55 protein-coding genes and 3 pseudogenes (2 of these 58 cut by a window edge) are annotated in these 57671 nt (G+C 39.8%); 49 read left to right on the plus strand and 9 right to left on the minus strand.

Annotation, left to right across the window (positions count from 1 at the left end; translation table 11 throughout):
- The 5 genes from G8761_RS12060 to G8761_RS12080 form a co-directional block, all read left to right on the plus strand.
- On the plus strand, positions 1 to 2014 hold the 3' portion of the coding sequence (locus tag G8761_RS12060; protein WP_166026962.1) for an AAA domain-containing protein. Its footprint begins 1775 nt before the window's first position; only the last 2014 of its 3789 coding nucleotides appear in the window; the start codon falls outside the window, past its left edge; it ends in the stop codon at positions 2012 to 2014.
- The gene (locus G8761_RS12065; RefSeq protein WP_166026964.1) at positions 2007 to 2771 is read left to right on the plus strand and encodes a hypothetical protein; all 765 of its coding nucleotides are present in this window, start codon (positions 2007 to 2009) and stop codon (positions 2769 to 2771) included. The genes G8761_RS12060 and G8761_RS12065 overlap by 8 nt, the downstream gene beginning before the upstream one ends.
- Positions 2772 to 2818: 47 nt before the next feature.
- Complete coding sequence (locus tag G8761_RS12070) at positions 2819 to 2980, plus strand: hypothetical protein (RefSeq protein ID WP_166026966.1); 162 nt, start codon at positions 2819 to 2821, stop codon at positions 2978 to 2980.
- 364 nt (positions 2981 to 3344) lie between these two features.
- Complete coding sequence (locus G8761_RS12075; RefSeq protein ID WP_166026968.1) at positions 3345 to 3494, plus strand: hypothetical protein; 150 nt, start codon at positions 3345 to 3347, stop codon at positions 3492 to 3494.
- Between the two features lie 136 nt (positions 3495 to 3630).
- Positions 3631 to 3813, plus strand: a complete 183-nt coding sequence (locus G8761_RS12080; RefSeq protein WP_166026970.1) for a Fur-regulated basic protein FbpA — start codon at positions 3631 to 3633, stop codon at positions 3811 to 3813.
- 202 nt (positions 3814 to 4015) lie between these two features.
- On the opposite strand, the gene G8761_RS12085 is transcribed toward G8761_RS12080, so the two are convergent.
- Positions 4016 to 5422, minus strand: coding sequence for a PQQ-dependent sugar dehydrogenase (locus tag G8761_RS12085; RefSeq protein WP_166026972.1), 1407 nt, complete (start codon positions 5420 to 5422; stop codon positions 4016 to 4018).
- A 956-nt stretch (positions 5423 to 6378) separates the two neighbouring features.
- Between G8761_RS12085 and G8761_RS12090 the strand changes: the two genes are divergently transcribed.
- The 12 genes from G8761_RS12090 to G8761_RS12145 all read left to right on the plus strand — a co-directional run bounded on the left by G8761_RS12090 (position 6379) and on the right by G8761_RS12145 (position 18829).
- Positions 6379 to 7080, plus strand: a complete 702-nt coding sequence (locus G8761_RS12090; protein ID WP_166026974.1) for a FadR/GntR family transcriptional regulator — start codon at positions 6379 to 6381, stop codon at positions 7078 to 7080.
- 174 nt (positions 7081 to 7254) lie between these two features.
- Positions 7255 to 8337 (plus strand): tartrate dehydrogenase, encoded by a 1083-nt coding sequence (locus tag G8761_RS12095; RefSeq protein WP_166027263.1) that lies wholly within the window; start codon positions 7255 to 7257, stop codon positions 8335 to 8337.
- 2 nt (positions 8338 to 8339) lie between these two features.
- A complete protein-coding gene (locus tag G8761_RS12100; protein WP_166027265.1) occupies positions 8340 to 9080 on the plus strand; it encodes an SDR family NAD(P)-dependent oxidoreductase in 741 nt (246 codons plus the stop codon).
- Positions 9081 to 9083: 3 nt separating this feature from the next.
- Positions 9084 to 10541, plus strand: coding sequence for an aldehyde dehydrogenase family protein (locus G8761_RS12105; RefSeq protein WP_166027267.1), 1458 nt, complete (start codon positions 9084 to 9086; stop codon positions 10539 to 10541).
- Positions 10542 to 10777: 236 nt separating this feature from the next.
- On the plus strand, positions 10778 to 11629 hold the full coding sequence (locus G8761_RS12110; RefSeq protein ID WP_166026976.1) for an energy-coupling factor transporter ATPase: 852 nt from the start codon (positions 10778 to 10780) through the stop codon (positions 11627 to 11629).
- Entirely contained in the window at positions 11629 to 12525 is an 897-nt protein-coding gene (locus tag G8761_RS12115; protein WP_166026977.1) for an energy-coupling factor transporter ATPase, read from the plus strand. Before G8761_RS12110 ends, G8761_RS12115 begins: the two co-directional genes overlap by 1 nt.
- The gene (locus G8761_RS12120) at positions 12509 to 13351 is read left to right on the plus strand and encodes an energy-coupling factor transporter transmembrane component T family protein (RefSeq protein WP_166026981.1); all 843 of its coding nucleotides are present in this window, start codon (positions 12509 to 12511) and stop codon (positions 13349 to 13351) included. The genes G8761_RS12115 and G8761_RS12120 overlap by 17 nt, the downstream gene beginning before the upstream one ends.
- Before the next feature lie 137 nt (positions 13352 to 13488).
- Positions 13489 to 14040, plus strand: a complete 552-nt coding sequence (locus G8761_RS12125; RefSeq protein ID WP_166026982.1) for an ECF transporter S component — start codon at positions 13489 to 13491, stop codon at positions 14038 to 14040.
- A gap of 3 nt (positions 14041 to 14043) precedes the next feature.
- Positions 14044 to 15009 (plus strand): P1 family peptidase, encoded by a 966-nt coding sequence (locus G8761_RS12130; protein WP_166026984.1) that lies wholly within the window; start codon positions 14044 to 14046, stop codon positions 15007 to 15009.
- 46 nt (positions 15010 to 15055) lie between these two features.
- Entirely contained in the window at positions 15056 to 16582 is a 1527-nt protein-coding gene (locus G8761_RS12135) for an amidase (RefSeq protein ID WP_166026986.1), read from the plus strand.
- A 396-nt stretch (positions 16583 to 16978) separates the two neighbouring features.
- Positions 16979 to 17806, plus strand: a complete 828-nt coding sequence (locus G8761_RS12140) for an electron transfer flavoprotein subunit beta/FixA family protein (protein ID WP_166026988.1) — start codon at positions 16979 to 16981, stop codon at positions 17804 to 17806.
- A complete protein-coding gene (locus G8761_RS12145; protein ID WP_166026990.1) occupies positions 17807 to 18829 on the plus strand; it encodes an electron transfer flavoprotein subunit alpha/FixB family protein in 1023 nt (340 codons plus the stop codon).
- Between the two features lie 360 nt (positions 18830 to 19189).
- Here G8761_RS12145 and G8761_RS12150 read toward each other — a convergent pair whose 3' ends face one another.
- Together G8761_RS12150 and G8761_RS12155 are read right to left on the minus strand one after the other, a co-directional pair.
- Positions 19190 to 19702 carry a type 1 glutamine amidotransferase domain-containing protein gene (locus G8761_RS12150; protein ID WP_166026992.1) on the minus strand — a complete coding sequence of 171 codons (513 nt, stop codon included), beginning with the start codon at positions 19700 to 19702 and terminating at the stop codon, positions 19190 to 19192.
- Between the two features lie 109 nt (positions 19703 to 19811).
- Complete coding sequence (locus tag G8761_RS12155; RefSeq protein WP_166026994.1) at positions 19812 to 20330, minus strand: DJ-1/PfpI family protein; 519 nt, start codon at positions 20328 to 20330, stop codon at positions 19812 to 19814.
- A 145-nt stretch (positions 20331 to 20475) separates the two neighbouring features.
- Here G8761_RS12155 and G8761_RS12160 point away from each other — a divergent pair, with 145 nt between their 5' ends.
- From G8761_RS12160 to G8761_RS12185, 6 genes are all read left to right on the plus strand, one after another.
- Complete coding sequence (locus G8761_RS12160; protein WP_166026996.1) at positions 20476 to 20856, plus strand: winged helix-turn-helix transcriptional regulator; 381 nt, start codon at positions 20476 to 20478, stop codon at positions 20854 to 20856.
- Between the two features lie 867 nt (positions 20857 to 21723).
- On the plus strand, positions 21724 to 22524 hold the full coding sequence (locus G8761_RS12165; RefSeq protein ID WP_166026999.1) for a DUF4839 domain-containing protein: 801 nt from the start codon (positions 21724 to 21726) through the stop codon (positions 22522 to 22524).
- Positions 22525 to 22838: 314 nt separating this feature from the next.
- The gene (locus G8761_RS12170; protein ID WP_166027001.1) at positions 22839 to 23186 is read left to right on the plus strand and encodes a hypothetical protein; all 348 of its coding nucleotides are present in this window, start codon (positions 22839 to 22841) and stop codon (positions 23184 to 23186) included.
- A gap of 802 nt (positions 23187 to 23988) precedes the next feature.
- On the plus strand, positions 23989 to 24414 hold the full coding sequence (locus tag G8761_RS12175) for a DUF6526 family protein (protein ID WP_166027003.1): 426 nt from the start codon (positions 23989 to 23991) through the stop codon (positions 24412 to 24414).
- A gap of 94 nt (positions 24415 to 24508) precedes the next feature.
- Positions 24509 to 25435, plus strand: coding sequence for an ABC transporter ATP-binding protein (locus G8761_RS12180; protein WP_166027005.1), 927 nt, complete (start codon positions 24509 to 24511; stop codon positions 25433 to 25435).
- The gene (locus G8761_RS12185) at positions 25432 to 26523 is read left to right on the plus strand and encodes an ABC transporter permease (RefSeq protein ID WP_166027007.1); all 1092 of its coding nucleotides are present in this window, start codon (positions 25432 to 25434) and stop codon (positions 26521 to 26523) included. The genes G8761_RS12180 and G8761_RS12185 overlap by 4 nt, the downstream gene beginning before the upstream one ends.
- A gap of 320 nt (positions 26524 to 26843) precedes the next feature.
- Here G8761_RS12185 and G8761_RS12190 read toward each other — a convergent pair whose 3' ends face one another.
- A complete protein-coding gene (locus tag G8761_RS12190) occupies positions 26844 to 27740 on the minus strand; it encodes a DMT family transporter (RefSeq protein WP_166027009.1) in 897 nt (298 codons plus the stop codon).
- Between the two features lie 818 nt (positions 27741 to 28558).
- On the opposite strand from G8761_RS12190, the gene G8761_RS12195 reads away from it, so the two are divergent.
- The 9 genes and pseudogenes from G8761_RS12195 to G8761_RS12235 all read left to right on the plus strand — a co-directional run bounded on the left by G8761_RS12195 (position 28559) and on the right by G8761_RS12235 (position 38222).
- Entirely contained in the window at positions 28559 to 29113 is a 555-nt protein-coding gene (locus G8761_RS12195) for a TetR/AcrR family transcriptional regulator (protein ID WP_166027012.1), read from the plus strand.
- A gap of 253 nt (positions 29114 to 29366) precedes the next feature.
- Positions 29367 to 29789 (plus strand): RidA family protein, encoded by a 423-nt coding sequence (locus G8761_RS12200; protein WP_166027014.1) that lies wholly within the window; start codon positions 29367 to 29369, stop codon positions 29787 to 29789.
- Positions 29790 to 29805: 16 nt separating this feature from the next.
- Positions 29806 to 30723: a polysaccharide deacetylase family protein gene (locus tag G8761_RS12205; RefSeq protein WP_166027016.1), complete on the plus strand. Its 918-nt coding sequence runs from the start codon at positions 29806 to 29808 to the stop codon at positions 30721 to 30723.
- A gap of 5 nt (positions 30724 to 30728) precedes the next feature.
- A complete protein-coding gene (locus tag G8761_RS12210) occupies positions 30729 to 32255 on the plus strand; it encodes a 4-hydroxyphenylacetate 3-hydroxylase N-terminal domain-containing protein (protein WP_166027018.1) in 1527 nt (508 codons plus the stop codon).
- Positions 32256 to 32667: 412 nt separating this feature from the next.
- Entirely contained in the window at positions 32668 to 34095 is a 1428-nt protein-coding gene (locus G8761_RS12215) for a purine-cytosine permease family protein (protein ID WP_166027020.1), read from the plus strand.
- 78 nt (positions 34096 to 34173) lie between these two features.
- Positions 34174 to 34683, plus strand: coding sequence for a flavin reductase family protein (locus G8761_RS12220; protein WP_166027022.1), 510 nt, complete (start codon positions 34174 to 34176; stop codon positions 34681 to 34683).
- Positions 34684 to 34810: 127 nt separating this feature from the next.
- Positions 34811 to 35692: a bifunctional riboflavin kinase/FAD synthetase gene (locus G8761_RS12225; RefSeq protein ID WP_166027024.1), complete on the plus strand. Its 882-nt coding sequence runs from the start codon at positions 34811 to 34813 to the stop codon at positions 35690 to 35692.
- Positions 35693 to 35770: 78 nt separating this feature from the next.
- A pseudogene (locus G8761_RS28070) lies at positions 35771 to 36941 on the plus strand (amidohydrolase).
- 186 nt (positions 36942 to 37127) lie between these two features.
- Entirely contained in the window at positions 37128 to 38222 is a 1095-nt protein-coding gene (locus tag G8761_RS12235; RefSeq protein ID WP_166027026.1) for an L-dopachrome tautomerase-related protein, read from the plus strand.
- A 152-nt stretch (positions 38223 to 38374) separates the two neighbouring features.
- Here the strand turns inward: G8761_RS12235 and G8761_RS12240 are convergent, their stop codons facing one another.
- A complete protein-coding gene (locus G8761_RS12240) occupies positions 38375 to 39187 on the minus strand; it encodes a uracil-DNA glycosylase family protein (RefSeq protein ID WP_207789196.1) in 813 nt (270 codons plus the stop codon).
- 36 nt (positions 39188 to 39223) lie between these two features.
- Between G8761_RS12240 and G8761_RS12245 the strand changes: the two genes are divergently transcribed.
- The 15 genes and pseudogenes from G8761_RS12245 to G8761_RS12310 all read left to right on the plus strand — a co-directional run bounded on the left by G8761_RS12245 (position 39224) and on the right by G8761_RS12310 (position 55219).
- The gene (locus G8761_RS12245) at positions 39224 to 40144 is read left to right on the plus strand and encodes an MBL fold metallo-hydrolase (RefSeq protein ID WP_166027028.1); all 921 of its coding nucleotides are present in this window, start codon (positions 39224 to 39226) and stop codon (positions 40142 to 40144) included.
- Positions 40145 to 40190: 46 nt separating this feature from the next.
- Positions 40191 to 41326: pseudogene (locus tag G8761_RS12250) on the plus strand (5'-nucleotidase C-terminal domain-containing protein); the annotation flags it as partial.
- A gap of 58 nt (positions 41327 to 41384) precedes the next feature.
- Positions 41385 to 41630: a 5'-nucleotidase C-terminal domain-containing protein gene (locus G8761_RS28075; protein ID WP_420800248.1), complete on the plus strand. Its 246-nt coding sequence runs from the start codon at positions 41385 to 41387 to the stop codon at positions 41628 to 41630.
- 216 nt (positions 41631 to 41846) lie between these two features.
- Positions 41847 to 42242 carry a VOC family protein gene (locus G8761_RS12255; protein WP_166027029.1) on the plus strand — a complete coding sequence of 132 codons (396 nt, stop codon included), beginning with the start codon at positions 41847 to 41849 and terminating at the stop codon, positions 42240 to 42242.
- 17 nt (positions 42243 to 42259) lie between these two features.
- The gene (locus G8761_RS12260) at positions 42260 to 42631 is read left to right on the plus strand and encodes an MmcQ/YjbR family DNA-binding protein (RefSeq protein ID WP_166027031.1); all 372 of its coding nucleotides are present in this window, start codon (positions 42260 to 42262) and stop codon (positions 42629 to 42631) included.
- A 112-nt stretch (positions 42632 to 42743) separates the two neighbouring features.
- Positions 42744 to 44762 (plus strand): prolyl oligopeptidase family serine peptidase, encoded by a 2019-nt coding sequence (locus tag G8761_RS12265; RefSeq protein ID WP_166027033.1) that lies wholly within the window; start codon positions 42744 to 42746, stop codon positions 44760 to 44762.
- A 553-nt stretch (positions 44763 to 45315) separates the two neighbouring features.
- On the plus strand, positions 45316 to 46320 hold the full coding sequence (locus G8761_RS12270) for a Bug family tripartite tricarboxylate transporter substrate binding protein (protein ID WP_166027034.1): 1005 nt from the start codon (positions 45316 to 45318) through the stop codon (positions 46318 to 46320).
- A gap of 70 nt (positions 46321 to 46390) precedes the next feature.
- Positions 46391 to 46846, plus strand: coding sequence for a tripartite tricarboxylate transporter TctB family protein (locus G8761_RS12275; protein WP_166027036.1), 456 nt, complete (start codon positions 46391 to 46393; stop codon positions 46844 to 46846).
- A 17-nt stretch (positions 46847 to 46863) separates the two neighbouring features.
- A complete protein-coding gene (locus tag G8761_RS12280; RefSeq protein ID WP_166027038.1) occupies positions 46864 to 48369 on the plus strand; it encodes a tripartite tricarboxylate transporter permease in 1506 nt (501 codons plus the stop codon).
- Between the two features lie 146 nt (positions 48370 to 48515).
- Complete coding sequence (locus G8761_RS12285; RefSeq protein WP_166027040.1) at positions 48516 to 49883, plus strand: FAD-dependent oxidoreductase; 1368 nt, start codon at positions 48516 to 48518, stop codon at positions 49881 to 49883.
- A gap of 132 nt (positions 49884 to 50015) precedes the next feature.
- A complete protein-coding gene (locus tag G8761_RS12290) occupies positions 50016 to 51020 on the plus strand; it encodes a LacI family DNA-binding transcriptional regulator (RefSeq protein ID WP_166027042.1) in 1005 nt (334 codons plus the stop codon).
- A gap of 248 nt (positions 51021 to 51268) precedes the next feature.
- Complete coding sequence (locus G8761_RS12295; RefSeq protein WP_166027044.1) at positions 51269 to 51823, plus strand: O-acetyl-ADP-ribose deacetylase; 555 nt, start codon at positions 51269 to 51271, stop codon at positions 51821 to 51823.
- A gap of 119 nt (positions 51824 to 51942) precedes the next feature.
- The gene (locus G8761_RS12300) at positions 51943 to 52902 is read left to right on the plus strand and encodes a D-2-hydroxyacid dehydrogenase family protein (RefSeq protein ID WP_166027046.1); all 960 of its coding nucleotides are present in this window, start codon (positions 51943 to 51945) and stop codon (positions 52900 to 52902) included.
- A 482-nt stretch (positions 52903 to 53384) separates the two neighbouring features.
- Positions 53385 to 54101 carry an SDR family oxidoreductase gene (locus tag G8761_RS12305; RefSeq protein WP_166027048.1) on the plus strand — a complete coding sequence of 239 codons (717 nt, stop codon included), beginning with the start codon at positions 53385 to 53387 and terminating at the stop codon, positions 54099 to 54101.
- Positions 54102 to 54319: 218 nt separating this feature from the next.
- Positions 54320 to 55219: an aldo/keto reductase gene (locus G8761_RS12310; RefSeq protein WP_166027050.1), complete on the plus strand. Its 900-nt coding sequence runs from the start codon at positions 54320 to 54322 to the stop codon at positions 55217 to 55219.
- Between the two features lie 212 nt (positions 55220 to 55431).
- On the opposite strand, the pseudogene G8761_RS28080 reads toward G8761_RS12310, so the two are convergent.
- The 3 genes and pseudogenes from G8761_RS28080 to G8761_RS12325 all read right to left on the minus strand — a co-directional run.
- A pseudogene (locus G8761_RS28080) lies at positions 55432 to 55537 on the minus strand (IS66 family transposase); the annotation flags it as partial.
- A complete protein-coding gene (locus tag G8761_RS12320; RefSeq protein WP_166027052.1) occupies positions 55521 to 55883 on the minus strand; it encodes a hypothetical protein in 363 nt (120 codons plus the stop codon). The gene G8761_RS12320 and the pseudogene G8761_RS28080, both read right to left, overlap by 17 nt.
- 66 nt (positions 55884 to 55949) lie before the next feature.
- Positions 55950 to 56147, minus strand: coding sequence for a hypothetical protein (locus G8761_RS12325; RefSeq protein ID WP_166027054.1), 198 nt, complete (start codon positions 56145 to 56147; stop codon positions 55950 to 55952).
- Here G8761_RS12325 and G8761_RS28085 point away from each other — a divergent pair.
- A complete protein-coding gene (locus tag G8761_RS28085; protein ID WP_166027271.1) occupies positions 56108 to 56266 on the plus strand; it encodes a hypothetical protein in 159 nt (52 codons plus the stop codon). The genes G8761_RS12325 and G8761_RS28085 overlap by 40 nt on opposite strands.
- Before the next feature lie 124 nt (positions 56267 to 56390).
- Here G8761_RS28085 and G8761_RS12335 read toward each other — a convergent pair whose 3' ends face one another.
- The gene (locus tag G8761_RS12335) at positions 56391 to 56621 is read right to left on the minus strand and encodes a DUF6444 domain-containing protein (RefSeq protein WP_166026883.1); all 231 of its coding nucleotides are present in this window, start codon (positions 56619 to 56621) and stop codon (positions 56391 to 56393) included.
- A 396-nt stretch (positions 56622 to 57017) separates the two neighbouring features.
- Between G8761_RS12335 and G8761_RS12340 the strand changes: the two genes are divergently transcribed.
- On the plus strand, positions 57018 to 57671 hold the 5' end (the start) of the coding sequence (locus G8761_RS12340; protein ID WP_166027056.1) for a carbohydrate-binding domain-containing protein. It continues 3171 nt past the right edge of the window; 654 of the gene's 3825 nt are visible here — the first part of the coding sequence; its start codon is at positions 57018 to 57020; its stop codon lies off the right edge, out of view.

Here is a 57671-nt window from a genome sequence, read left to right on the forward strand (position 1 = left end):
ACAAAACTTTACCCGGTCTTTGCAGGTTCAGTCCTTAATCGGAAAAATGGACACGCTTCGTGAACGAATAAATCAGCTGGACAAGCTGAAGGAATATAATGAAAAACTAAATCCCCCTATTCACTATCTTGAACAGCTTTTGGGGCAGCAGTACGGACCGTCACTAAAGCAATTGAAAAACACAGCTCCTGTAGCGGTGACTGCCATAGAAATTGACCAAATTTTAGACCAACTGAGAAGTGAATTAAAAGGAAATTCAACCATTCACCCGCAGCGAATTGCAGCCTTTCTTAAGGGGCTATATGGCCGGAGACATTATATTTGGCAAAAGGCGGACAAGTTAAAGCTCAATGATACAGATAAAAAAATTTCACAGGAAGCACTTCAGCAATTGAAACAGGAATTGCTTTGGCAGTTAAAGCCTATCCTGGATGAACATAAGATGATGCAGCAAAAATATCAGAGAGAGATGGGCGAGCAGAATACGAAGCTGAATTTTTTGCAAACCAAACAAAAGCAACTGATGGAGTCTGCAGTATTCATCCCTAATGCAAAGGACTTGCTGCATGAAAAAGAAGCCATGGCGCTTGAACTGCAGAACAAGAAAGAGCAATATGAGCAAGCCAAGCTTCGGGTTAAAATGAATCGCCAAAAACGGGAACAAGAAGCTCTTCAGCTGCAGGAAGCAGAGCAGAAACAAATTCAAGCCGAAGCTCGCTTTGCAGAAATCTCCGGTATGCTTAAAGAAAGAGAGGCTGACCTGACACCCCTAAATGAAATTATCTCTTCAGACCCGGAACGGAGGCACGAAGAGGTATTAAAGAAGCTTGCGAGCATTTCTTTTACCAGGGAATCTTTGAAACAGGAAAAGCAAAAGCTTCCGCTGTTCCAATCCATCCAGGGTATGTGGCAGTCCTTGCTGGAAGAAGCAACTGATCATGACCTGAATGAAATCCGGAAGCTTTACGTGAAGCATGCGAATGTTATTGGAACAACATGTGTGGCATCCGCCCGCAAAGATTTCATCGAAAGCTATCCTGTTTTTGACGTTGTCATCATTGATGAAGTATCAAAGGCAACCCCGCCAGAGCTCCTTTTGCCGATGCTGAAAGGGAAAAAGATTATCCTCGTTGGCGACCATCATCAGCTGCCGCCTCTCTTGGGAGACGATACCCTCGAGGAAACCTTGCAGGAAATGGCGAAAGAAAGTGAAGACTTTGAAGGAAAAGCTGAACTCAAAAAGCTTTTACATGAGTCGCTGTTTGAGCGGCTGTTTAAAAATCTGCCGAAAAGCAATAAAACGATGCTGGCCATTCAATATCGGATGCATGAAAACATCATGGAAACCATCACGCCATTTTATATGCAAGAAAACGAGGTGCTCCAATGCGGGTTAACCGACTCCGATTCTGATCGGGACCACAAGCTTGAATCACCTGCTATCAAGCGTAACAATCATCTGCTCTGGCTGGATATGCCGAACGGGCCTGCATTTTTTGAAGAAAGAATGAAAGGCGGCAAAAGTCTGTATAATCCAGCTGAATTGAAGAGGATTGGTGAATTGCTGGTGGAAATGAATCAAGCAGCGGCAGAAGCGAAGCAGGCTGGAAGAATGGCCCCCGATGAGAAGAAAAGCATTGGCGTCATCAGTTTTTATGGAGAACAAGTGAAACGGATCGATCGCATGCTTCAACAGGAGTTGCGCTTGCCTCACTTAACGATCCGTACGGGAACTGTGGATCGATTCCAGGGGATGGAGATGGATGTGATTCTGTTAAGTATGGTGCGTAATCACGATAATAAGCAGGATGATATCGGTTTTGCCAAAGACTACCGCAGGCTGAATGTCGCTTTGTCGAGGGCGAGGGAGCTGCTTGTGATGATTGGCAGCACGAAGATGTTTACAGAGCGGACGAAACATTCAGGTGCCAGACAAATGTTTACTCACGTATTAGAAACTGTCAAAAAACAAGAGGGACTGCGAACCCTTGAAGAGGTGAGTCTGCATGGATAAAATGAAAAAATTACGTGCGGATTTGCTTAAAAATCCAGCTGTCCAAATCAACAAATCGGTTATTTGGCATATCCCGGTGATATCGTATTCTGTGGCGTTTAATCGAGTAAAGCGGTCGAAGATGGACATTCTCATGAAAATGATGCTGCTAACGTTTGATCAGGCTGAAATCCGGCGTGCAGCCAATTTGACTGAACTGCTGCTGGTGGAGGAGCTTTTCATTGAGGATTTATTAAAAAAAATGCAGAGGATGGACCTTGTTCGGTTGGAAAAAGGAAGTTATCGGCTGACAGTAAAAGGGCGAGAACAGCTAACGGCAGGCATTATGGAAGAGGATTTAGAAGAAGAGTCGATAATACTTTCATACAGCCCGCTCCACGATGAAATTTTGCCGGAAATAAGTGAGCCTGTGCCTGAACCGGAGAAGGAACTGCCTCTTTATCGATATGCAGACAATCAGGGTTCTATTGATACAGAACGGATCTTGCAAGTTCTCGCCGAGCGGGAAAGCGGCGAAGTAGAGGACGGTTTTCAAACTGTAGCTGCTGCCGTAAATAGTTTCGAAGAGCAGAAAGTTGAACATGTCCCGTGCCTGGAATTTCAACTGTACAATAAAGAACAGGATACCTTTTACGCGCGTGTCTGGAATACATGGCTTGGGCGCTGGGATGAAACGTTCGAAAAACAAATAGAAGAAAAGGAACGTTTGGAATGGCGGGAAAAACCTGGCCCGCATAAATCTCATCAATACGAATAAGATGATTCCTCTGCGAGAAAACTACAAAAAAACTCTGGAGGAAAGAAATGAGAGACAACACAGAAAAACATAAGGAAGACCAAAACAAGGTTCAAAATGAACAGTTATCTGAGATAACCAATACAGATTACGGACTTGAATCTGTTGAAAAAGGTACTGATTTCGCGGAAGGAGATAAAAACAATTCTCCAAATTGTGGCGGGTTGTAACAGCTAAGTCAGTGATAAAGTAAGTTTCTTTTTAGCTAAATAAAAGCCTCATTTAAAAGTATAAAGATTAAAAGCAGAAGCAGGTAAATGGGTACCTGCTTCTTTTTTATTTACTTTGTTGTCTTCCTTCAGTTTATACACTACCAGGTAGCTCTCGTAGTAAGAAGATAAGTTCGAGGAGATACAAGAAAAGGATAGAAAGAGCATTTGATTCTGCTCATCTATCCTTTTAAATATGAACTATGGAACAATTTCAAAAAAAGTACCTTGTTTTTCTCATAGAGGCAGCAGATCGGGCTGGAACCATAAGTTAAGCAATTGGTAACCGTTCAGGATAGCGCCAACGGCACCGAAAGTAACTGAGATGACTGACCAATCAAATGAAATTTCCAGAACAACTGAAGCAGGGGCAAAGGTAACAATTGTTGCAGGTGCCACAACATATACGTTGACTGCAGATGATAAGGGCTTGCTTAACGCAAAGGGGACCGTGGTTCCAGCTAATCTGAAGTGATAATAGTGCCCTCTTTATTTAAATTCATACTTTACTTATCGGAATTATATGTTTATAATGAAATTAATCAAATAAACGAATTTATAAGTTGTTGTATTCATAGGAAAGTTGTTGTAAAAATAAAGGAGCGTTCCTGATGAAAAATAATAATGAAAAAAAGCGACAAAAACTTATCAATAAATTAATTTTTTTAAATGTATATAACAAAGAAGATCAACAGCTTTATGAGTTGTCACTATCGAAATTAGAATATGAATATAGAAGATTTAAATTACAAAACCATCCGCATGGTGAGTATGGGTCTATACAGTGGGTTTAAAATAAATATGATTACGTTACATTAGACTGGATGGTTTTTCCACACCTGCGGTCTTTGGTAAATAGCGTGTTAGTAAATAATGTGTTAAAATGAAATTCCTTGGCAGGGGCATAAAAAATAGTTTGGGAAGCAGGGGGCATGGTATAAATCCCCCTGCTTCTTTTTATTAAGAAGGAAATGATTTGATATAATTAAAGAAGAATCATGGCACAATTTCAAAAATAGTACCTTGGTTAAGGTCAGTGACTCTCATAGAGCCATAAACCCCTAAGTATAATCTGGTTTGATTCAGATTCGTTCCCAGACTAATAAAATAAGCTGATTGAGATCCGAAATTGTAATTGGTTTCAATAATACTAAAATCATTTAGCTTACCATCGGTTCTTCCCCTCGTATAAGCTAAAACTCCTCTAACCGGAGATTGTGATTCTTCATTCCGGGCAAGGTCGGTAAACACAACGCTTCCCGTTAAATGGGGGATTCCATTCCCCATATATGGCTGGACTCCTGTGAGCGCTGTTCCTGCAAACTTATCGGGTCGGGAATCTTGATGATAATAACTAGTTAAAGGTGGAAGGCGCCTTACTGAAGTTGAGACTGCTTCATTGTAATAAGCAATTATTTTCTCATCCAGAGTGGGATTTTCAGAGCAGCTCCTTAAAGTCGAAGTTGGAAAAGCACCTTCCCAACCTCTCCAGCCAAGGTTAATAAATCCTTCTTGCTCTGATTCCATCATAGGAGCTTTAGTTATCTGAGTAACCGGTATTGGTTTATACTGAACGAATGAAAAAATCGACTCTGCCAGATCCTGTCCGACATTTCCCACATATTTGATGTACTGATTAGAAAACCTTTGAAATGAAATGCCTGGTATATTGCGAACTCCTTTGGCCATTACGGTAAGCGTTTCCTGAATAGATGCAGGAAGTTCATTAAACCGTGTGACGACGGGTGGATCAGAGATAAATGTATTCTTACTTACGTCAATCTCAATTATTTTACCAGCAATCTCCATAGGATCCTGACTTAAATTAAATGGGTCATAGCCTGCTCCGCCATCTCCGGTTGTTAAAACAAGTTTTCCTGTTTCAGGTGAAAAGTTTAAGCTATTGACACCATTATGATTAAAAAACGGTCTTCTTACGTTAAGTAATGCCCGTCGTTTTTGAGGCTGTCCATTCGATTGGAAAATCCATTCTTCAACTGTATTAATATGATCATATTGAGTTTCTCTATTTATCCATTTTAAGTTTAAGGTTTTAGGATCACATGGGTTAGGCTTGAAATGTTCAGAAAGAGCACCTGCGCCCTGTGTTCCTGCTACTGAATAATGAAGGTAAAACAGACCGTTATAATAAAATTGGGGATGAAACGCCAGCCCTACCAAACCCCGTTCATCATATCCACCAGAAGAACCTAATTTTATGATTCTTGAGCGAATATCTAAAAAAGTCCTTACAACGCCGTTTCCTATGTAAAAGATCTCTCCGACCTGGGTTGCAATAAATAATCTTTCAATAGAGTCTCCGGGCAGTATAGCTGTTTTTATAACAGTAGGTAAATTTATCTTAGTAACAATGGGCCGTAAATTAACCTTAACTTTTATCACCTAACTTTCCACTCCTTCTTATTGTTTCCTTTCATAAAAAATATGATGAGAACTGTTCTTTTAGCACTAAAGCAGGGATGGGGAACTGATACAAGAAGTCGAGTGTCTTTTTTATTGAGGATCTCCAAAAGGATATTTGTAGTGTGTCAGACTTAGCAATAGGGGATTAGATTTGGAGGAGAAAGCCATGTTAAAAGGATTGGGGTTAGACGTGGGGCATTAAAGTGGATATTGGTAATAAGTAATATAAAAAAGGATAGACAGAGCAGTATTCTGCTCATCTATCCTTTTATTATGATTAGGCTCCCATTTTTTCTTGGACAAGCTGATTCCCCGGCTGCTTTTTCTTCCTGTTAACGAAATGCCAATGCAAGTTTATAAATTGGCCAGGAAACACTCCAAATAATGATCAAGCCCGCCATCATTAAAAACCATTTTAAATTCATTCGATCTTTTCACTCTCAGTATTAATAGTTACAGGCAGGCTAATTAGCTTAAAAAACAGAGTCTATCTGCTATCTCTTATAAAAATAATAACTTTCATAGAATACGCCCCTTCGCAAAAAATTTCAATAAAGATGTTTTGGAAAAAAATCACACTAACTTTTCAGGACTATTTAGTGGAAGCAAAATTAGTGGTGGTTGATTTAGAGACAAATACATTTTAAAAATATATACCCTTACATAGAATGTGGTTCTGCCAAGAAATCCATCACTATGTGATTTTTTCAGTTTTTAAAAAAGGGAAGCTTACTACCCTAATAGATAGTAAGTCTTATACTATAATCTCCAACCTCGACACCTGAGTGAATTTTTTATTAGCGCAACAAAGAAAGTTTTAAGTTCAATTATGTAATTATTGAAAATATTAAAACTATATTGACAATTCTGAATTGTATTCGTAAAATACACTTAACTCTTCATATGATATGAAGAGTTAAAGGGAGGTGGGAAACATGGCATTAAAACGTATATCTCTCGTCGACGATGTTGTTAATATCTTTTTAAAAGATGTGGAAGATGGAGTGTATACATATGGTGATAAATTGCCCTCCCAGAAGGAATTGGCAAATCGTTATCAGGTAAGCTTAATTGTTATTAGAGAAGCTCTCATTAAATTATCTGCAGTAGGGATAATAAGTTTTCATCAAGGAAAAGGTACTTACCTTAATAAATCAGAAGCAGGATCGTTTGCTCAATCTGAATTTTCATCATTAATTTTCCATAATATCAATAACCTTCTTGAAATTGTTGAAGCGAGACAGCTGATTGAAAGTGAAACAAGCTCATTAGCAGCACAACGAAGAACAAATAACAATCTTATAGAAATAGAAAAAACTATTGATGGCATGAAGAGAAGCTTAAACGATAATGAAAATTTTGCTAGATGGGATGTTGATTTTCACATTTCTGTAGCAGCAGCATCTAAAAATCAAGCACTGCAAAAAATGACTACCCTTCTTATTGATAGTTATCGATCAGAAATATCAAAATTTTTTCAAGTTCCAGGCGTGATTGAAAAGATATTAACGGAACACGAAAGTATCTATTATCAAATTTTAAATAGGAATAGCAGGAAGGCGTCTATAATTATGCGTAACCATCTTAAATTACCGGAAAAAGTCTTTTCAGTAAAAATAGCTGAATTAAGCAATTAAATAAGCTAGATCCTTCTTTTGTAAACGCTCTATTTTAGTTTGATAGATCTCTTAAAAAATTAAGTTACCATTTTTAAACTTAGAAAGTTGTTTACCAAGACATGAGACAAATGGAGTGTAAGAGGCTATTAAGTTTCGTTATCCTCAATTAATGACTGAATAGGGGTGGAGAATCTGACTAACTATCAAATTGCAGTTATTCCTGGTGATGGAATCGGCCCGGAAGTAGTTATTGAAGCTGTTAAAGTACTTAAACTACTCAAAACACTGGACCCTTCATTTCAAATCGACTTTGATACATTTGATTGGAACAGTGAGTATTATCTTAGACATGGAAAAATGATGCCGGAAGACGCCCTTGATACTATAAAAAAATATGATGCCATTTTATTCGGAGCTATAGGTGATAGCCGGGTCCCTGATGATGTAACGGTATGGGAGCTGATTATGCCAATCCGGAAAAATTTTAAGCAGTATATTAATTTACGGCCAGTTAAATTATTGAAGGGAGTTCATAGCCGGTACCCAGGTGGAAATATCGATTTTGTTATTGTCAGGGAAAACGCTGAAGGTGAATACTCCAATAGCGGGGGAAGATTGTATTCAGGCATGGAACAGGAGGTTGCTGTCCAAAATACTATTATAACAAGGATAGGCACGAAAAAAGTTGCAAGATTTGCTTTTGAATATGCTAAAAAGCATGGTAAAAGTACGGTCACAAGCGCAACAAAATCGAATGCAATTATCCACTCAATGAAACTATGGGATGAGGCAGTAAATGAGGTAGGAAAAGATTTTCCATCCATTAACCTGCAAAGCTATTATGTTGATGCCCTGGCAGCTTATTTTGTTTCTAGGCCAGAGGACTTCGAAGTGGTTGTTGCTTCCAATTTGTTTGGAGATATTTTAAGTGATTTAGGTTCTGCGGTTGTAGGAGGGCTAGGACTTTCCCCTTCTGCAAATTTAAATCCGGAAGGTGATTTCCCTTCCATGTTTGAACCTGTACATGGTTCTGCTCCTGATATTGCCGGCAAAGGAATTGCCAATCCAATTGCACAAATTTGGTCAGCAGCACTTATGCTTGAGCATTTGGGGAGAAAGGATTTAGCGACGGTCATTTTGGAATCAATTGAACAGGTTCTTGTAAAAAAAGAAGCACAAACTCCAGATTTAGGCGGCAGTTCAACGACAAGTGAGATGGGTTCAGCGATAAGAGATGCTATACAACAATTACTATTAGTTAAAGAGGGTCGATAATGATGAGAATGGAAAACGAAGTATTTGTTGTTACTGGTGCACAGGGAGGAATGGGGAAAGAAACAGTTCGACGATTCTTAGAAGAAGGGGCATTAGTTGTCGCTGTTGATCTTAATGTGGACGGAGTAGAGGAAAGTGATCATCTATTGCCGATTGCTGCGGATTTAACTAAGGAAGAGGAAGTGGAGAAAGTTTTTTCTTCTGCATTTGAGAAATTCGAGCGTATTGACGGGCTTGTTAATATTGCTGGTATCGCCCAGCCGGCAACGCCGATTGAAGAAGTGAGATTGGCTGATTGGGAGAAAATTATGCGAGTCAACGTAACTGCTCCATTTTTAACTTGCCGTGCTGCTGTACCATACATGAAGAAAAAAGGGGGAGGAGTAATAGTCAATATCGCTTCTATCTCCATGGTGAGGCCAAGGCCTGGTTTAAATGCCTATATCGCGTCTAAGGGAGCCGCAGTTTCATTCTCACAAGCATTGGCCATTGAATTAGCTGAGTATGGGATTAGGGTCAATGTTGTGAACCCAGGTCCGGCTGATACAAAAATGCTCGGGGAATTTACTGCAAAGGATAAGGATTTTGAGACAGTTAAAGAAAATGTTTTTAAGAAAAGTGTTCCATTGGGAAGGCTGATTGAACCTATTGATATTGCGAATTCCCTTGTGTATTTATGTTCAAGAGAAGCGTCCATTGTGACAGGTTCTGTCTTAAATGTAGATGGTGGAAGGGGGATTTAAATGATGCAGGCTATCAATGGTCAAATTCAAGGATGTTACATAGGCGGCGAATGGATAATCCCTAATAAAGAGAGATTAATAGAAGTGAAAAACCCTGGGGACGGATCAACTTTGGCATTTGTTCCGAGAGGGGACAAGGAAGAAATTGACCTAGCAGTCAATGCGGCAAAAAAAGCATTTCATTCCCAAGAGTGGAAGAAATTTAGTCCTTATAATCGGGGTAAGATTCTTTATCAGGCAGCGGAAATCATTCGCGAGAATAGGGAAGAATTAGCAAAATTAGAGACGTTAGATGTCGGAAAGCCACTGACTCAATCTGCTGTGGATGTAGAGATTGCTGCACGTTATTTTGAATATTACGCTGGTGTCGCTGATAAAATTTTTGGAGAAACGATTCCGGTTGAACCAGGAATCATTGATTATACTGTTCGTGAACCGATAGGTATCGTTGGACATATTATTCCTTGGAATTATCCTTTGCAAATTGCATCGAGAAGCATTTCTGTTTCAATAGCAACAGGGAACGCTGCGGTTCTAAAGCCAGCTGAGGATACACCTTTAACGACGCTTAAGCTAGTTGAATTAATCGAACCTTTAGGGCTTCCAAAAGGTATTGTTAATGTGGTAACAGGTTACGGTCATGAAGCAGGAGCAGCGCTTTCTGGTCACCCTGATATAAACCACATTACTTTTACAGGTTCGGTAGAGACAGGTAAAAGGGTCATGGAGTCAGCTGCTCAAAATATAGTTCCCGTCACCCTTGAGCTTGGAGGAAAATCCCCTAATATTGTCTTTGCTGATTGTAATGAAGAGCAGGCTCTAAAGTGGGTGCTTAAGTCCATTGTGCAAAATTCAGGTCAGACTTGTTCTGCAGGCTCCCGTTTGGTAATTGAAAAATCCATAAAAGAAAATTTCATTCGGAAGCTGGCAGCTGCAATGGAGGAGCTTTCGATCGGTCTCGGAATTGATAATCACGATCTAGGGCCAGTGCTTTCCAAAAAGCAATTTGATCGCATCCAAAGTTTTATTGATCTAGCCAGGAAGGATGGAATTAGAATTTTAACAGGAGGAGATCGCAGATTAGTAGAAGGGTGCGGATTAGGCTACTACTTTGAGCCAACCATCTTGGATAATGTTCCAGTAAGCCATTATCTTGCTCAGGAAGAAATTTTCGGCCCCGTATTGACAGTAACCACATTCCAAACAGAAGAAGAAGCAATCGAAATTGCAAACGGTACACCGTATGGTCTTGTTGCTGGAGTTTGGACTGAAAACGTTGGCATTGCTCACCGTGTTGCCAGCCAACTTCAATGTGGCCAAGTATTTATCAATCATTACGGGGCGGGCGGAGGCATAGCACAGCCATTCGGAGGTTACAAAAAAAGCGGATTCGGCCGTGAAAAAGGGTTAGAGGCATTGCAAAATTATACACAAGTAAAAAATGTGGCACTGAAATATTAAGGGTGAATAAAGAGTTTGGATTACTAATAATTTGTGATCTTTATCCTAATTTAGATGGCTTCGAGATTTGATGTTTTAGGTTAAATATCATTTAATCAGCCTGTTTTAACTATCCTGTTTGTGTGTAATTATCGTTGCTGTTTTTCTGGAAATTTAGACTTGTATTGATTGATATAAATAGACATTTAAAAATGAAGAGAATTTTTAACACAAGGAATGAAAGAAAGGACGATAAAATGGAGCCGATTATTCGCTTGGAAAATGTATCGTTTTCCTACAAAATCAATGAAAAAACGAAAGTATCCGTTCTAAAGAATATCTCCTTTTCTATAATCCCTGGAGAATATGTAGCCATTATTGGTCACAATGGATCAGGAAAATCAACCTTATCTAAACACCTTAACGGGATCTTGACTCCAGACAATGGTGATGTATGGGTTCACGGTAATAACACAAAGGATACAAACAATAAACGGTCCATTCGTCAAACCGTTGGCACGGTCTTTCAGCATCCGGATAACCAAATTGTGGCGACAATCGTGGAGGAGGATGTTGCATTTGGGCTGGAGAATATTGAGGTACCGAGGGAGGAAATGAAAAAAAGAGTAGATGAGGCTTTAAATGTTGTAAAAATGTCTCAGTTTCGCCATAGGCCGCCCCATCATCTATCCGGGGGACAGAAGCAAAGAGTTGCAATTGCCGGGGTGCTGGCGATGCACCCGGATTGCATTGTTTTTGATGAAGCAACAAGTATGCTAGATAGTTTTGGCAGAAAAGAAGTTTTGCAGGTTATGCGAAAAATGAACAATATGGGGATGACAATTATTACCGTGACCCATCATATGTCGGAAGCGGCGGAAGCAGACCGGATTATCGTCATCGAAGACGGGCAAATTGTTATGGATGCACCGCCACGTGAAATTTTTAAACATAAACAGGAATTGAAGAATTTGCAATTAGAAGTACCTTCTGTAAGCCAAATGGCCGAAGGGATACACCAACAATTTCCCGATTTTTCTACGGAATTAATCCAGGAGGATGAGTTTATTGATGAAGTAATGAAATTCTCCAAAGTGGAGGTGATCTGATGGGAGCGAGACCAATCATCCAAGTAGAAAACCTGTCTCATACATATATGAAAGGTACTCCGTTGGAGCATGTTGCTTTAAAAGGAGCCAACCTGTATGTAGAAGAAGGCGAGTGTATTGCCATTATTGGCCATACTGGTTCGGGGAAATCCACCTTGATCCAACATTTCAATGGGCTTATGCGTCCAGAATCTGGAAAGGTAATCATTGACGGGGTAGACTTGTCAAAGAAAAAGGTCGACGTAAAAACGCTAAGACAGAAAGTGGGACTCGTTTTTCAAAATCCTGAGGATCAAATTTTTGAAAAAATCATTGGCGATGATATTGCCTATGGACCATTCAAATTAGGTCTTCCACTTAAGGAGGTGAGGGAGCGAGTAAAATGGGCGATGTCTGTTGTAGGACTAGACTTCGAGCAAATGAAAGATAGACAGACCTTTGCTCTTAGCGGTGGACAAAAACGGAAGGTTGCCTTGGCAGGGATTCTTGCTTTAAAACCAAAGATTTTGGTCCTAGATGAACCGACAGCTGGCCTTGATCCAAAATCTAGGAACGAATTGCTGGAAAAAATTAAACGGTTAAATAGGGAGGAGAAATTAACAGTTATTTTCGTGTCACACAATATGGAGGAGGTAGCCATGTTGGCAGACCGCATCTATGTGATGGCGGGAGGAAAGGATGTATTATGCGGTACCCCGAAGGAAATTTTTACGGATAAAGAAAAACTGCAGCTGCATCATATTGGAACACCTGAAACAGTCCAGGTCCTTTATAGGTTAACTGATCTTGGATACAAAGTAAGCGTGGATGCCTTTTCAATTAGTGAAGCAACCGAAGAAATCATCAAGGTTCTTCATGGTACAAAGGAGGATTTGGAAGATGTCCAGCGAGTTTGAAATATCCCGAAGTATTACAATCGGCCAATACGTGCCAACAGATTCTTATATACATCGCTTAGACCCCAGAGTAAAGCTTCTTTTATTTGTTGTAATCGTGGTCGCTATTGCTTTTAATACGAGTTATATCGGAAACGCCATTGGACTGTTCCTATCACTCTATTTATTCTGGGCATCCAAAATACCTATCAGTTATGGACTATCCGGTGTAAAACCAGCCATTCCTTTTATTATCATCCTGGCCCTTTTGCAGCTTCTTTTTCAAGGTCAGCTCTTTTCCGGCGGCAAAGTGTATGTGGATTACGGCTTTATCTTGATTACTAGTGAAAGTATTCGCTTGGTGGTAGTATCTGCCGTTCGTTTTATTGAAATTATCTTCTTAAGCAGTGTTCTTACCTTATCTACTTCAACTACACAATTAACTCATTCAATTCAAAGTTTACTAAGTCCATTAAAGAAAATTAACTTTCCAGTACATGAAATTTCGCTTATCACAACCATTTCGATTCGGTTTGTCCCAACCTTCGCCATTGAAATGGAAAAAATGATGAAAGCCCAGGCTTCAAGGGGAGCGGACTTTGGTACAGGCGGTTGGTGGAGAATCATTCAGAGAACAAAAGAAACTTTTCCCATCATTATTCCCTTATTCAACATCGCATTATCAAGAGCTGAGGACCTGATTCTTGCAATGGAATCCAGATGCTATACACCAGGTGGCAACAGAAGCTCCTACTCCGTTTATAAAACTTTGGCGAAGGATTACCTCGTTTTATTGGTTGGACTATTATTTGCATACCTGCTTATTTTTTACCCGTTTCCATTTTAATGAATAGTTACGTTTCTTGTATTCTTTGATAATTGAACTATAACCCAACAGGACAACGAGAAAAAAATAGATTCGTCGATAAATCCTGTCAAAAAGTTTGGAACAGCCATTCTAAAAATAAAAGGAGAGAAAATGGAATGAAAAAGTCTTTAACGGTTCGCGATATTGTAATTGCAGGTGTACTTGGTGCAGTAGCGATTCTTTTAGGGGTAACGCGGCTTGGCTATATTCCTGTACCAACAGCAGCAGGGAATGCAACAATCATGCACATTCCTGCGATTATCGGGGGAATTATGCAGGGGCCGGTTGTCGGGCTCATTGTTGGTGCTATTTTTGGAATTTCCTCCTTCTTGAATGCCACGGTTCCTTTATTTAAGGATCCATTGGTAGCAATTTTACCACGTTTATTTATTGGTGTTGCAGCATGGCTTGTATATGTTGGACTCCGCCGCAAAAACGAGTACTTTGCAGTATGCGCTTCAGCATTTATTGGTACCTTGACTAATACAGTTCTTGTTTTAACTATGGCTGTCGTTAGACACTATCTGACTCCAGCAGTTGCCTGGACAGTTGGCATAACAAATGGAATACCTGAAGCGATTGTAGGAACAATTGTTACGTTAGCAGTTGTATTGGCTTGGAAACAAATCGGTAAAAACAAAAAATCGAAGATCTCTGAGGATATGTAGGATATGCCTAATCAAATCACGGATGTACCTGGAGTAAAAGTGGGGAATAAAGAAAATCAACAGGCATTGACCGGTTGTACAGCCCTCCTCTTTGAAGACGGTGCAGTCGCTGGTGTGGATGTGAGGGGATCCGCTCCGGGAACACGGGAAACAGATCTTCTCAATCCGGTTAATTTGGTTGATAAAGTGCATGGGATTTGCTTAAGTGGCGGCAGTGCGTTTGGATTGGATGCTGCTTCAGGCGTGATGCAATTTTTAGAGGAAAAAGGAATTGGCTTAGAAGTCGGTGTAGCTAAAGTGCCAATTGTCCCGGCTGCGGTCCTGTTCGACCTTGCTTGCGGCAACCCAAAGGTAAGGCCTGATAAAATAATGGGTTATGAAGCAGCAAAAGTGGCAACGACAGAAAGGTTTAGCACTGGAAACTATGGGGCCGGTTGTGGAGCTACCGTTGGCAAATTGGCCGGTCCCGATTTTTGCATGAAGGGTGGACTCGGAAGTGCATCAATCCGCCTGGGAAATGGTGTTGTGATTGGCGCAATTGTTGCCGTCAACCCAGTCGGAGATGTTCGTGACGGTTCTACTCAAAGGATCTTAGCAGGACCTTATAAGGATGGGGTGATTAAAGATAGTCTTAAGCTTATCGAACAAAACTATTTTCCTCCTATTCGTGCCGGGTCTAATACGACCATTGGAGTGGTGGCGGTGAATGCCGATTTAACGAAAGCGGAGGCAACCAAGGTTGCTCAAATGGCTCAGGATGGGTATGCAAGAACTATTTTTCCAGCCCATACCATGTTTGATGGAGATACCATATTTGCTGTTGCCACCGGAGGGGAAAAGGTACCTGTTGATGTTATTGGCAGCCTAGCAGCGAAGGTCATGGAGAGAGCAATTATCGATGCGGTGAAATCCGCTGATAGTATAGAAGGAATTACTGCTTATAAAGATTTATTTAATAACGTTGATTGAGGATCAGATTGCATCCAATTCGAACTATATGAAGGAGTGATACTACTTGAAATCAGTTATGAGCTGGAATGAATGGTCTAACCTTGATGCCATCGGCCTCGCCGATTTGGTTCGGAAGGGTCAGATTACCCCGAGAGAGGTGGCCCAACAGGTTGCCCTCGCCATCGACGCCTTAAATCCTGCGATCAACTCCATCATTGAGGTCTTCGATGATGCGGTTAATGACCCTATGAAAGATGGTACGAACCCTGATGGGGCCTTTGCGGGAATACCATTTCTGATGAAGGATCTAGGACCCACTCTTAAAGGGCGCTTGCAGGAGATGGGTTCTCTGCTGATGCGAGGAAATCGTTCTTCAGCTGATAGCTTCCTAACCACGCGCATCCGCCAAGCCGGTCTCAACATCATTGGGCGGACGACAACACCAGAGTTTGGGCTCTGCAGTTCAGCCGAGAATCCAGAGGTCTATATTACGCGAAATCCGTGGAATCTTGACTATACAACCTGCGGCTCTTCTGCTGGCACGGCAGCTTCAGTTGCGGCCGGAATCATTCCAATTGCACATGCGACTGATGGGGGTGGCTCAATTCGAATTCCCGCGGGTGTGAACGGCAACATTGGTTTGAAACCGTCCAGGGGTGTCTTATCGGTAGCCCCCTACAGTTCTGACTTGATGGGTGTGGTCTCCGCTCAGGGCTGCCACACACGTACCATACGTGACACCGCTGCCTTTGTGGACAGTTGCAGAGGGGGAGCACCTGGCGAGTTCATGCCCTACTGGATGCCGCCGCAGCCTTACTCAGAGCTAATTCGTCGGGATCCAAAAAGACTTCGTATCGCCGTTTCACATGAGTGGGGTGATTACCAGTCCACACCACACATTGTTGCTGAATTGGAGCGGGCGGCTGGCTTCCTCGAGGAACTTGGCCATCACGTCGAGTGGGTTATCCCGGACATTAACTTTCATGCCGCCTACACGGCACAAACCGAGTGCTATATCATGAATTTTTCACAAACAATTTCGGGTCTATTGGAGCAAAAAGGCTTGGAAAGGCCGCCTGCCGACCTTATTGAACCGATGTGCATTCGGGTCTGGGAAGAAGGCCGTTTCGCCTCCTATTCGCAACGCGCCAAGATGCAGGGGGTGTTCAACGAAACTTCCCGCAGGCTAGCCGCCTTCTTTGAAAACTGGGATATCATCCTTACCCCGACGATGGCCCTGCCCACACCATTGGTTGGAACGAAGGAGTATCTCACTATCAGTGATAATCCCTCCGTCTCCGACTGGTTCGAAAACCTGTGGCGCATATTCTCTTATACTCCGATTGCCAACCTGTGTGGCCTTCCGGGCATCTCGTTACCGATGGCTGAGCTTGAGAACGGGATGCCACTTGGAATTCACGCGCTCACAAGGCAAGGAGACGATGGATTGCTTCTGCAACTGGGAGCCCAAATCGAGCGCGCACTGGATGGAAAATGGAACCACGGGAGGCGGCCAGCTGTACATGTAACAGAGATTGATGCAGCGCCTCAACAACTTTCGTCTATTACAGGTTCCAGGAGACAAGAGTAAGGAAAGGAACTAAAAGGCCATTATGGGCCTGCGCGTTAAAGAAACCTGGATAAGTTGTAAAAAGGGGTCTAGAAAGCAAAGCAAGTCGCAAAAAAACAGATACTAGTAAATTTCAAAACTACTTGTTTCCTGTTTTACAGGTCAGTTGGATGCGATTCCAAACCATTTTTGTAAAAAATCCAAGTAGATAATTTTAAGCAACCGTACAGTGATGTATTCACTCGTACGGTTTTTCTTTTTTTTGCTTTACATTGGCAACATTATTATAGGTTTTTGTAAGAAATTTCGAATGTAAGAACATCTCTTTTAATAAAGTAAATGTAGACGGGCGTAAAAAGGCTTTTTAGCCGAAAACTTGCGGTAAGTTAACATGTGCTTTTAATAGGGAGGGGTAAAATGCTGCATATTGTAGCCTGTATCAAGCAAGTACCTGATACCAAAATTATCAAGATGAATCCAAAAACAAACACGATGGATCGCAGGACGGCGCCTGCGATATTGAATCCGTATGACGCTCATGCTGTGGAAGAGGCCGTTCGCCTAAAGGAACGGTACGGAGGCATCGTATCTGTTTTAACGATGGGACCGCCTCCAGCGGTTAGCGCGATTAAAAAGTGTGTTGAAATCGGAGCTGATGAGGGCTACTTAATCACGGACCGCCGGTTTGCGGGTGCCGATACTTTGGCCACGAGCTATGCACTTTCAAAGGCGCTAGACAAAATTGCAAAACAACAGCCTATTGATTTGGTCATTTGCGGAAAAATGTCCATCGATGGTGATACTGGGCAAGTCGGGCCTGGAATAGCAAGAAGGCTTGATATTCCACCTTTGACTTCTGTGAACAAAGTGGTGGAAATCAACCAAGAAGAAGGGTACGCCATTGTCCACCGCAAGCTTGAAGATGGTTTTGAAGTGGTGCGATCCACATTGCCGTGCATGTTTTCTGTTGAAAAAACAATCAATGAAGTGCCATATTCTCCGCTGCCAAACGTGATAAGAGCTGCCAGATATAAACCGCATATTTGGTCTGTTGACGACCTGGAAGAGGTAGATATCAAGCAGCTTGGTTTGAAGGGATCCCCAACTATTGTCTCTAGAGTATGGGCTCCGCAAAAACCGGCAGGGGGAACGTTCCTTGAAGGAAACCCTGCAGCACAAGTAGACCAATTGCTTTCTGTCCTGCTTGAAAAGAAAGAACTGTTTGAAACAAAGGAGGAAATTTAATTGGATTTCCAGGATTACAAAGGTGTTTGGGTATTCATTGAACAAAAGGATGGAGAGGTTGCTTCCGTATCTCTTGAATTATTGGGTGCCGGAAGAAAGCTGGCGGATAAACGTGGAGTGGAATTGGCTGGTATTTTAATCGGGGAAAACGTTAAGAATTTAACCAAAACCTTATTTGAATATGGTGCAGATACAGTTTATGTGTATGACCAACCCATCTTTAAACATTACCGAACTGAAACCTATATGAAGGCGCTGCTGGAATGCACGGAAAAACATAAACCAGAAATTATACTCTACGGGGCCACCTCAACAGGAAAAGACCTGGCAAGTGCGGTAGCGACCGATATGCCGACAGGTTTGACGGCGGATACGACGGAGTTGGATGTGGAAGAGGATACTGGGCTCCTATTGGCGAGCAGGCCGGCATTTGGCGGAAATATTATGGCGACCATCTTATGTAAAAAATACCGGCCGCAAATGGCGACAGTCCGAGCCAAAGTCATGAAGGCGCTTCCGCCCGAACCAGGCAGAATAGGCAAGGTGGTTGAAGAAACAATCTCTCTAAAGGAAGAAGATATTCGGACCAAAGTCTTGGAAATTGTAAAGGAAACTGTAAAGAAAGTAAGAATCGATGAGGCGGACATCATTGTGGCTGGCGGAAAAGGATTAGGAAGCTACGAGGGATTTCAGTTAGTACACCAATTGGCGGAAACTCTTGGAGGAGCGGTTGGTGCCAGCAGGGATGTGGTGGAGGCTGGCTGGATCGACCATCCTCATCAGGTCGGGCAAACTGGGGTAACGGTAACGCCAAAAATTTATTTTGCGATTGGAATATCCGGTGCGATTCAGCATATTGTGGGAATGAAAAATTCCGGTTTAATTATTGCGATTAATAAGGACAAAGAAGCTCCCATTTTTCAGACCTGTCACTATGGAATTGTTGGCGATGCCTTTGAAGTAGTTCCTATACTAATCGAACAGTTTAAAAAGGCTATTTCTAGAGACAAGGTAATTAAATGAGTGTTGTAATGAAATAAAAAAGGATAGATAGAGCATATTATTCTGCTCATCTATCCTTTTTATTTTGAAGTTTTAAGCTCCAATTTTATCTTCAACTGCAGCCTGTTTCGCCGACTGCTTTTGCTTCTTTTTTACGAAATAGATACTGGCAACAATCAGTACAATTCCTAAAAACAAGAGTTTCGTAAAGGGTTCATTCTTAAAGCATTTCAACTTAGCTAAAGAATAACTATGCAAAATTTAAAGCAGTATTAAACATCACAAGGCCTTGATATGTTGAAAATATTAACGAAGAGGGTTGTCCTGCGGACTTGTGGGAACCCTCTTTTTTCATAAATAGTCTCAAAGAGACTAAAATTTTTATTTTGCTAATAGTTTTAGCGCTTCACGATTAAATGCGGGGATATCATCTGGAAAACGACTAGTTACTATATTATTGCTTATCACTACTTCTTCATCTTTGTAGTTAGCGCCTGCATTTTTTAAATCGTTACGAATAGATTTAAAACCAGTTATGTCGACGCCTTTTAATAGGTCTGTATCGATTAACACTTGTGGTCCATGGCAAATAGCAAAAACTGGTTTGCCTTCTTGTATAAATGCTTTTGCGAATTCACCAAATCGGTCGTCTTCACGCAATAAATCAGGAGAAAAACCACCTGGGATAAGCAAAGCATCAAAGTCTGAAGGATTTACTTCATCGATGGTTCTTTCAATTTTTACGGTTGCGCCTTTTTTACCAGTAACTTCATTTCCTGCATGTTTATCAATCGTAATCACTTGATGACCGGCATCTTTAAATGCTTGTGCTGGTTCTGTAAATTCGACATCTTCAAATAAATTGGTTATAAGTGCAGCAATTTTTTTGCCCATACTAAAAAACCTCCTTGTTATCGTAAAAACAAAACTGGGACAGAAATACTTCTTTAATGAAGAGGGTTCGGAATTTATCTCCGAACCACTCTTACCAACGAAAAGGTGACTAACGTAATGCATTAACAAGCGCTTTTCCAAATTCTTTGGCACCATCTGGACCATCGCCAGTAATAATATCATCATGGGCAACAACATGTTTTTCAACATATTTAACATCAATAGCTTTCAATTCGTTCTTTTGTACATCTACTGGATAGCAAGTGGCTTCTCTTCCAGAAAGCAAACCAGTTTTAGCAACCGTAACAGCCCCTGCACAAATCCCTGTTACGAGAACTTTTTCGTTATAAGCTTGTTTCAGAAAGCCTTGTAATTCTTGATTTCCCCAAAGATGATCGTTTGTACCAGATCCTCCGATTACAGATATAACATCATAATTAGATGGAGATACTTCTGAAAAGATAACCTTTGCAGTTGCTTTACCTTCATAGTCGCCTGTGATTTCACCTGTTACTGTGCTGGCGATTGTTACTTCAATCGCTGCATTCTCGAGTTCTTCTTTTGGCTGGAATAACTCATCTTCATTAAATCGTTCTGGTGGTATGATTAAGAGTGCTTTTTTACTCATTATATTTTTCCTCCTCAAAATTGAAAAAGATTTGCCGTCATGACTATTTCATTTTAATGCTTACTTTTCAAACCGTGAAGAATGCACTTTTTTGTAAGGAGGTTACAAATACGTTACTATTATATAAGTAAGGGGGTAAACACTCATGTCCGATACATTAAGAGAAGAAATAAAAGAAAAGATATTAAATGGTGATTTTAATTGTGAAAAGGAACTCACCTTATCGATTATTAGCGGAAAATGGAAGATTGTGATTTTGTGGCACTTAGGCGTAGAAGGACCGCATCGATTTAGTGATCTCCAAAGACTTTTCCCTAAAATTTCACATAAAATTTTAGCCAATCAGCTGCACGAATTAATGGAGGATGGAATTGTTCATAGAGAAGTTTATCCTGAAGTTCCGCCAAAGGTCGAATATTCGATGACGGAACTTGGAATGACTTTACTTCCCATCGTGGAAATGATGTATGATTGGGGAAAGAAACGGATAGAAGAGTTTAAAAAAGAAATCGATATATCACAATGATAATTTCCTTATCATGAAAAGGGAGCCTCAAGAGGTTCCCTTTTTCGTACTAAATAAATGAAAATTTGCTTCAGTAACAATTCCCTATTTATTTTTTCTGCAATTCTTATATAAAGGTGGACACATGAGGACGAAGAAATTTCTAGAATAAAAAGTTAAAATTCGAAAGGAAAGAGAGGGTGCGTAAAAACCTTAATTTATATATTTCCAAAGCCGATAATAAAACAATAGGAAATTAAAATTGCAGAAGTAAAACTAATCAATGTTTTGGGGTTCATTAATGAAAAATTTAATATGATTCTATCTGAGCAAGCATGGAAGTGGATTGACAAAACAGATGATTCTCTTTTGATTAAAGCTTTACTGGTAAAGTTAATAATTGACGATGCGAAAGATCTTAAACATGTAAAATCTCATCCTCGCGCACCTGCTCAGGCGGGACAATGACTTTTTGAACCAGTTTTCTCACCTTTCTGATGAATAATAAATTCTTATTTTCATATCTACTACTCTATTATTTATTCTTTATAATAGATAGTATAAAAGTAGTAGTAAATATTTTACAGACTCAAATTCAAGTTAATTAATATTAGACAGAAAATGAAGTATGCGGATTATCTGAAGGCGTCACTGGGAAACCAACAATCAGCTTCTATAATTGCATGTATGTACATTTGGACTTGTCATAAGCAGTTTACAGGAGTGGAAAAACCTAAGCATGATTGGACTATTGATGAGATTGTTCCTATATAAAGTGTAATCGTCGAGTCAGTTGGGTTTTTATGGTATGAACGTTATGCTGAAATAAAGGTTAATTTATATTATCTTGACGGAGCGATAAATCTGTTAATTGGAGGATAATCCAAAATGAAGAAAATGGTTAGTGTTCTTTTGGCATGTATAATGGTTATGACATTAGTGGGATGTGGCGGCAATTCGAATAAACATGAGGGTGAAGCAAAAACGCCGTCAGGGTCAAGTGTTCAAAAAGGTAGAGATTATCATAAGGTTGTTGATGACTTTAAATCAAGAGGATTCAAGAACATCAAAACAGAAAAGGTTGAAGATTTAATTACAGGTTGGATGACAAAAGATGGAGAGGTTAAAGAAGTATCTGTTGGCGGCGATGTCGATTATTCTGCAGATGAATGGGTGTCTGCAGATGAAGAGGTTATTATTAAGTATCATACATTCAAAAAAAGAGATACTGAGAGTGCAGAGGAACCTAAGGCAAAGGATAATTCAAATGTAGAAAAACCGAAAGTAGAAAAACCGAAAGTAGAAATCCTAACAGTGGATAATTGCAAAGAATTGGCAGAAATACTTAGCACAAAAGACGAGTCTGATCCTCTTATTAAAGAATTTGCTCAGAAGTATGCTGGAAGAACCATTGAGTTTGATGGGAATACCGCTTATGTGAGTAACCACGGAAATTATAAAACAAGATTTGATTATTTAATTTATGCTGGAGATTATAGTAAAACTACTTTCTCGGGACCTAATTTCCAATTTAGAGATGTTAATTATAACGATTTGCATCTAACAGGAGATAATGTTCCTGATACTTTTGGAGTAGGCCTTAATATTCATATCGTTGCTATGGTTGAAGAATATAGCGAGACTTCTGGTCTTTTTCAACTCAAGCCAGTTTCTATCAAAATGAGATAAATGTAATTAAATAGTTAAGTAACAATGGCGAAAAATAAATGGATATGGAATTCATAAAATTTATGAAGGTGATATTATATCTTTGTACAGGTAAGATTTTAGGATTAGGTGTAGTTATTGACTTTATTATCCTTTTATTTAAACATAACACATATTATCCTTGAAATTGATATTAAAATATCTTTGACACGTAGCTTAATAGGTTAATAAGATACTACTTGTTACGAGCAAGGGTAGCATATACGCATGTTGATAAGTGCCTGGCACCTTATATTAACGAGTAATTAGATACAATGAAGTAGGAGGAAAGATACATGTATCTAGGTTCATTGGAAGAACGTCGGATTAGAAATAATGAGATAAAGCTTGTGACTGAAGCTTTGTATGAAGCAAATGTCAAAGATGATGAAATTCTGCGGGTTATGATGAAGGTATGTAATGTTGATAAAGAGAAAGCAATGAATGCCTTACGTAATGAGAAGTATATGCTGTCTCCTTGTCGAGAATTATATCAATACTTAGTTTTGGAAAAGGGCTTTAATGACCATGATGCGGATGTGTTTATTCATAATCGTGCAAGGGCTGCGTTGGCACGCAATACGGAATTAAGTAAACTATCTCCTTCAAAAATGTTTGATACCCTTAATAATGCCGATAAATAGTTGTGGATTTGTTCCCAAGAACCATAAAATCGTTGTTATGTTTCCACATTGAAAAAGAGATTGATGGAATGTAAATAAGTTTTGTTAAGAGTATAACTCTTTTGCAAAACTTACCCCACGGGGTCTAAAGCCTTGGCCAAAGGGGTAAATTATCATACAAAAGGGGTGGAAATTGAAATTAATTCACCCCCTTGAGAAATCCCTTTTGCGTTATTGTATAAGACATAAATGACAACGCATGTGGAAGCAGTTGCGAAAATAGTGTTAAAAGAAGGCAGCTAACCCTCTGGGCCTTGCCTTTTCATATTTCTTTTAACGGATTAACAAAGCTATATTTAATGCCATTGTGGTTATATGTAATCCTCTTACTCGAGAATGGGAACCTGTGGCGCCAATTCTTTAAGTTGGGGACATCCTTTACTTTAGCTTTTGGTCGATGGCGTAGTCCTTGTCGCATTCCTGTAGTTTTTCAGCTAGCTGAGACTTTTTGATTTGAAGTTCCGATTATTGTTGATATCTTAAATATAAAGATCTTTAAACAAAGGTCTTTTTTGTTAGAATCTCCCTTTTAAAAAAGAAGCAGAAAAAATTAAGGTTTTTCTGCCTCTAATGAAATATCGGGGCGGGAATCCGATAGTACTCCACAAATACATTACAAAGACAAGGATCAAACGGAATGACATACGCTAAGACCTTGAGGAATAGAATGATTGAGGGTACTTCAATCCGTACTTATTCATAATGCAGAATGGAATACTCCTTTTAGAATGAATATTTACAAGAAAGATAGGAGGTTGTCACAATGAATCAAAACTATGAAAATCATAGAAAATTTGACCCGCTCTACCATGTTGGGACCGCTTTACTTGGACTTATTATGCTCATTTTATCGATTGTGTTTTTCTTTCAACAAGTAGGAAGTCAGTGGCTGCTTAGTGTGATTGTTTTAGGATTTGGCCTCTTGTTATTATTTGTAACAGTGAAGCTAAGAGGGTATGCGCTTCAGCTTCAGGATCGAATCATTCGTAACGAGGAAAATTTTCGTTATTATCGTTTAACGGGAAATCTATTAGACTCAAAGCTTTCCTTGAAGCAAGTGATTGCACTAAGATTTGCGGTTGACCAAGAATACGTTGAGTTAGTTGAGCGAGCAATTCAAGAGAACCTTTCACCAGATGACATTAAAAAGGCTGTTCGGAATTGGCGTGCAGACCATCATCGCGTATAATTGTTAAAGAAACAGCTTATCTATGGCTGTTTCTTTTTTTGAACAACTTTTTTACCAAAATAAGGATAGTATTACACTCATTAGGAGGCTTGCTATGTTTAATGACATAATGGTAGACGTAAAAGGTCTAATAAAACGATATGGCTCTCACACAGCGGTTAAGGGAATAACCTTCCAGGTGGAGAAAGGAGAAATATTTGGCCTGCTTGGTCCAAATGGTGCTGGAAAAACAACTACCATTGAAATGTTAGTCGGTCTAAGAAAGCCGGATGAAGGAACGGCTACACTCGCAGGCTTTGATGTGAGAAAGGAAGTAAACAAAGTAAAAGAAGTCATTGGGGTACAACTTCAGTCCACCTCCTTATTTGAATTATTGAAAGTAAAAGAAATTCTGCAATTGTACGGAAGTTTCTATCCGAGTCAAGTAAACATGGACGAATTAATTGAGGATATGCTTCTAACAGAGAAGAAAAATGACCGAATAAAAGGACTTTCCGGTGGACAAAAGCAGCGTCTCGCTATTGCATTAGCTCTTATTCATGACCCGAACATTGTGTTTCTCGATGAGCCAACGACGGGACTTGATCCACAGGCAAGAAGAACCCTATGGGACATTGTACTGCGTTTAAAGGAGAGCGGGAAAACGGTCATTCTCTCCACTCATTATATGGATGAAGCCCATGTCCTCTGTGACCGCATTGGAATTATGGACCAAGGAGAGCTGATTGCTCTTGATACGCCAACCAATTTAGTAAAAAAGCTTCAGTCTACAAGCACTGTAGAATTTCGATTAAACAATCCTCCTGAACAAGAGTGGTTTTTGAAACTAGATGGAGTGAAAGAAGTCTCCATGAAGGATAACTTTGTCCAGTTAAATACAGATGATTTACAGGCTGCTTTAACTTCCTTGATTCAGGCCTCTACGGAACATCAATTTATAATTGAGGACTTACAAACACGGTTAGCGACATTAGAGGATGTATTCATTCATATGACAGGAAGGAGCATTAGAGAATCATGAGAGCTTACTGGCAATTAACCCTAGCTCAGTTACGGATCTTTGCTCGAAATAAACAGGTTCTATTTTTTACCTTACTCTTTCCGATCATCTTAATGCTAGCCCTTGGATCCTTTGCTGGAAATGGGAATAATCTCTCTTTAACCGTTGGGGTAATCGACTCTGATCAAACAGATGCCTCAAAGGACTTAAAAGAACTGTTTTACAAGCACGAGGGACTAAAAACAATAAAGTACGAAAATGTCAAAAATGGAAAAATAGCTTTGAAAAATGGAGACATACAGCTTCTCATTGAAATTCCAAAAGGATACCAAGCAAACATGAAGGACGGAAAACAACCCTTCTCCCTTCCTGTTTACTATAATGAGAAAAACCTTGCCCCATCAGAGCTCGGCCTAACCGTTGTGAACGGAATCATTGATCAATACAGTAAAGTTCTTGTCGGCTACAAGCCTCTAGTAACGGTTGAAAAAGTGGGCATTGAGGCCGTAAACATCCGTTATGTTGACTTCCTCGTCCCAGGAATTGTCGCCATGATGATCATGAGTAACAACATGAACGGTGTCGCTGGACAAATCGCTGCCTGGCGGGAACGAGGAATCTTGCGGAGAATGCAAGGAACGAGTCTAAAAGCCTCTACCTTCATCGCTGCTCAAATCACAGCTCGCTTATTACTCAATGGAACTCAAGCTCTACTGGTAGTACTTATAGCAAACCTCGTCTTTGGTATTAGCGTCGTTGGCTCCTGGCTTTCCTTGATCTTCTTTATTGTCCTTGGCACCCTTGCATTTATGTCACTCGGGTTTATTATTGCCGGAATCGCGAAAAACCCCGAAAGTGCGGGGCCAATCGCAGGATTTGTGACGTTTCCCATGCTGTTTCTTGGAGGCGTGTTCTTTCCAATCAGTAATATGCCCCATATCATTCAGCCTATTGTAAAAATCCTACCGATTGCTCATTTGAGTTCTGCGTTGAGGGAGACGATGAATCTTGGAACCCCGTTTCTACAATTAGGAACGGATACTCTTGTATTAGGTTGTTGGTTAGTTGCTGGGTTTGTGTTGGCTAGTTTTGTGTTTAAATGGGAGTAGATGAGAACTTCTTTTATTTATTGATTCCTTATGCCGAGGGGAAGGTATCTCTCAAGTATAAGGACTGATTTTTGCGCTTCATGGATTGCTGACTGGCAGGTGTTAAGAAAGCTTCAAGTTAAACCCAGCAGCATCCCATTGTGTAGCAACATGCATTCTACACACGTGGAGTGTCTATCGTTGCTGGAGTTAAGGGACAAGAGAAGAGGGAGGAGCTTTCTGTTATTCTTTCACTTACGGATGGCTCTCGTGCAGCAGTAATAAAAAAAGGAAAGATAGAGCATATTATTCTGCTCATCTATCCTTTTTATTTTGAAGTTTTAAGCTCCAATTTTCTCTTCAACCTGTTTCGCCGATTGCTTTTGCTTCTTATTTACGAGGTAGATACTCGCTACAATCAGTATTATTCCTAAGAATAATAGTTTCGTAAAGGGTTCATTCAAAAATACGGAGCCTATGACAACGGCCAGCATTGGAACTAGGAATGTAAATGTGGCTACAACACTCGCATCTCCAGTTTTTACAAGTACGACGTAGAGAATCCATGATACCGCAATCCCTAAAATCGTACCAAATGACAATCCCCATAAAAACGTATCATTCCAAACAATACTAGTCCACTTTTCGGATGAAAGTCCGGCAATCATAAGAACAACTCCACCAATTAAACACTGGAAAGCTACCATCCAAAGCGAGTCAACAGAATGAGCATGTTTTTTGGTATAAACGGTACCCAATGCCCAGGAAAGTGCGGATAATAATCCGAAAATAATTCCTAAGATGGAAACATGGCCGGAAAATCCTTCTGCGCTGACAGAAATGACTCCTAGAAACCCTAGAATAAGTCCCAAAACTTTAGGGATGGTCATTGATTCGCCTAACCATAGCCAAGCAAAAAGACCTACTAAAATAGGCTGAAAATAGACAATGACAGAGAATAAACCAGATGGTACTAATTTAAGCCCCTCGGTTTGCAGGCCATAGAAAAATGCAATATTTAAAGTGCCGGTAACGACATATATTTTCCAATTCTTCTTCCATTGAATGCGGGCACGTGTTTTCCAAATGACAGCACCCAGGAGCACTCCGCCCAACAAACATCTCAGCCCTGCAAAAAGCAAAGGAGGTGTAAATGCCAATGCAAGTTTATAAATGGGCCAGGAAACACTCCAAATAATGATTAAGCCTGCCATCATTAGAAACCATTTTAAATTCATCCGATCTTTTCTCCCTTAGTTTAATTGAACGACTGACTGACTCGTAGTGTAAAGAGTCAATCTCCTATCTCTATAAAAACTACAACTTTCCTAGAATACGCCCCTTCGTAAAAAATTTCAATAAAGATGTTTTGGATTAAATTTACTCTGTCTGATAGACTCACAAACAACATAGTTTACTAAAGGTAATTTTCAGCTCAAATCATCTCATGGGCTGATATATAGACTCTGTCTGAGTAAACAAAAAGTGACCATTAAGATATAGTCTTTGGTGGTCACTTTTAACTTGATCGTATTTTATTGATAAAAAATACTATCTTAAAATTTTTTTTTATATTACAGATGGCAGAATAAAATTTTGGTGCTGGTGGTGACTTGTTGCAAAAAACTATAATCTAAGAAAGCTTAAAAAAATTGTAGAATGTAGAAGTTTGCTAGTACCGCTCCATGACAGGTCTCGTATGTTTGATTGCACGCTGGTACCTCATCATGGTCTCAAAGTATTTATATGATGAAATATTGCTTAAAAACAAGTTTTCCTTCAGATAACAGCTTCTCCTTCTCATTCAAACTATGAGAATATGCTGTGGTAGTAATGAGGGGGGGAACTGTATTTTTTTACAGAAAAATACATCCGTTTGTCGTATAATGAAAGAGTCTACGTTTGATGTTTCTTTCATCGATAATTTAGATCATTATCTATTTGTTAATTACTTTTGGAATATTAGAACAATATTCTTGTGCTATAGTTATAAACGAGAGCATTATTTGAAGGGAAATTAAAGCCGTCATTGTATTATAATTCTTGGAGGATAGTTATGAGTAAAAGTAAATCAGAAATGACACGCGAAACGATACTGGTAGAAGCTTGTCAGTTAGTGGCAATAGAGGGAGTAACCCATCTTACCTTAGAAGGTGTAGCCAAGAAAGCCGGAATAAGCAAAGGGGGATTGCTTTACCATTTTCCATCAAAAGATGCATTAATAAAAGCGATGATTGATTATGTCATGGAAATCTCCAATCAGCATATTGAAGAAAAAGCTGCACTTGAAGAGGATTCTGCTGGTAAGTGGCTTCGTGGCTTTGTCAATTCGTCAGTTGAACAAACTGGTTTGAGGTTTCTTATGAGTTCTGGTTTGCTGGCTACAATGTTATCGAATCCGGAATGGGTTGAGTCGTGGCGTGACCGTTATGTCGAGTGGCATAAATATATTGAAAAGGATCATCATAATTTAATTCTGAGTTATATTGTTTTTTTAGCGGTTGATGGATTATGGTATGCAGATTTACTTGGTCTTAACTCACCGCAGGGTGAGCTGCGCAAAAAAATACTTGATACACTTATAGAACTTACAAAAAAAGATAGCTTGTAAAAATACTTGCCGCCTAAGGCAGGTGTTTTTTTTGTTTATAAAATTCTAAATATTTTAATTATTTATATTGACGGAAAACCGTCCAGCCGGTACAATAAATCCAAGCTTGTTTTTAAACCGTCTGGACGGTTTGTTTTTAGGGGTATTTCATAAGATTTTTTCATTGACAATGAGGGGGTGGTTAAACTTAAGTCCTTAAATTTTTTTGCTTCAGTTAGGAATTCTATAAAATTTATAAATTTGAGGTGTAGTCATGGAAAAAACCAGAATCATGCCTGATAATCATTGGAATTGGAGTATGCCCGTTCCTTTTTCTCAGGGCTGGAAGGTTGGGAATTTAATTTTCGTAGGCGGACAAATTTCTGCAGATGAAAACGGAAAAACAATTGGTGTTGGGGATATCGAAGTTCAAACCAGAAACGTCTTTGAAAATATTAAAAAAGTTCTTAACGAAGCTGGAGCTGATATGAAGGATATCGTAAAGCTGAATACTTACTATGTGTTTAATGGTGATGAGAGTGAAGCTACTGAGTTCTGGGAAAAAATGACCAGGGTTCGGATGGAATATCTGGCCGATCCCGGTCCAGTTGGTACAGCCATACGAATTTCAGGCTTTGCCTTTGAAGATCTTCTCATTGAAGTGGAAGCAATTGCCGTAGTTGCTGATGGAGAATAAGAGAGGAGGAAAATAAATGATTACTAATCCTGTTCCATGGCCTAATGGCGCAAAGTGTGCAGTTGCCATTACTTTTGATATGGACACTGACAGTATCCTTCATTTGGCTCATCCAGATTCGGCAGATACGAAAGTTTCCACTGCTTCATGGCTGAAATATGACGAAATAGCGATTCCGCGGATTCTAAATATGTACAAAAAATATGATCTAAAACAAACCTTCTTCGTCCCTGCATGGTGTATTGAAAGGTATCCAAGAACGGTGGAATTAATTTTGAAAGATGGTCATGAGTTAGGACATCACGGTTATATTCATGAACATCCAAATGAATTAACTGGAGAAGAAGAATTATATTGGCTGCAGCGCGGGATAGAAGTGATAACTAAATTCTCAGGCAAACGTCCTCGTGGATGGAGAGCACCTATGTATAATTTCTCTAAGAATTCTCTGGAGTTTTTAGCAAAAGAAGGGTTTTTATATGATTCTTCATTAATGGCAGACGATATACCTTATGTATTGAAAGATAAGAAGTCATCTAAAGAGGTTATTGAATTGCCGACTCATTGGGGAATGGATGACTGGCCGCAATATACCCACAATGGAGATCTGGACTATATGATGCCAATTAATTCACCTAATCGTGCAATGGAGGTGTATATGTCAGAATTTGAAGCAGCATGGGAACATGGCGGCATGTGGATATCTGTCTGGCACCCCTTTGTAACAGGGAGATTGGCAAGGTGTGTTAGTGTCGATAAAATGATTCAAACCATGCTTGATAAAGGAAATGTGTGGTTTGCGACCTTAGAAGAGATCGCACTCCATGTAAGAAAATGTATTAACGATGGAACCTATGTACCACGCACAGTCGAGCTCCCATATTACGATGGTCGAATTCCTGAATTAAAAACAAATGCATTGGAAGGGGTTTAATAAATATGACCGTAATCGCTACCACTAATAAACTTAGAGAAGTGTTGAGTAAGGGCCAGGATCCTCACTTAATGACTGGAGAACAGTATAAAGAAAGCTTAAGGGATGGCAGAAGAGTCATCGATGCTCAAGGAAATGTAATTCAAGACGTGACCAAGCATCCCGCTTTAAAAAGGGGAATTGACAACCTGGCAAAAGTTTATGATTCACAATTCGATCCTGAGACAAGGGATATAACAACATTTATTAATCCGGAAGATGGTAAAAGGTATAGTACTGGCTGGCTGGTGCCTAAAACAAAAGAAGATTTAAAACTTCGGCGGGAAATGCTCCGTTTAAGTACTTATCATACGTTTGGTGTTTTTGGTCGTCCGAATGATTATGGCTCAATGATGGCAATGGGATTCCTTTCAATTATTGATAAGATTGAAAAAGAAAATCGACAATATGCAGAAAACGTTAGAAAATTTATTGAGTTTAGCCAAAAACATAATGTTATTAGTGCTGATTTGATTCCGGATGTTCAAACAGACAAAAATTTACCGCCTAGCCAGAAGAAAGGACTCTTAAGGGTTGTAGAAAAACGGGCTGATGGAGTAGTTTTATGCGGAGCAAAACCGTGTGGTTCTGTAGGCGTTCAAGGTCATTTCGCAACTGTATCCACTGCTACTTCCCCTAATCTGGACCCTGATGCCGCACTATGGTGTGCAGTGCCAATCAATTCACCAGGCTTAACATTAGTACTTCGAGAGCCAGTCACGAATCCAATTTCAGAATTTGAAGATCACCCGATTGATTCATTCGGTGAGGAAACAGATAACATGATGCTTTTTGATCATGTGTTCATTCCAAATGAATACATCTTCAGCTTAGGAAATACTAGATTACTGGGCTTATACAGGGAATCCTGCGCACTTTGTCACTGGCATATTTTAGCCCGCCTAATGTACCGCTCAGAAATTTTCGTAGGAGCAGCCCAAACTATTGTAGACATCCTTGGAACAGATTCCTTTCAGGGCGTCAGAGATTCGGTTTCTGAAGTAATATCTTATTCAGCATCACTCAAAGCTCATATTCTCGCGTCAGAAGAAGAAGCGGAACTTTGGAATGGTGTTCTGGTTCCTTCCACTGAATTTGTAACAGCCGGAAGACTGCAATCCATCCTTCACTATCCACGAGTCATGCACATTCTGCGCGACTTAAGTGGTCAGGGTTTAATTAGCCGTTTTACGAGCAAAGTGTGGGACAATCCAGAAGTAGGCCCAGTTCTGGAGGAATATCTCCCAGGTGCTGGAGTTTCCGCACGTGAGAAAAACAAATTCTTTAACTTTTTATGGGACCTTGCATGCGGCAGTCATGCAACAAGGGTAGCACTATTTGAAAATACAAATTCGACCAATGCACCGGTTGTCCAATCCGAGCTTTATAGATCTTACAATCGTAAAGAGTATGTTGACTTTATCCGGGAGCATCTTGAATTGCCAAAAGTTCGAAGGGAAATTAAAAGATTGTATGCTGTGGATTTGAAATAATCCTGAGAGAATTGTCCGCTTACAACCATGGAACATGAACATAATTATAGCAAAAGATGAGTAGTTTTGTCGAATGAAATGACAGAAAAATTTAAATATTTTAAAATTAGATTTCAACAATAACTAGTTCTTCAGGCTTATGACCACGCTATGGCATGGGTATGGATAAACGAGATCCCATGATTCATAGCGTGGTTAATATCAGGATTGTATATCCGGTGCAAGGAAATCATCCTTCATTCGTTCAGCACCCGAGCCTTAAACATTTGGACATCCTACCTTTCACCGCAGCGCGAAGCCGTCTTAAATTTATGATAAAAATCTCTAAGTAAATTTATTTGGAACACTATGAAAATTTCAGAGAAATCTTATCAGGCAAGAGAAAAGATAAAGGCGGTGCAGGAATTTGGAAATGGAAAATAAAATGGTACAGGAAAGCAGGCTGGAACTCCGTGGAATAGATTTTATTCCTGAAGAAGACAGGAAATCAAAGCCAATGAATCTATTTTTTGTACTTGGCGGGGCGCAATATTGTTATCCAATTATGCTAATCGGTGCTCTTCCTGTACTTTTTGGATTAGGCTGGTGGGACTCGTTTTTTGCGATTACCATAGGGTTATTAGTCGGTTGTGTTGTTGTAGCTCCAATCTCTTTATTCGGTCAAAAAACAGGCACAAATGGAATTGTAAGCAGCGGTGCCCATTTTGGAACGAAAGGCAGAATCGTAGGCGCGGTCTTAACGGTAATTGTCGCGATAGGATTTTATTCTCTCGTAGTATGGACAGGGGCCGAATCGATTGTTTATGGGGGTAACAAATTACTTGGCCTGCCCAAGGGACAGGGAAGTCTTGCAATTGGAGCATTGCTTATTTGTATTCTCATTAGTATTGTAGCTACATTTGGACATTCGTTAGTAGTAGTAATAGAAAAAATCGGTACCTGGGTACTTGGTGCCATCCTTCTTTTAACACTTCTTGTTTTTTCACCGCAATTCGATGCATCCTATCACGGAGGAAATTATCTTCTTGGCGGTTATTGGGCTACCTGGCTGTTATCTGCTAGTGTAGCATTATCCATACCAATTTCACTGGCCCCGTTTATCAATGATTATACTCGTTATGTACCTGGCAAAACCAGTGCACGTTCAATCATGTTTGGAACTGGAGCAGGGATTTTCATGGGCTGCTGGATCACCATGATTTGTGCAGCATACGTGACCACCATTTTAAATAATCCTGATACCCCTTTAATTCAAGGAATCATCGAAATGTCTCCAGCCTGGTTTGTTTTGCCGTTAATACTAATGGGTCTAGTTGGAAGCTTAACACAAGGCAGCTTTTGCATTTATGGTGCTGGTCTTGGCTTGGAAACGATGGGATGGGGGATTAACAGGATCTTAACAACGGTCATCGTTAGTATTGTAAGTATTATAGTAGTTTTCTTTGCTGTCTTCGTTTATGACCTTCTTGATTTAATAAATGCATTTGTAACACTTATTGTGGTAGCAATTTCTCCATGGCTTACCATAAAATTGGTTGGTTACTATTTGGTCAAAGGACAGTACGATCCCTTAGACCTCCATCAAGCAAAAGGCGGTTCATATTGGTACTCAAATGGCTATAACATACCAGCCATCATATCATGGGTGCTTGGTTTAATTGTAGGCTTGTTATTCACCAATACGACTGTATTTGCTGGGCCGCTTGCCAATACCTTTGGCGGAATTGACGTCAGTTTTGTCTCTTCAGCAATATTAGGAGCAGCCTTATTTTTTATACTGTCAAAAAAATCCGTCTCAAAACAACTTAAAACTATAGAAAGTAAGGGAGAAATTTTTTAAGCTTTTGCCTTATATGAAAATAACTTACTACTAAATTCTTTGATATTGTTTACACACTTAAGATGGGAGGATGAGTATATGGAACATGTTACAGATTTATTCAAAGAGGCAATGGGGCGTTTAGCTGCTGGGGTTACAGTAGTTACAACCGAAATTGATGGACGTCCGTGGGGAGTAACAGTTAGTGCTTGCTGCTCCATTTCTATGTCCCCTCCGTTAATGTTAGTCAGTTTATTCACAAGTAATGCCAGCAGCGTGGCGATAAAGGAACAGCAAAGATTTGGTGTAAGTTTATTAACTAACGATCAAACAGACGTAGCAAAAGCAGGAGCCAAACCCGGAACTCCTAAGTTTTTTGAAGAATTTGTTGATTTTGACTCTTTCGGAAAAACTCATATGGTAAAGGATGCGCTGGCACATGTTCACTGCAAAGTAGATCAAGTTGTAGAGGCTGGTGACCATACGATATTTATTGGCCGTGTGGAACATGTGAGCTTGGGAGAATTAAAAGATCCACTTTTGTATTTTCATCGTGAATTCGGAAGTTTTACAACAGAATTAGAACCCAAAGAACCTATTGTTAAATAAACTTAATCCTTATGAAAAGGACATAGTCAGGTTAACTTTTTAATCTACTATTTGTCCTTTTTTTAATAATTGTATCAGGTGAATGAACATCGTTTTCACCAAGAATCTCTTAAAAGGTGTGAATTTGTTGAAAGTACACTACTTGTCTTACCCTTTAGATGTATTAGAAGAATTTCCTGCAACAGCTGTTTCTATCGGTTATTTTGATGGAGTTCATATAGGGCATCAACAGGTCATAAAAACCGGAATACAAATTGCAAAAGATAGGAAGCTGGCTAGTGCAGTTATGACATTTCATCCTCATCCTAAAAAAGTGCTTGGTAAAGGGGACTATTCAAAGTGCTTAACACCTTTGGAAGACAAGTTGGATATTTTTAAAACCATGGGTGTTAACATAGTCTATGTTGTTGAATTTAATCATGAGCTCTCAAGGTTAACACCTGATGATTTCATTGACTGCTTTTTGGTCCCATTAAATATGAAATACGCTATAGTTGGTTTCGATTACAAATTTGGAACCAAAGGAATCGGAGATGCCGATTATTTAAAAACGAGATCGGCAGGTCGTTATGAGGTAGAAATTGTTAAATCCATTGTCCGTTATGAAACAAAGGTGGGCAGTACAATTATTAGGGAGTATTTAAACCAGGGCCACCTTTCCAAAGTAAATGAATTATTAGGCCGTTCCTATTCTATATGGGCAATCGTTGAGCAATATAATCCTGTTCCAGGTGCTGGAACAAGAAGCATTGTTACATTAAAAGATTATTTAATCCCTGCGGAAGGAACTTATTGTGTATTGGTTACTATCGCTGGGAAAGCCTATGCTGGTACTTTGACAATCGAACGAATACACTCGAATGAAAATGATCATCATATATTGGTCCTGCAGTTAATCGATGAAAAATACCCCAATATTGGACATGAAAGTATTGGAGTCAGGTTCATATCCAGATTTAAACAACCAAATAAACTTACTTCCCGGAAGAAAACACATAAAGTTTTTTAAAAAGAATACAAAGAAATAGTAAAAGGAGCAGTTCTATGTTCTGTGTTATTAAATAATAAGTAAGGGGGGCGAGCAAGATTGATAGATCATTTGTTTAATAGGTTAAATGATTTTTTCCAGAGTTAATTCAATTTCGCACGGACCTGCATATGTATACAGAACTATCATTTGAGGAAGTTAATACGCCACAAAAAATAGCAGATTATCTTGAAGGTTTAGGATTAGAAGTAAGAAGTAAGAAGTAAGGTTGGCGGTAGAGGTGTTGTGGGGGTATTAAGAGGAGAGAAGCCTGGCAAAACAGTAGCGTTACGGCAGATTTTGACGCGCTGCCAATACAAGATGAAAAAGAAACAGAATACAAGTCTCGTATTCCGGGAGTGATGCATGCCTGCGGTCACGATATTCACACTGCAGCCATACTGGGAGTTGCAAGGGTTCTTAGCGAAGCTAAATCTGCAATCCAGGGCAATGTTGTCTTTATCCATCAATTCGCTGAGGTAAAGATTCCTGGCGGGGCAATATCAATGATGGAAGATGGATGCCTGGAAGGGGTCATGTGATTTATGGTGCTCATGTTTGGTCTACCCTAGACATTGGTACGATCGGTGTGGGAGAGGGACCGATAATGGCTGCAATGGATGCCTTCGAGATCGATATTTGCGGAAAAGGCGGACACGGTGGAACGCCCCATTTGACTGTTGATTCCCTAGTGATTGTTTGTCAATTGGTTTCTAACCTTCAGCAAATTGTCAGCCGAAGGGTATACCCGTTAAAGCCTGCCGTTCTAACTGTGGGGATATTTGCTGCAGGTGATGCATTTAATGTAATTGCTAACAGCGCGAAGATTACCGGTACCGTTAGAAGCTTCGATGAAAGTGTCAGAGAATTAATTGAACAGTCGATCAATCAAATTGCAAATGCAACTTGTGAAGCTGGGAGGAGCAAGTGTGGCCGTACATTATACAAGGGGGTGTTGTAACCATCCTAATGAGACGGCAAGGGTTGAAAAAGTAGGAAAGGCACTATTGATTGATGGTAAAGTAAAACATTTAGCACCTATAAGGGCAGGAGAAGACTTCGCCTATTACTTACAAAAAGTTCCCGGGAGTTTCTTTTTGTGGGCGGAGGTAATGAGAAAATAGGAGCAATTTACCCACATCATCATTGTAAATTTGATGTGGATGAGTATTCCATTCTTAATATTGGTCACTTATTTATTTCTCTTGTTTTTGATTACCTGAATGAGTAACAAACAAGAGGTTTGTTTATAAATTTTGAGACGCTACTACAAAAGGTAGCGTCTATTTAATGATATTCATCCTGTCATCAGCCACAACACACACTAAAGAAAAGAACTCATTTATGTCCAAGCACTAGTCACGAATTAGAATCATATATAGATGATATCCCTTGCGAACATAATGAGGAGGATATCATGAATCCTATGTTACCTATGGAAAAATATTTCGGTCAGTTAGAACTTGTTTATACATTTTTTGGGGCAATGCCCACGGGTGTTAGTGTTTCAGAAACAGGCCGTATTTTCGTATGCTTTCCGAAATGGGGAGACGATGTGAAATTTACGGTGGCGGAAATTGTTGGAGATGAATTGCAGCCTTACCCAAATTTAGAAACCAATTTGGTTAATCCCGGGAATATCACCATGTCTTTCATCAGTGTCCAAAGTGTAGTTGCTGATGGAAGGGGAACGCTTTGGGTATTAGATACTGCAGCACCAAATTTTTCAGAACCGATTATAGGCGGGGCAAAATTAGTTGCAGTTGATTTAGCGACCAATACAATTCGAAGGGTATTAACCTTTTCACAGGATGTCGTCCTGCCAACAACTTATTTAAATGATGTCCGTTTTGATTTTCGTGTTGGTAGAGCCGGATATGCATATATTACCGATTCCTCATCTAGAGGACCAGGAGCTATTATCGTGGTGGATTTAGATAATGGGAATGCGTTTAGACGATTAAGTGGTGCAAATTCCACTTCTCCCGATCCCTATTTTTTGCCGAAAGTAGAAGGGGAAATTCTGATGAATCGAAACAGAGATGGTTCAACTTCCCCATTTAGATTGGCGTCCGATGGAATTGCAATTTCTCCCGATGGCAGGATTTTATTTTTTTGCCCGCTTACCAGCCGTCATCTTTTTTCCATATCAACAGAAGCCCTAAGAGACCGAACGATACCGGATGCAAATTTAATTTATCAGGTGGAGTATTGGGGAGAAAAAGGTGCATCTGATGGAATGATCACCGATGCAAAAGGAATTGTTTATGCCGGAGACTATGAAAATAATAGCATTCGAAGAATTTTGCCAAATGGAACAATGGAAACCATTGCACATGATCCAAGAATACTATGGCCGGATACATTTTCAATTGGCCCTGATGGATACTTATATTTCATTGTAAACCAATTACATCGGCAGGCCAGATTTCATTATGAAAGAGATTTACGACAAAAACCTTATAGTTTACTTCGTATAAAAATTGGCGAATTACCTGCTCCTGCCTTTTAAAAATAAAGGCCTGCTTCCTTCACGGTAGTAGGCCTTTTAGATGTATCTGCTGGTATCTCTCAATTGTAAATACCCGTGTGGCCTTGGTGCCAAGATACATTGTGGAAATCGTCCCCTAATCATACCTGACCTTTTTCGATTCAAAACAACTTTCACTCACTTCGTGTGTCGCCATACTCGTTTAGAGCAAGTGGAATCTTGGTGAAAAAGACCCAGCGATTATCTACAAAGTTCTCATATATTCTGTGGAAAATATTCCTCAATCTGTCTCCCATAACTTCTTTATTTTCTCGAAATTGTCGGTGTCGATGACCGTTGCTTCCCGAAGGATGGGGAAATCCCTTTACAATCGGGTTATTTTTATAAAAGTAATCGAGAGCTTTGCTTACATTCACCCCTAAGGGAATAATAAGAGGATTTTCAAGCCGGGAGATATCCTTCATAAAAGAATTTCTTACATAATCCTGCAGCATGCCGGTTTTTAAAATATTGGGCCGTGAGCCGTTAAAGTTCTGGTGATTAAAAAATACAGCATGTGGCAGGATGGAGGTATTGTAAACAATGTGACTGGCTGTAGTAAAAAGTTCTCCTGAAGATGTTATCCCAAGATGTCTCGGCAGCTCCAATTCATCCAGCATGGCAATGAGATTTTTTCGCATGGATCCCTCAAAGCTGGCACTTTTCTTCCCCTCATGAAGGAGCTCTTCATCACTTAAGTGTTGATTTTCTTTCACTGCTGTATAGGCTTTTTTCATTTGGTGAAGCCCAGGTGTAATGCCGGCTATTACCACTTTGGCTTTCTCATTTATGTAATCAAATGGGGTGTAATAAACTTCTAGTTTTTTCGCTTCATCCTTTTGTAACAAGAAATTTGAATTCAAAAGGTCATTATCGGATAATGGCAATTGTAGGGATAGTATTTTTTCTTTAAATAAATGAAACTTTGCTTCAGTTACAATTCCCATTCATTTTTCCTCCAATTTTTAGACATAGGTGAGCTTATGAAAATGAGATATTCTAATTTAAACAATGTTGATAATAAAAAGTCATTTAAAGATATGCGGAAATGGATGAAGGAAAGAAAAAGTAAGGTAAAAGACCTTACAGTCAATATTCCCCAAGCCGCCAATAAAATAATAACAGAAGTTAGGGATAACCGGACGAAAACGTCCTATACCTGGATTGGCCATTCCACTTTTTTGATTCAATTAAACGGGCTGAATATTTTAACGGACCCGGTATGGGCAAAGAGGATGGGCTTTAAAAAAAGATTATCAGAGCCAGGGGTGGCGTTATCTGAGCTGCCTAAGATTGATATCGTGGTCATTTCCCATGGCCATTACGACCATTTAGATTTCCCTACTCTGAAAAAATTAAAGGGTAACCCTCAGTATTTTGTTCCTATCGGGTTAGGTTCACTTTTTAGAAAAAAGGGTTATCGCCGTTTGAAGGAAATGAACTGGTGGGATCAGACAGAATTTGAAGGGATCCAGCTTCATTTTGTTCCGGCTCAGCACTGGACTAGAAGGACTCTCACCGATATTAATACCTCCCATTGGGGCGGCTGGGTCTTTCAAACACCTGAGGAAACCTTTTACTTCGTTGGGGATACTGGTTATTTTCCAGCTTTTAAGGAAATAGGGAATCGCTTTTCAATTGATACCGTGTTTATGCCAATTGGTGCGTATGAGCCGGAGTGGTTTATGAGGGTTTCGCATATTTCACCGGAGGATAGTGTCACTGCCTTCAAAGAGCTGAATGCGAAGGTATTTGTGCCGATGCATTACGGTGCCTACCGATTGGCAGACGACACAGGTCCAGAGGCATTGGAGCGATTAAATCAGGCCTGGGGAAAAGAACAGCTGCCAAAGGAAAAATTAAAGGTATTAAATATTGGGGAAACCGTAATGGGGGGACAATAAATGTCCCCTTTTTATGTTCTATTCTTTATTTCTAGTCCTCTCTTGTCATGAGGCAACCGTGAAATATGTGAATACACCAATCGGTAAAACGACTGATGATATCCACAGCTACTTTTCATTAGTTCAGGATGATCCTTCCATTCAAGTCGTTACGAATGCGCAAAAATGGTATGTGGAAAAATACATTGCCCAAAGTAAACCAGAGTATAAAGATCTTCCAATCCTTTCTGCAGGAGCACCATTCAAAGCAGGCGGCAACGGTCCGGCAGAATACACCGAAATTAAAAAAGGCGATTTAACGATCCGAAGCGCGTCAGACTTATATCTTTATGACAACACCTTAAAAGCCATAAAGGTGAAAGGTTATGTCATGAAAGAATGGATTGAGATGTCTGCAAGGAAATTTAATCAGATTGATCCGGCAAAAACGGAAGAGCAGCCACTATTGAACTATTCATTCCCTGGTTATAACTTTGATGTTATCGATGGAGTACACTATCAGATCCATGTAACAAAACCGGTAAAATACGATACAGCTGGAAAATTGATAAATCCGGAATCAAGTCGTGTAATGAATCTTACTTACAACGGTAAGCCAGTGGATCCAAATCAGGAATTTATCGTTGTGACAAATAACTACCTTGTCGGCGGCGGTGGAAACTTCCCAGGTGTTAAAGGAAGTGAGCTTGTCGTTGACTCAGCTGATGAAAACCGTCAAATTTTAATGGATTATATCTCTGAAATGAAAGAGATTACGCCTACTGCAGACAACAATTGGTCTATTGCTTCAATTGAAGGCGATGAAAATGTGACGTTTAGTACATCTCCTAATGCAGAAGCCTATATTAAACAAGAAAGCAATATCACTTATACCAATAAAACAGATGACAAGGGTTTTGGAATCTTCAATTTAAATCTAAGTCCGATAAAAGTACAGTTGCTTGGCTTAAACGATTTACATGGCCAGCTTGATTCAAGCACAAAAGTGGGAACAGAACTGGCAGGGAATATGAAGTATACAGCAGCTGCTATGAAGCTTCGTAAAGCAACAAACCCTAACACACTCTTAGTTCATGCTGGTGATATTATCGGCGGCAGCCCGCTAATTTAGCTCTTTTCCAGGATAAACCGACTGTAGAAGTGATGAATGAAATGCATTTTGATGTTGGTACACTCGGTAACCAGTTCTAAATAACCAAATTACTCCATTTACTGCGGCAGATGGGACCCAAACATATAGATTAGATTTTATGCAGCCGGTTTTACATACACATGGGACGGTAAAACCGGTAAAGTTGTAGACATTTTTATGCCAGATGGTTCAAGGATTAATAAGAATAAAGAATATACAGTCCTAGTGAATAACTATATGTATGGCAATGCCAAATACGGTATCAAAGATCTTGATACAGATTTTGAGGTTGGACCGGAAGATCTGCAGGCTACTGTAAACTATGTAAAATCACTACCAAAACCATTTGATTAAAAAGCTGAAGGCCGCATTTAACAATTAGTGCCATTAGCAGCTGCTCAGTAAAACAAAATATGAAAAAAGAGAAAGCAAAACTATAATCTTTGCTTTCTCTTTTTTGGAAAAACCGGTAATAATGGAAAAAATTGAATTTAGCCCCATTCCCGTTATAATGGTAAGTGAACAGATGAAATAAGTTATAGTTTATTTTTGAAAAAACAGGAGGATATCATGGGAAGATTAGTTCATTTTGAAATTCATGTAAGTGACATGGAGCGGGCAAAGAAGTTTTATGGTGAGGGATTCGGATGGACATTTCAAGATTGGAGCGAATATGCCGGAATGCCATACTTTGGGGCAGTAACTGGCAAGGAGGATGAACCTGGCATCAATGGTGCGTTGATGCAGAGGCAAAGTGCTCCGCCGGAAACAAACCAGGCTTTAAATGGATATGCATGTACAATGGGTGTGGAAAACTATGATTCAACGGAAATTAAAATTCTTGAGAATGGCGGAAAGGTTGCCATGCCAAAATACGCCCTGCCTGGAATGGCCTGGCAAGGATATTATATTGATACCGAAGGCAATATATTCGGGATTCATCAACCCGATGCGAATGCAAAATAGTAAAGGTGAATAAAAGGATGAAATCACAAGACACGGCAGGCATGATTGAAAAAGTACGCAATATCTGTCTTGCACTGCCTGAAGCAGCTGAAATTATCGATGGTTTTGGTCACAATACTTTTAAAATCAATGGAAAATCATTCGTTATCTCAGGTGAAAGCGAGAAAGGATTCAGCTTGTCGTTCAAGTCAGATCGGGAGACGCAAGAATTATTGCTGCAAAAAGAGCATTTTTCCAAAACCCCGTATATTGGACGTCATGGCTGGGTATCGATTCAAAATCCAAATGGGGAAGACTGGGTTGAATTGAAGGATCTCATTCAAGAAGCTTATTTGCGGGCAGCACCCAAGCGTTTGGTTAAGAAATGGATGGAGTTACATAAAAAATGAAGAAAGGCGGGTGATCTGCCTTTCTTTTTTTCGATATCCTTTTTTAATTCTAGTGAAAAAAGGATTTTCCTTTCGTTCGTCGAAATATCCATAAAAAAGGGGGAATTTTTTAATGGTGACAATGAGAAGTAATGTAGTAGACGATTTTCATGGAACGGAGGTTGCAGATCCCTATCGCTGGCTGGAAGATCCAGATAGTAAAGAAACAATAGAGTGGGGAAAAGAGCAAGGAGAAAAGTGTGAGGCTTATTTCCACGACACCACAACCAGGGAAGAAGACAAGACAAGACTTACAGAATTGTGGGATTTTCCTAAGCTTTTCGTACCGAAAAGGGTAAAGGGCAAGCTTTTTTACCAGAAAAACGATGGTTTGCAAAACCAGGCTATTCTATATAAAAACGATGGAGAAAAGGAATCGATTTTAATCGATCCAAATAAATTAAGTGAAGATGGCACGGTTGCGATGACCAACTATTCCTTTAGCGGGGATGGCCGTTATCTTGCCTATGCAACATCTAAGAACGGGAGTGACTGGCAGGAGCTTTTTGTAAGAGAGATTGAGAGTGGCAAAGATTTAGAGGATCACATTCAGTGGGTTAAATTCTCCTCTCTTTCATGGGCACCGGATCATTCTGGTTTTTACTACAGCCGCTTTCCGGAACCGGGAACAGTAAGTGAAGAGGAGTCAGGAAATTATAGTAAGATCTATTTTCATCAATTAGGTACCCCTCAATCAAAAGACACCCTCATATATGAGGACCCGGAAAACAAGGAACTGATGTTTACCTCATTTGTATCTCATGATGATCAATACATTTATCTTGAGGTGAACCACGGTACGGCTGCACAAAATCGTTTCTATTTGAAAAAAATAGGTTCGAATGATCAATTTAATCGTTTACTAGATAAGCAGGATGCTGAATACACTTATATTCATAATGAAGGTTCTGTTTTTTATTTTAAAACGGACTTGAATGCACCTCGTGGACGAATCATTGTCATCGATATTGAAAACCCTACACGTGATAATTGGAAGGAAATTGTGAGTGAGCAAGAAGACGTAATCTATGCGGTTAAGTTTATTAATGGGCAGTTTGTGGTCGCCTTTTTAAGTAACGCCTATAATCAGCTTCGCTTGTATAATGAAGACGGCAGTTATGATAAACAAATTGATATTCCATCAATCGGTTCACTAACCGATTGGTCCGGAAAACACGACCAAACTGAAATGTTTTTCGGCATAACTTCCTTCTTAAGTCCAACAGTTGTGTACCGATACGATTTTTCAAAAGCCGAGCTTGAAGTGTATGCCGAATCCGAACTGAAGGTGGATACATCTCAGTACGAAACGAAACAGGTTTTCTATTCCTCTAAGGATGGAACAAAAGTACCGATGTTTATAACGATGAAAAAGGATCTTCCGATAAATGGAGAGAATCCTGTCATTTTGTATGGATATGGCGGTTTTAATGTTAGCATGACACCCGGTTTTAATCCTGCTATTTTACGCTGGCTTGAAAAAGGCGGAATCTATGCGGTAGCCAACCTACGAGGCGGTTCCGAATATGGTGAGGAATGGCACAAGGCGGGAATGCTGGATAAAAAACAAAATGTGTTTGATGACTTTATTTCCGCTGGAGAATATTTAATAGAAGAAAACTATACAAGCAAAAATAAGCTGTCCATTATGGGAGGCTCTAATGGCGGCCTTCTGGTTGCTGCTTGTATGGTCCAGCGTCCAGACCTTTTTGGAGCTGTTATTTGCCGTGTGCCGGTTATTGATATGCTTCGTTATCATAAATTTACGATCGGACGGTTCTGGATTTCTGAATACGGAAGTGCCGAGAATCCTGAGCAGTTTCCGTTCCTTTATAAATACTCTCCATTGCATAACATTAAGGAAGGACAGAAATATCCACCAGTACTGATTGCTACAGCTGATAGCGACGATCGGGTTGTACCTGCTCATTCGAAAAAATTCGCAGCGACTTTATTGGAAAAAGCAGATCCAGAATCAACCATTGTTATGCGACTTGAAGCAAAAGCAGGTCATGGACTTGGAAAGCCTACATCCAAAGTGATTGATGAATGGGTAGACTTTTACGCGTTCTTAGATAAAGAGTTAGCATAAGGTAAATTAAATGCTGATTTACGACAAATACGTGAATCAGCATTTTTTTGTCGTGAAACAAATAAAAATACTTCTAAAATGTTGTTTTACATTTTACAAAAAGGAGAATGACTTCTATAAAGTGAATAATTTTTACTAATAAAATATAGGTCTATTTGTTTATATAAACAAATAGTTATTTTAATTTTCAGAAATAACTAGACAAATATTTTTGATGATAATATACTTAATTTATCAATTTTGAATACGTATTCAAAATTGTGAAAGTAACATTCTGCTATTATTATTGTGATGGTAATATTAGGAAAGGGAGGGTGGTTTTAACAATACTATTAGACAACAAAAAGCGACCTTGCATTTTAGTTTTATTACTTTTTCTTCAGAAAACATTCCTTCAATTTCTCCAGTATGGATGTTCCCGTGAACTTCTGTCAGACTCCAACAAACTCTAGTATTATATTTTTCATAACGTAGAATTTACTTAATAGTGGAATTATGCTTTGTCAAATCAAAACCATTTTGTTGAAAGCGCTTTATCATCGAAGGAGGATTTATGATGAAGATAGGAAGAAGAGTATTATCATCCATTGCTTTATTAGCATTTGTAAGTTCAATCTCAGTCGGTTGTGCAAAAACAAATACGTCAGCGAAAGCTGAAATGGATTATCCCAAAAAACCAATTGAAATGACTGTAGGGTTTGCGGCTGGAGGGATGGCGGATATTGTTACTCGTCTTTCAGTAGAAGCAGCAGGTAAACATTTGCCAAACAAACAATCAATAGTCGTATCGAACAAATTAGGAGCAAGTGGATCTGTGCAATTAGCTGAAGTCTTTCAGCAAAAACCAGATGGATACAAGTTGGGTTCAGTGACAACTGGTAATCTTATTATTCAACCAAACTTTGGAAACACTCCTTATAAGTCAAATGACTTTGAGCCAGTAGCTTTGTTAAATACAGCCCCTAACGTATTAGTGGTTAAAAGCGATGCCCCGTGGAAGACGTATAAAGAATGGTTAGAGTATGTAAAGAAAAACCCATCTAAATTCACGTATGGCACGGCTGGTACGGGTGATACAAAGCATGTTGCTATGGAGACATTAAATGTTACAAAAAACATTAAAACAAAACATGTCGGATTTGAAGGTTCAGCACAGTCTATCACTGCTCTAATGGGAGGACATATTATGGGAGCTGTTGTAGGGCTCCAGGAAGCAATGCCACTTACACAGTCAGGAAAAATTCGTGTTCTCGCAAACTTGGGTTCTTCAAAAGCTGATGCTTACAAAGATGCACCTTTCTTGAAAGAAACCGAACAAGGTTTTCCTGGGTTCGATACATTCACTGGAATCCTTGCTCCGAAAAATACACCAAAAGAAGTTATTAAAATTTTAGATGAAGCTTTTAAAAAGGGACTGAAAGATCCGAAATTAATTGAGGAGCTTAAGAAAATCGGAACCGAACCTACCTATGCTGGGCCTGAAGAGTTTAAAAAGATCATTAAAACATCTGCAAAAACCAGTGAGGAAATAATGAAGAAAGCAGGTTTAACTAAATAGTAACAAATAGTTTAGAGTTTAAAGAATTATACTGCTCTTTAGATATCTAAGGTTAGAAAAGGTGGCAGATATGAGAAATCTAAATGCACAAACTTGGGCCGGTGTTATCATTTTGCTTTTTGGAGTATTAATTTTAATTCAATCCTTTTTTTATAGTTATTCCAGCAATTTGGGACCTGGTCCCGGAATGTTTCCTCTATGGTTAAGCGGAATTTTGATTCTCCTTTCTATCATGCATATTGTTAAATCCATCAAAAAAGAGGGCGGGAAGCTTCCTCGACTTTTGCCCAAAGGGAATGACCTGAGGAAACTCTTAAAAATACTTTCAGCATTAGTAGGATTTACTCTGCTTATTCCATTTGTAGGCTTTACTATAGCTGGGTTCATATTTTTGTTTATCCTTCTTTCAGGAGAATATAAATGGTATTCAAATGCAATGATTTCAATAGGAGTAACGGCATTAATGTTTTGGGTATTTAATGGACTTTTGAGCGTTCCTTTACCAGTCAACTATTTTGGATTTTAACAAAAAGGAGGGAGAAAATGAATTCGCTGATACAATTATTGAATGGATTTGAAACAGCCCTCACTTGGTGGAACCTGCTTTATTGTTTAATTGGAGTATCCATCGGTATGTTGGTTGGGGTAATGCCGGGATTGGGCCCGACAGCAGGAACGGCTATCTTGCTCCCGATTACTTTTGGGTTAGAACCAGTTTCCGCAATAATAATGCTTTCAGGTATTTTTTATGGGGCCATGTATGGCGGAACCGTAACATCTGTATTAATAAATACACCAGGTGAAGCAGCGTCTGTTATTACTTGTATTGATGGACACCAAATGGCAAAGCAAGGTAGGGCTGGAACGGCCCTGGGAATAGCTGCGATAGGTTCATTTATCGGAGGGACATTTGCAATTATCGGACTAGCTTTTATAGGTCCGCCCCTTGCAAATTTCGCTTTAAAATTTGGGCCGCCTGAGTTTTTTGCCTTAATGCTTCTTGGATTAATGATGTTGCTTGGATTGATGGGTCAATCACTGCTTAAAGGGTTAATAGCTGCGGTTATCGGCTTGATTTTATCTATGGTTGGAATGGATCCAGTTTCTGGTACGGTACGTTTTTCATTTCATCAATTGGAATTAATGAATGGATTTGATTTTGTTATTATCGCTATGGGTTTGTTTGGTGTATCTGAAATATTAATGGGAGCCGAAAACCGTTCTGATTCTGAAAAGATACCGAAAATTAAAGGATTACTGCCTAAAAAGGATGAATGGGGACCGGCTTTGAAGTCGATTGCGAGAGGGACCGGTATAGGTTTTTTCTTAGGCCTGATTCCAGGAGCCAATGCAGTCATCGCATCACTTGTTTCCTACTCAGCTGAAAAGAAGTTCGCTAAGAACCCTTCCCGGTTTGGAAAAGGAGCAATAGAAGGAGTGGCAGGTCCTGAAACAGCAAACAACGCATACAGTGGTGCGGCACTCATTCCTTTGTTCACTTTGGGCTTACCGAGTTCTCCTACAGTTGCTGTGCTTCTGGGTGCATTTATTATGCATGGTTTAACACCAGGACCTGCTCTTTTCCAAGACAATGCAAATTTTGTTTGGGCTGTTATTGCAAGCATGTTTATAGGAAATCTCCTCCTACTGGTTATGAATCTTCCTTTAGCTGGAGTTTGGGCAAAGATAGCATTAATTCCCTATAAGCTATTGTTTCCCCTTATACTAATTCTGTCGATGGTGGGAGCGTATAGTGTAAACAACAGTCTTTGGGATGTTGGAACCATGATAGTATTTGGAGTTCTGGGTTATTTTCTGAAAAAGCTGGACTTTCCCTTGGCGCCTATTGTATTAACATTTGTTTTGGGAAAATCTATCGAATCGTCTTTTTTACAATCGTTAACAATCTCTCAGGACGGGTTTTTTATCTTTTTCACAAGGCCAATCTCCTCAGTTCTCATCATGATAACATTGCTCATCATTATATTAAGTATATTTAGTGGTATAAAGAAAAAACGGTCATATCTTGCAAACGATGTGGAGATTTAATCCTCCCTACCTCAAAATATAAGGCTTTAGAATTTTATAAGAAAGTTGGACTGTAAGATTTTGAAGTCCAAAAATTCAATAAAATGAATACGTATTCATAGAATCCGTTTTGTAGATAAATTTAGTTCAATAAGGAGTGTTTTTTAATGGAACTTTTCGGTAAATATGATGTTGTCGTAGTTGGTGCAGGCGTCACAGGAATTGTAGCCTCTATCCAAGCTGCACGTAAAGGTGTTAAAACCTTACTTGTAGAAGGAAGCGGAGTTTTAGGAGGGCTTGTAACGGGTGGGCGACTAACTAAACCAACAGGTTTGGTAAATGGAGGTGTATTTAAAGAACTTATTGATCGTGCGGCAAAATATAAAGGAGCAGACGATCAAATCAGGAGTTCGTACTGGGGAACCTATACAGGAGTATTTGATGCAGAAGTAATGCAGCGGGTAATTATCGAAGCAGTTGAGGAATCCGGAGTAGAGGTACTCCTCCACGCACAGGTTACAGATATATTGCGCGAAGGTAATCAGTTGAAAGGAATTCACATCCAAACAAAATCTGGGGTAAAACTTATTTTAGCTTCAGTTGTAATTGACGCATCGGGGGATGGAGATGTTGCTGAATTGGCCGGGGCAGAATTCATGCTAGGCCGCCAACAGGATGGACTTACTCAACCGATTACTTCCTACTTTAGAGTGTTAAACGTCGACATTCCTGCAGTCGCCAAAGACTTTAAAGAAAACGAAGATGATATGTGGGAGCTTGTAGTTCCCGAAAAAGAGGGAGCAACAAACGAAGATTATGCGATGGTCTTTTTCGCCACTGGTTTAACGAACCGTATCGAGCGGGCGAAAAAAGAAGGCTTCGAATGGATAATTCCTAAAAATCATATGACATTTAAAGGAGGCCTTATTCCTGGGGAGTTAAGTATTAATGTTACCCGATTCCATGGAAACGGTTTAGACGAGCGAACACTGAGCCATGCTGAAATTGAAATTAAGAAACAGGCTTATAGCGCATTTGATTTTCTCAAGAAATATGTTAAAGGCTTTGAAAATTCTATCTTCCTTGAAGTGGCTCCAAAATTGGGTATAAGAGAAACACGCAGAATAGTTGGCGAATATATATTGACAGAAAACGATATTAGAAGTGAAGCCAGATTTGAAGATGCGATTGGTCTGATAAATAGTCCTATCGATGTGCATGAACCAGGCGGAGAAAAAGCAATTATGGAGAACGTTGGAAAGGGATATGGAATTCCATTTCGCTGCTTGATTCCAAAACACGTTGATGGTCTTCTTGTTGCGGGAAGATGCATTTCTGTAGACGAAATAGCTTTTGGTTCCACCCGAAATGTTCCTGCATGTGCTGCCACAGGCGAGGCAGCCGCTATAGCAGCCGCTTATGCAGTGCAGAACAACGTATTACCAAGAGAGGTTCCAGTTACAGAAGTTCAGAGGGAGCTCTCGATAAAAAATATTCCATTGGGTTCGAAACAAGATTCCTATAATCATATATAACAAGGGGATAAACCGCTCATAAAATGAGCGGTTTTGTTGGAATAAGTTCATAAATTCTTGTTGAATAATGCAACACTAATTAGTAAAATTAGTTAATAAATGACAATTGATGGCAAGGGGTAGGTAAAATTAATGGTGTCATCCAAAGATGTTGCTAAAATTGCAGGGGTGTCCCAATCTACTGTTTCTCGGGTGCTCAACAAACCCGACAGCGTAAAGCCTAAGACACGGAATATTGTATTGCATGCTATGCAAGAGCTCAGTTATCAACCCAATTTAATAGCGCGCAGTTTAGTCACAAACAGTACAAACACTATTGCTCTCATAACAGGAACACTTTACAACGGATTCTACGTCGAAACTACAACTTCAATTATAAATATGGCAACCAGCCGGGGCTATAAGACTATGGTTTACTTTGAAGAGGCAATGCCTCTACGAGATGTAGTCGATTCAATAAGAGGGCACAAGTTAGAAGGCTTATTAATGTCATCTATTAAACTTGATGACCCTATATTTAGTGAAATAGAAAAATCCGGAATTCCCTACATGCTTTTCAACAGACGACCCGCACAAGGCGGTAACTATGTGGTCTTGGATAATATCTTAGCTGGTGAAATGATTACCCGCCATATCTTAGATCTCGGACATAAAAGAATCGCATATATCTCGGGAGATATTCATGTTTCTACTCATCATGAACGAAAAATCGGGTTTGAGCGAGTCATGAAAGAAGCAGGTCTGGATGTTCAGCCAGGAATGCTTCAAATTATTGATACAAAGCCGCAGGAAATAGAAAAGACCACATTGAAATTAATGCACCTCGCTGAGCGGCCGACAGCCATTATATGTGGTTCTAGTGCAATAGCATTTTCTTGTATGGATGCCATACTTTCGATGGGATTGCGGATTCCGGAAGACATCAGTCTTGCAGGGATGGATAACGTAAGTATGGCCTCTCACCATGCGATTCAATTGACAACTGTAGGTAACTCTAAATTTAAGATGGGCGAGATAGCAGCTGATAATTTGTTTGAAATGATTGAACAAGACGGAACTTTCAATCGGCCAAGGCAGATTGTACTTCAACCTGAGCTCAATATTCGCAAAACGACCGGACACCTAAAAAAATTTTAGTGTAAATGTGAAATAGATATAGGATCAAACTGTACGTTCCTTCTAATCATTCAATTCTTGTTCTTGTATACGTTACAGATTCTCAATCGACCACATCATAGTTAACGTAACTAAGTTTGAGACTTCATACCGCATTTTTAGATAGAGAGTTAGAGTAAGAGAAAAAAGTTGATTTACGTTGGTTACGTGAATCAGCTTTTTTGTTTTAATTGTTGGGTATAAAAGGAGTGGAAAGGCGGTAGAAAAAAATGAAGGTAGAGATTCAGGGCAATAGTTTGGAACTGAGAATCTACGATATTACGAAACAAACAACAGATGCGATTGTAAATGCAGCCAATGGAACGCTTTTAGGAGGAGGCGGGGTGGATGGAGCGATTCACCGGGCAGCTGGAGGTGAATTACTAGAAGAATGTAAACAAGTTCGCAATGAGGTTTTAAACGGCAAATACTTGCCAACTGGAGAGGCGTCCATGACGAAAGGATATCATCTTACTGCTAAGTTTGTTATTGATACAGTCGGACTTATATGGAATGGAGGTTCAAATAATGAAGAAGAACTTTTGTCCAGGTGCTATCAACACTCCTTGCAGCTGGCAGCGAAAAAGGGGTTAACAAGTATTTCTTTTCCGTCCATCTCAACAGGAGTTTATCGTTTCCCAATGCAACAAGCAGCGGTTATAGCCATGAGGACGATTGCTAACTTTTTAAAAGAGCGGCAGTTCGGGGAAGTCGTCATGGTCTTATTTTCAAAGAATGATTGCATGATATATGAGATGGCTTTAAATAGGATTTTAGCTGAATGAGGTAAAAAGAGAGTATTGTCAAAATTATCTGCTTATTACATACTGTTAGTAGTTTGGTGTTTTTACAGCCGTTCGGTTTGAAAATAATAAATTCGGGCGAAAAAAGGAGGCATACTAACTTGATACTTCGTTGTGCAATACTAGATGATTATCAGAATGTTGCAATGTCTATGGCGGACTGGTCCTCCATTTCAGACAAAGTGAAGATAAGCACATTTACTCAGCATTTTGGAAATGAGGATGACCTTGTCAATAAAATCAAGGATTATGAAATACTTGTAATCATGCGGGAACGGACTGCATTTCCTGCGGAGGTACTGGAACGTTTACCGAAATTGAAATTGCTGATTACGACTGGAATGAGAAACTCATCGATTGATCTAAATGCTGCTTCGGAACTGGGAGTGATTGTTTGTGGAACGGCAAGTAATTCCGAGCCTCCTGTCGAGTTGACATGGGCATTAATCCTGGGGCTTGCCCGGAATATCGTTCCTGAACATCAGGCGATTCGAAACAATGGACCCTGGCAAAGCTCGGTTGGGACAGACCTTTATGGGAAAACGCTGGGTCTGTTGGGGCTGGGGAAAACCGGCAGCCGGATGGCGCGTGTCGGTCAGGCTTTTGGGATGGATGTTTTGGCATGGAGTCAGAACTTAACCAATTCTCAAACCGATGAGCTGGGTGTTCAATTGGCAGCATCAAAAGAGGAGCTGCTGGAAACAAGCGATTTCGTTTCCATTCATCTGGTTCTTAGTGACCGGACAAGGGGACTAATAGGTAAAGATGAATTTAAAAAAATGAAATCGTCTGCCTATTTAATCAATACCTCACGGGCCGCTATTGTCGATAACAATGCCCTGTATGAAGCCCTCCGCAACAACTGGATCGCAGGTGCAGGACTCGATGTGTTTGAAAAAGAACCATTGCCATTTGAGGAAGAAATGAGGAATCTGCAGAATGTGCTTGCTACGCCGCATTTAGGATACGTTACACAAAGGAATTACTCGACGTTCTATCAGCATGCTTTAGAAGATATAAAGGCTTTTCTTTCAGGAGCGCCGATAAGAAGATTAATATAAATTGAGTTCATTAAGGGTCCGTAGGGGCATTTTTCTTTTATATAAAAGGGTATTTTAATAAAGATTTTTGCAAAATGAAAAAACTGTGAGCAAAAATAGGCTGACTCCTCGAAAATACACGCATTTTCTGCGTGCGGTGACTATGGCTATCCTTTTAATAAATTCAGCTGCAATTTTCTTAAACCGCTTACTTGAAATCAAGGAAAGCCAATGACGAGAAAAATGGCTTCATAATATATGCTCCTGTATAGGGGCATTATTTTATTAGAATAAGCAAGCTGATTTACTTAAAAGTTAATGCAAAAACAATAATCCAAGCAGTTTACGTGCTAAATTTTAAAATCAGAAGTAATATTTACTACACAGTAGATTACATGAAATTTATTGCAGTAAGGGAACGACCACATTTCTAAGCTAGGAAAATAATGAATTATAGCCAATAAAATGGCTAAACTAACAAGGATTAAAGGGAGGTCTTTATTATGACACTACAAGGAAAACGCGTGGTTGTTTTAGGCGGAACATCCGGCATTGGATTAGCTACTGCCAAAGCATTTTTAAATGAATCAGCTCAAGTGGTAATCGCCAGCCGTTCTGAATCAAAGTTATCCGAAGCGAAACAAGTGCTTGGGGGAAATGTAGAAGGTTACGAAATCGATTTTCGCAGTGAGGAAAAGGTAAAAGAATTTTTCAGCAAGGTGGGGGCATTTGATCACCTTGTGGTTACAGCAGGAGAAGGTGCTATGGGGCACTTTAGCGAGTTGCCTGTGGCAAGTGCGAAAGAGGCTTTTGACAGTAAGTTCTGGGGCCAATATATTACCGTCCTTGCCGCACTACCGTATTTAAAAGATGAGAGCTCCATCACCTTAACCTCTGGCGTATATGGCGTCCGTCCTCCTCAAGGAGCGACTACTTTGGCGGCTATAAACTCAGCTATTGATGGTTTGGTTCGGGGACTTGCAATAGACCTGGCTCCTATCAGGGTAAACGTAGTCTCACCAGGTATTGTTGACACTCCAATCTATGCCGGAATGCCAGATGAACAGCGCCAGGGAATGTTCAGCGGAATTGCACAGCAGCTGCCTGTTGGACGGATTGCTCAGCCTGAGGACATAGCTGAATCCTATGTATACTTAGCGAAAAATGGATTTACAACTGGCACAGCCGTTCTTATCGATGGCGGAGCTCATTTGGTATAATCAAATTTTGTAAACACGGAATAAAACAGCCAGAACCTTACAGGTGACAATACTGAGAGAGTATTGCCACCTTTTTGTATCGATGATAGATTCTAAGTGAATCTGTATCTGTTTTTACCCTTTCGTTCAATATACCAGGATATATGCTTTTTTTCTAAGAAATCAACACTCCAGCAAAATTCGTGCGCCCCAGTAATAGTAGAAAGGGTTGACTATGAATGAGTTTTCAGGATGATAAGAAAATAACAGAAATTAGGAATGCCCTTAAAAACCGCGTGGTAACACTGCGTGATGGAACTTCACTGCCTTGTACAGGACAGGGAACATGGTACATGGGAGAGAATCCTAAGATGAAAGAAATGGAAATTAAAGCTTTACAGCTTGGAATAGAATTAGGCATGACGCTTATAGATACGGCTGAAATGTACGGAAATGGCGATTCTGAACGTGTAGTAGGCGAAGCCATCAAAGGACGCAGAAATGAGGTCTTTTTAGTATCGAAGGTGTATCCTCATCATGCAGGTTTAGATATGATTGAGAAAGCGTGTGAAAACAGTTTAAGAAGAATGGGAACAGATCATCTGGATTTATATCTTTTGCACTGGAGAGGCCGTGTTCCACTAGCAGAAACGATTGAAGGTATGGAAAAGCTGCGTAGGAATGGAAAAATAGTAAGATGGGGAGTCTCCAATTTTGACACCAATGATATGGAAGAGTTGTGGAATGCCCCTAACGGAAAAAAATGTATGACCAATCAAGTATTATATCATCTAGGTTCCAGGGGTATTGATTATGATCTTTTACCATGGCAGCAAGCTCATAACATGCCGATCATGGCATATAGCCCTCTTGCTCAAGGAGGATCTTTAAGAAGAAATTTATTAACCGATCCAACCATTAATGAAATTGCCGAAAAATACAATGTACAGCCCTTACAAATCGCGCTCGCCTGGACAATCCGTTCAAGCAATTGTATTGCTATTCCAAAAGCTGTTCAAGAAGCGCATGTATTGGCAAATGCGGAGGCAGCAACGATTGAATTAACCAAAGAAGACCTGAATAGACTTGATAGGGTGTTTCCGAAGCCGACAAGAAAGGTACCCTTGGATATGATTTGAAAATTAAAGTGAAAAAGTGAATATGTTTTTTTATCAAGCTGCCGAATTTAAGCAAGGCAGCTTGTTTTTGTTTTTGGGTAACTACTTAGGTCAGTTAAAAGAAAACTGACCTCGATAGACTAACACGATGGAATCAATCAGACTCCTGCCTTGCTTTAGAGCGGTGGAAATAAACCCTCGGATGCCCGCAATTTGTTCAGCTCGGTTTTGCGTACGAAAGGAACCAGACACTTTTTCTTTTACTTTCACCATCCGAATGTCGCGTTCCGCCTGACTGTTATCAAATGGTACACGGATATCCCTAAGAAACCGAAGGATATGGCTTTGTGAAGGATGAATCTCTCTGCCAGATTGGCCGCTTTATTTTTGGCTTTTCGTCCCTTTTTACCTGTTCATCAGAACCGAGTGGCGGCAGCCATTCCCTAGCTCCCTGGCTTAGTATTTCATCGTATCTGGCTTCCAGGCCTGAATAGTCTCTGAGGAAACCGGAATATTCGATTCCAGGGACTTTTTCTTCTCTTTTAATGCGTCTCTTAATAGGGACTGCATCTTCGAAGCCCATTCGTGCTTTGTGTACCCCGCAAAGAGCATGTGTAGAAGGGTATTTGTCATTGAAATAGGTTTTCCAGAAATCGTGGACAACGGTTCCTTTATAACCAGGCAATTCGTGTCCCCGCAGAAGGCTACAAGAGAAGACAAATTGTTGAGCTGCCCACTCCGAGTTTGATATTCACAGAGCATAGGGCAGCTTCAAAATGTTGTCCAAACTGTAAGAAAATCCATCATGGTGCCTTTCCGGAAAATGTGAAGGCGCCTGTTCAGTATGGCGAAAGTTGGAATGTCTGGTGTGCTTATCTACATACATAACAACATCTTCCCCTTGAACGAATCTGCCAATTATTTGAGGACCTAAACTGGCACCTTCCAAGCGAAGCAACCCTCCTATCCCATCTCGGTAGGCTGTCATCCCAACTGGAACCGATCGAAAAAGTGATCAGGCACAATCTGCTTGAAAGCAAAGTGGTCCATGCCAAGAAACCGGCCTGAGAATTGAAGGGCAACTTCAATGACTGTACACCGTTTCCAATGAATATTGGACTTTGTATAATGTTCTTTTGAAACGCGGTAAGGAAGCGATCAACTCCATCCGAGATGTACGCCTCTCATGTCCTTAAGGGGCACCATTCTTTCCCCTAGGAACCCGAAGGCTATTTGGCTTTCGCAAGCCGTCACTGGAAGGTGGTTTATTACTGTTAGAACTATTGGATCCTACTTGTCTTTCAAGTTCTTCTACACGTTTTTCGAGTTTTTCGATGTGTTTCACCAGCATGGTAATAAACTCGGCGATTTCCGATGGCTTGCCCTCACTGATTTGTTTGATCTGTTTCTTTGAATATTTCATTTGGATCACCAGATTTCCATCTTTTTGGAAGTTGGCGAAAAGTACCCGTTTTTTTAAAAGCTAAACATTTATGAACCTAAGCAGTTACAGACTTTTTATATTGGTAAAAATCTCCTGATTATTAACTAAATAAAATCCTACGAATAGCTAAAAAACAAGAGGATAGCTTGAAGGGATTAAGATAACGACTCACTTTTTGTATTTTTCAGAAAAGTGTTGAAATTAACTTGAATAGTTTGTAGAATGTTAAAGAAAGAAAAATGTTAACGTTTACATTTTCTTATTGTAAAATGCACACGTTAACATTTTTGAAAGGGACGGTGAAGTAAATTATGCAGAAAAAAATTTAGACTTTAGGAGCATTACTAACGATTCAAAAAAACGAGGAGGAGTATTATGATGGCAAACAATATTAAAAATGTCCTCTCTACTATGGTTGTTGTTTCCGGAATGCTGTTTTCAATTGAAACAGCTTTTTTAGGTACAGGTCTTTCCACAGCTGCAGCCGCCGGCAAATATAACGGTGAGAGCCAATACGTTCAAAGCATTGTTAGTCAGCCCAATTACGATTACCAGGGAATTAAAAGCAATGTCATCAATGCAGTAGGCAGCCAAGGCTTTAAAGAATCCGACATACCTGGTGTACCTGCCAAGTTAGCGATTAGATCTTCCCAACAGGGTGTAAATATAGCTGGTATAACAGCAAATTCGATTAATATTGCCACTGGAACCACCTATCGATATACAGTAGACACCCCTGCGGGTGCAGGCGTTACAACATTGACAATTAAAACAGTGCAGGAGTTATTGGATGAAATTACTTCTCAAACTTCAGCTTCCCAAACCTATACAGTGAAAGGTGCAGATGGAGCGGTAAAAGGAACAACCGATACTCTCGTACAAGGAGATATTTTTACCGTGAGTTCCGGAAATGATTCTCACGATTATCAGATCAATTTCGTGAAAGCCGCAGTCAGGGGTAATATGGAGCTATTAAATAGCAAAATTACTGCAAGAACCAAGTCTGATGTTGTCGTGAATTTCTTTGCG

The sequence above is a fragment of the Neobacillus terrae genome (assembly GCF_011393025.1).
GTDB classification, from domain to species: domain Bacteria; phylum Bacillota; class Bacilli; order Bacillales; family Cytobacillaceae; genus Neobacillus_A; species Neobacillus_A terrae.

What these genes read in the sequence shown, in the direction of transcription:
- G8761_RS12240 (WP_207789196.1), bottom strand. Translation starts at nt 39,187, where the DNA reads ATGGGAATTGTAACTGAAGCAAAGTTTCATTTATTTAAAGAAAAAATA.
- G8761_RS12110 (WP_166026976.1), top strand. Translation starts at nt 10,778, where the DNA reads ATGGAGCCGATTATTCGCTTGGAAAATGTATCGTTTTCCTACAAAATC.
- G8761_RS12090 (WP_166026974.1), top strand. Translation starts at nt 6,379, where the DNA reads ATGGCATTAAAACGTATATCTCTCGTCGACGATGTTGTTAATATCTTT.
- G8761_RS12245 (WP_166027028.1), top strand. Translation starts at nt 39,224, where the DNA reads ATGAAAATGAGATATTCTAATTTAAACAATGTTGATAATAAAAAGTCA.
- G8761_RS12255 (WP_166027029.1), top strand. Translation starts at nt 41,847, where the DNA reads ATGGGAAGATTAGTTCATTTTGAAATTCATGTAAGTGACATGGAGCGG.
- G8761_RS12140 (WP_166026988.1), top strand. Translation starts at nt 16,979, where the DNA reads ATGCTGCATATTGTAGCCTGTATCAAGCAAGTACCTGATACCAAAATT.
- G8761_RS12285 (WP_166027040.1), top strand. Translation starts at nt 48,516, where the DNA reads ATGGAACTTTTCGGTAAATATGATGTTGTCGTAGTTGGTGCAGGCGTC.
- G8761_RS12195 (WP_166027012.1), top strand. Translation starts at nt 28,559, where the DNA reads ATGAGTAAAAGTAAATCAGAAATGACACGCGAAACGATACTGGTAGAA.
- G8761_RS12185 (WP_166027007.1), top strand. Translation starts at nt 25,432, where the DNA reads ATGAGAGCTTACTGGCAATTAACCCTAGCTCAGTTACGGATCTTTGCT.
- G8761_RS12160 (WP_166026996.1), top strand. Translation starts at nt 20,476, where the DNA reads ATGTCCGATACATTAAGAGAAGAAATAAAAGAAAAGATATTAAATGGT.
- G8761_RS12335 (WP_166026883.1), bottom strand. Translation starts at nt 56,621, where the DNA reads ATGAAATATTCAAAGAAACAGATCAAACAAATCAGTGAGGGCAAGCCA.
- G8761_RS12290 (WP_166027042.1), top strand. Translation starts at nt 50,016, where the DNA reads ATGGTGTCATCCAAAGATGTTGCTAAAATTGCAGGGGTGTCCCAATCT.
- G8761_RS12295 (WP_166027044.1), top strand. Translation starts at nt 51,269, where the DNA reads ATGAAGGTAGAGATTCAGGGCAATAGTTTGGAACTGAGAATCTACGAT.
- G8761_RS12165 (WP_166026999.1), top strand. Translation starts at nt 21,724, where the DNA reads ATGAAGAAAATGGTTAGTGTTCTTTTGGCATGTATAATGGTTATGACA.
- G8761_RS12215 (WP_166027020.1), top strand. Translation starts at nt 32,668, where the DNA reads ATGGAAAATAAAATGGTACAGGAAAGCAGGCTGGAACTCCGTGGAATA.
- G8761_RS12190 (WP_166027009.1), bottom strand. Translation starts at nt 27,740, where the DNA reads ATGAATTTAAAATGGTTTCTAATGATGGCAGGCTTAATCATTATTTGG.
- G8761_RS12120 (WP_166026981.1), top strand. Translation starts at nt 12,509, where the DNA reads ATGTCCAGCGAGTTTGAAATATCCCGAAGTATTACAATCGGCCAATAC.
- G8761_RS12065 (WP_166026964.1), top strand. Translation starts at nt 2,007, where the DNA reads ATGGATAAAATGAAAAAATTACGTGCGGATTTGCTTAAAAATCCAGCT.
- G8761_RS12070 (WP_166026966.1), top strand. Translation starts at nt 2,819, where the DNA reads ATGAGAGACAACACAGAAAAACATAAGGAAGACCAAAACAAGGTTCAA.
- G8761_RS12220 (WP_166027022.1), top strand. Translation starts at nt 34,174, where the DNA reads ATGGAACATGTTACAGATTTATTCAAAGAGGCAATGGGGCGTTTAGCT.
- G8761_RS12180 (WP_166027005.1), top strand. Translation starts at nt 24,509, where the DNA reads ATGTTTAATGACATAATGGTAGACGTAAAAGGTCTAATAAAACGATAT.
- G8761_RS12125 (WP_166026982.1), top strand. Translation starts at nt 13,489, where the DNA reads ATGAAAAAGTCTTTAACGGTTCGCGATATTGTAATTGCAGGTGTACTT.
- G8761_RS12105 (WP_166027267.1), top strand. Translation starts at nt 9,084, where the DNA reads ATGCAGGCTATCAATGGTCAAATTCAAGGATGTTACATAGGCGGCGAA.
- G8761_RS12270 (WP_166027034.1), top strand. Translation starts at nt 45,316, where the DNA reads ATGATGAAGATAGGAAGAAGAGTATTATCATCCATTGCTTTATTAGCA.
- G8761_RS12155 (WP_166026994.1), bottom strand. Translation starts at nt 20,330, where the DNA reads ATGAGTAAAAAAGCACTCTTAATCATACCACCAGAACGATTTAATGAA.
- G8761_RS12175 (WP_166027003.1), top strand. Translation starts at nt 23,989, where the DNA reads ATGAATCAAAACTATGAAAATCATAGAAAATTTGACCCGCTCTACCAT.
- G8761_RS12310 (WP_166027050.1), top strand. Translation starts at nt 54,320, where the DNA reads ATGAGTTTTCAGGATGATAAGAAAATAACAGAAATTAGGAATGCCCTT.
- G8761_RS12275 (WP_166027036.1), top strand. Translation starts at nt 46,391, where the DNA reads ATGAGAAATCTAAATGCACAAACTTGGGCCGGTGTTATCATTTTGCTT.
- G8761_RS12100 (WP_166027265.1), top strand. Translation starts at nt 8,340, where the DNA reads ATGAGAATGGAAAACGAAGTATTTGTTGTTACTGGTGCACAGGGAGGA.
- G8761_RS12130 (WP_166026984.1), top strand. Translation starts at nt 14,044, where the DNA reads ATGCCTAATCAAATCACGGATGTACCTGGAGTAAAAGTGGGGAATAAA.
- G8761_RS12200 (WP_166027014.1), top strand. Translation starts at nt 29,367, where the DNA reads ATGGAAAAAACCAGAATCATGCCTGATAATCATTGGAATTGGAGTATG.
- G8761_RS12265 (WP_166027033.1), top strand. Translation starts at nt 42,744, where the DNA reads ATGGTGACAATGAGAAGTAATGTAGTAGACGATTTTCATGGAACGGAG.
- G8761_RS12305 (WP_166027048.1), top strand. Translation starts at nt 53,385, where the DNA reads ATGACACTACAAGGAAAACGCGTGGTTGTTTTAGGCGGAACATCCGGC.
- G8761_RS12210 (WP_166027018.1), top strand. Translation starts at nt 30,729, where the DNA reads ATGACCGTAATCGCTACCACTAATAAACTTAGAGAAGTGTTGAGTAAG.
- G8761_RS12235 (WP_166027026.1), top strand. Translation starts at nt 37,128, where the DNA reads ATGAATCCTATGTTACCTATGGAAAAATATTTCGGTCAGTTAGAACTT.
- G8761_RS12170 (WP_166027001.1), top strand. Translation starts at nt 22,839, where the DNA reads ATGTATCTAGGTTCATTGGAAGAACGTCGGATTAGAAATAATGAGATA.
- G8761_RS12260 (WP_166027031.1), top strand. Translation starts at nt 42,260, where the DNA reads ATGAAATCACAAGACACGGCAGGCATGATTGAAAAAGTACGCAATATC.
- G8761_RS12205 (WP_166027016.1), top strand. Translation starts at nt 29,806, where the DNA reads ATGATTACTAATCCTGTTCCATGGCCTAATGGCGCAAAGTGTGCAGTT.
- G8761_RS12150 (WP_166026992.1), bottom strand. Translation starts at nt 19,702, where the DNA reads ATGGGCAAAAAAATTGCTGCACTTATAACCAATTTATTTGAAGATGTC.
- G8761_RS12080 (WP_166026970.1), top strand. Translation starts at nt 3,631, where the DNA reads ATGAAAAATAATAATGAAAAAAAGCGACAAAAACTTATCAATAAATTA.
- G8761_RS12115 (WP_166026977.1), top strand. Translation starts at nt 11,629, where the DNA reads ATGGGAGCGAGACCAATCATCCAAGTAGAAAACCTGTCTCATACATAT.
- G8761_RS12280 (WP_166027038.1), top strand. Translation starts at nt 46,864, where the DNA reads ATGAATTCGCTGATACAATTATTGAATGGATTTGAAACAGCCCTCACT.
- G8761_RS12075 (WP_166026968.1), top strand. Translation starts at nt 3,345, where the DNA reads ATGACTGACCAATCAAATGAAATTTCCAGAACAACTGAAGCAGGGGCA.